Origin of the sequence: Rheinheimera sp. 1928-s (assembly GCF_029269265.1) — a bacterium.
Taxonomy (GTDB): Bacteria; Pseudomonadota; Gammaproteobacteria; order Enterobacterales; family Alteromonadaceae; genus Pararheinheimera.
On record NZ_JARIXP010000003.1, the window covers coordinates 173,015 to 230,685 of the forward strand.

A 57,671-nucleotide genomic window follows, 5' to 3' on the forward strand; every position below is an offset into this window, starting at 1 on the left:
CAACTTTCTGCAAAATAAACTGATGTACTTTAATTACGAAGGGGCCAATTACCCAGCTCAGGTTGCCATGGAGCAGTTCAGAGGCAATTGCATGACGCTGGCACTACTGACTTCTGCGCTGGCACAGTTGGTGAACATAGAGGTGGGTTACAAAGTAATTTATCAGGAACCTCTTATTGACTACAAAGATAATATCTTTATCAGTTCCAATCATATCCGCACCTATTTATACAAAGAAGCTGCCCCGCCCCAAAAAGGAAAAATGGTGCTGCAAAGAGCGGCTCTGGTTATAGACTATTTCCCGGAAAACTCTGATTTCGTTGGAGAAAACATCAGCTCAGCGCGTTTTCACGCCATGCTATACAACAATCTTGCTGCTGATGCTCTGCTACAGGGCGACAGTGACAAAGCTTTTTTTCTGAGTCAAAAAGCACTGCAACAGGATCAGACCTACACCCCGGCAGTGAATATGGTTGCATTGATGTATCACCGGAAAAAAGCCTTTGCTGAAGCACTGCAGTGGTTTGATTATGGCATGCAACTTCAGGACAACCAGATCACCTTACTGACCAATTACCGCGACTTGGCCGCGAAAACAGACAACCAGCAGTTACTGGAAAAAATTAATCAGCAAATTATGAGTCACGATGATGACAATCCTTATGCCTGGCTGGCTTTAGCCATAGATGCAGAGCGTAACCAGCAGTTCAGTCATGCCAAACTCTACTATAAAAAATTACTGGAAAAAGCACCTTATCTGCACAATGCTAACCTGGCGCTTATTCGGCTGTACCTGCAGGAGCAAAACTTCAGAGCGGCACAAAAACTGGTGGAGCAGGCGATACACTATGCTTATGAACCAGAGCGGCTGAAGTTGTATAACACCAAGCTGGCCGCATTAAAGCAGCACAGGAAAACCATGCAGCAACGCCCTTAACAAGAGTGTGTTACTCAGCATGACTGCTGATAATTTGCCGCAATATCCATTGCCGGTCCGGTGCGTCCGCCGGAGGTTCTGCGATAATCACTTCGCTGACTTCCAACTGATACACCTGACCAGGTTGGTAGTCAAAGCCAACAATATCGCCATACAGCAGTTGCCAGTCTTCATTGGGGTTGTAACGAACTTGCAAACATTCGGTAGGCCCTACCGCCATACATTCACGTTTTTCAGCGGCCACCCATAGGATCAGTGTAGCTTCAGTGTTCTCAGTCAGAACCGGGGGATAGACACCGGATTCATTTGGTGTCTTTACAGCAACCTGAGGTTCAGCAGATCGTGTCGATTCAGTACAGCCGGTTACAGTGAAAAACATCAGTGCACCGAGCAAAGTAGGTAACACCAGCCATTTGCTTAACATAAGTATCGTCCCTAATTTAATGTTTCATTCAGTCTATCGAACAAAAATGGACAGAAACTGAACAGCATATCCTTATGCGTGTTTAGAACTAAACTCCAGCTCTGGCAGTCTGGGCAACAACAAGTTTTGCCAATACAACGCAGGGGCCGGGCGGCCAAATAAATAGCCTTGCATCAGCTGGCAGCCCAGGCTTTGCAGAAAACGGCGCTGTATATCGTTTTCTACCCCTTCGGCCACTATATTCAGATTTAAGGCTTTGGCCAGTTGAATAGTGGTATGCAAAATACGCACAGTGCGGCTGTCCTGAGGAATACAGCTGACAAAACGTCGGTCTATTTTGATGGTATCGGCAGGACAATCCACCAACTGGCTTAAGGATGAATGACCAGTACCAAAATCGTCGATGGAAATACTAAAACCATACTGATGAAGCGCTTTTAAACGTTTGTGTAATAAAGGTTGTTGCACCGCTATATTGGTTTCGGTGATCTCTAACTGCAGGTAGCGGGTTAACCAGGGATGATCGGCACTGTGGCTCATCAACTCAGCAAAAAAACTGTCGTCCAGAAGCTCAGGTCCGCCCAGATTAATAGCAATAGGGTATAACAAGCCCTGCTGTTGCCAGCTTTGCAAAATGCTGACACTTTGTTGCAGCACTAAACGGGAAAACATCGTCATCAGACCATGGCGTTCTGCCATCAGCACAAAACTGTCCGGAGCTATGGCCTCTCCATCAATAAACCAGCGGCTTAAGGCTTCAAAACTCTGAATCTTTCCTTGCGGGTCAACCTTAGGTTGTAACCAGAGTTCCAGCTGCTTTTGCCGTATCGCGTCGCGAAACGCATTCAGCAGTTGATAATCCTGTTCCAGTTGCCGGGCTTGTTGCTGATCATAAAAACTAACGGCCTGGCCTGGGCTGGATAACTCTAAAGCCAATTCACATTGTTCAATTAACTGCTGAGCATTCTGGTTGTCACGCCGCTCAGTAAAACTAACGCCAAACTGATAACTCATACGCGCTGTGTAAGGCCCCACTGTCAGCTCAACCGGCAATTGACTGGCAATAGCTTCAGCCAACTGCTTTGGATCCAGCACATTGAGATCGCCTTTTAACCAGAGCGCAAACTTCACGCCCCTTACTCTGGCCAAGACTGCATCAGAGGGCAAAGCGGCTTTCGCTACTTTTGAGAAATGTTGTAATAACTGGCTGCCAAATTCATAACCATACTGCTGATTCAGGGTTTTGACATGACGCAAGCGGATAATAGCCACCAGTGCAAACTCATGAGGCGCTAACTGCTCTTGCTTGTAGTTCACCAGTTCGGTAAAACCAGCCACATTAGGTAAACAGGTTAAACCGTCATAATGCAGCCAGCTGTCCTGCGCTTTCTGGCTTTGTTTTAATTGCTGCTGCAACTGGCGTAGAGCGCTGATTTCCTGCAGGCTCACCACATGATGGCCCGATCGGGTCAACATGACATGCTTCAAAACCAGACTGGACTCAGGCCGACTTTTTAAATTACATTCCACTTTGCCTTTCAGCCAATGGCCTTGCAACTGACTGTCCTGCACAAAGTTCAGCAAAGACAATAAATTAGCTGGTTGTTCAGCCTCCAGCCCCAACAGCTGGGACGCCAGGCTATTGCATTTAATGATGTCGCCTGAAGCTGTTACCAGCACAGTGGCAGAACCATTATGTTCAAACAATTCTTCGTAATAATCATGGCTTTGTGCCAGATGTTGATTCAGCTCTGTCAGTTGCACAGCACTACGTTTTAAGGTGCTGAACACACGGGCGGCAGCCAAAGGCAGGCACACATTAAAAAACAAAAACAATAAGCCATGCAAATAACTGTGACTGGCAGGCAAGGTAATAGACCAACCCAGCAGATGACCCGGAGCCTGGTTTTGTAGCAGATAGATAAAAGGAATAAAATTCAGCGCCATAAAGACTAAAGCAGTTCTGAAGCCAAAAAACATCAGACTGATCATCGGCAAGGTGTAAATAAAAATGATGCCAAGTTTGCCCAGCTCAAAGTTATCCACCAGTACTAAAATACAGAGCCCGGCCAGTACTACTATGGCCAGCAAAGCAGCGGCACTGAATTTGACATAACGGCTGGAAATAAACAGAGTTGAAACTAATGCCAGGTAAAAAGAAACGGTGATAGCTATCACATGATAAGCGCCCATTTGCCAGGCCTGCCAGGAGCTGTGTAGCACGATCGCAAACACCAGACAAAGCCCTGACAGCACAATAATACGCAGCACACTTTGTTGCCAGAACGCACTATCAGCGCTGCCTAAATCCTGAGCCCTCAGCCGTAAAAAACGACCTAACCACTCCACATGCCGATCCCCCATTCCATTGATCAGGCCTGCTCAGGCTCTGATGTCACCGGCCTCTAGCAGGCTTTTCAACCGGACGAATGTAATGGTTAGGCTTGTTAACTACAAGTTATTTTTATTCACTTAAGGGACAAAGTCGATAATTGGTATTATTTGGCCGTTCAATGGCGGCGGACTAGATGCCGTCGCCATCCAGGTGAATACCGCATTCACGGCCAAAGCCGTTAAAACGGGTGTCTTCTTCTGTCATGCCCAGTTCGAGTTTACGGGTGGAATGCACGTCTCCCACAGAGACATAACCTTGCTCCCATAAAGGGTGGTAAGGCAAGTCGTGTTGTTTTAGATAATAAAACACGTCTTTATTGGTCCACTCGATAATAGGCTGCACTTTCACAGTGCCACGGCTGATGTCGATAATATCTTTATCAGCGCGGGTGCTAGACTGACTGCGACGTAAACCACTGAACCAGGTGCCTACATTCAGCTCTTTTAAAGCGCGCTGTAAAGGCTCTACTTTATTCATATGGTTGTATTGTTTAATACCAGCTTCGTTTTCCCATAACTTACCAAAACGGGCTTCCTGCCAGGCCGGGCTTAAGTGAGCCCGGTACACTTTCAGATTCAGTTGCAACCGCTCTTTCAGCTCGTCAATAAACTGATAAGTTTCAGGGAATAAATAGCCGGTGTCAGTTAACACCACCGGAATATCAGGCCGTTCACTGGTCACCAGATGCAACATCACAGCAGATTGAATACCAAAGCTGGAGCTTAAGATCTGCTGATCCGGCAAATGATCCAGTGCCCATTTCACCCGTTCGGCTGGCGTTAAAGGCAACAACAGCTGATTGGCTTCCGCCAGCAGTTGTTGCTGTTGTTCTGTATCCAGCTGTAACAGCTGTTTATACTGACTCATAATCTGCCTCTTAATGGACTGAACTCAGGCATGAAAGTCGGTTTTTGATACTTTCACTTCGGCGACAACACCGACACGTACGACAAAATCACCAAAACATTCGTTGCTATTACGTTCTGCAACCCAGCGTCCAATCAGGCTATCCAGTGCTTGCAGAATGTCGGCTTCAGCTACGTTATCTAAATACAGCTTAGGTATACGGGTGCCCTGAGTATTGCCACCTAAATACAGGTTGTATTTACCAGGACCACGGCCCACTAAACCAGCTTCGGCCAGCATGGCGCGACCACAGCCATTAGGGCAGCCCACCACACGTAAAATAATGTGATCATCTGGTACACCGTGTTTGGTCAGCAACTCTTCGACATGAGTGACCAAAGTTGGCAAATAACGTTCGGCTTCGGCCATAGCTAAAGGGCAAGTAGGCAAGGACACGCAGGCCATAGAGTTTTTACGCTGTTCTGTCACGCTGTCGTTGATCAAGCCATGCAAGCGGGCTAAAGCTTCAATGTCGGCTTTGTCTGCAGCCGCCACACCAGCGATAATCAAATTCTGATTCGCCGTCATGCGGAAGTCGCCTTTGTGAATACGGGCGATTTCAGCCACACCTGTTTTTAAGGTTTTACCCGGATAATCCAGAATACGGCCGTTTTCGATAAAGACAGTAAGGTGATGTTTACCATCTATGCCTTCCACCCAACCAAAACGATCGCCACGGCCAGTGAATTCATAGGCTCGGCTGGGTTGGAACTTCACGCCAACACGTTTTTCCACTTCGGCTTTAAATACGTCCACCCCAATGCGGTCTATGGTGTATTTGGTTTTGGCGTTTTTACGATTCACCCTGTCGCCATAATCACGCTGCACAGTCACTACATGTTCAGCCACTGCCAATACGTGCTCCAGAGCAATAAATCCAAAGTCTTCGGCTTTACGTGGGTAAGTGCCTTTATCGCCATGCGTCATGGCAAGACCACCGCCGACTAAGACGTTAAAGCCCACCAACTGGCCATTTTCGGCAATAGCGACAAAGTTTAAGTCGTTGGCATGTACATCGACGTCATTTTGCGGCGGTATCACCACAGTAGTTTTAAACTTCCGCGGTAAATAAGTTTCGCCCAGAATAGGTTCGGCTTCTGTGGTTTCCACTTTTTGCTCGTCCAGCCAAATCTCTGCGTAGGCTTTGGTTTTTGGCAGCAAATGCTCAGAAATTTTTGCCGCCCACTGATAGGCCTGTTGATGCAATACCGACTCGACCGGATTCGAGGTGCATAAGACGTTACGATTGACATCACCCGCTGTAGCGATGGAGTCAATGCCAATGCTATTGAGCATCTGATGCATGCTTTTAATTTTCGGTTTTAACACACCGTGGAACTGAAAAGTCTGACGGGTGGTTAAACGAATACTGCCGTAAATAGTGTTATCCGCAGCAAACTCATCAATCGCCAGCCATTGTTGTGGCGTAATAATACCGCCCGGCATACGAGCACGTAACATGACGTTATGCAGCGGTTCCAGCTTTTGTTCTGCACGTTCAGCACGGATATCACGGTCATCTTGCTGGTACATGCCGTGGAAACGGATCAACATAAAGTTGTCGCCGTTAAAGCCGCCGGTGATTTCGTCTTTTAAATCTTTGGTGATAGTGCCACGTAATAAATGACTGTCTTTTTTCAGTCGTTCGTTATCAGACAGCTGACCTTGCACCTGTAAATCCGGGTTAATTGGCTGAGTCATTAATAAACATCCTTCTGATAACGTTTGGCCTGACGTAAGTCGTCAAAATACTGTTCTGCTTGTTCTGCACTGAAGCCAGCTTGTTGTTGCGCTATATCGAGCAGCGCCTGATGCACATCTTTGGCCATTTTATTGCCATCGCCACAAATGTAGAGATAAGCGCCTTGTTGCAACCAGGCCCAGATTTCTTCTGCTTTTAACCGCAGTTTGTCCTGCACATAAACTTTTTGCGCCTGATCGCGGCTAAAAGCCACATCCAGTTTGCTCAGCACTCCACGTTTTAAATAATCCTGCAGTTCCACCTGATACAGGAAGTCCTGAGTAAAATGTGGGTTACCAAAAAACAGCCAGTTCTGACCTGTAGCTCCGGCTTGATCCCGCTCTTGCAGAAAGGCACGGAACGGCGCTATGCCTGTACCAGGTCCTATCATAATAACTGGCGTTTCATGGTCAGGCAGACGGAAGTTATCGTTGTGTTCCACAAAAACTTTAAGCTGCGCGCCTTCTTCCAATCGTTCCGCCAAAAAGCCTGAAGCCCCACCTAAATGCGTACTGCCAAAAGCGTCGTAACGCACTACGCCCAAAGTTAAGTGCACTTCATCACCCACTTCAGCCTGTGAAGAGGCAATAGAATACAAACGCGGTTGCTGTTTACGCAAAGCATCCACTAATTGCTGGGCTGTTAAAGGCGCAGGGTGTTGTAAAATCACATCCAGCGTCTGGCGGTTGTCCAGATACTGACGTAAAGCAGTTTTATCTTTCACCAGCTCCAGCAACTCACTATTGGCTGTCGCTTCTGCATATTTTTCGACAAAACTCGGGTAAGACTGAGTTAACTCCAGTTGTTCAGTTAAGGCAGTTTTTAAGCTGTAAGTCTGACCCGCTAACTGCACTTCAGTAGCACCATCAAGCCCTGTTGCCGCCAAAATCGCATCCACTGCTTTGGTGTCATTAAGGAAATAAACCCCAAGCGAGTCACCCGGCTGATAGACGATGCCTGAATCTGCTAAGGAAATTTCAATATGACGCACATCTTTGGTCGAATCGCGGCCAGTGATTTTCTGATTAACAGATAACTCAGCCAGATAAGGCGTTTCTTTGGTAAAAGCACTGTCATGGCTGGCAGTGGCTGTGGCGCCAGGCCAGGCAATAACTTGAGCAGAACCGCTAGTTTGTTTTAGCTCTGGCGCAAAAGCCTGCACTGCAGTTTCAGTCCAGCTAGCCGCCTGTGCCGCATAATCAACATCCAGATCAGCTCGGGCGTGTAATCTTTTGCCACCTAAAGCCGCCAGCTGTTCGTCAAAGTCGATGGCTGTTTTACAGAAGAATTCATAGCTGGTATCACCCAAACCCAGCACAGCAAACTGCAGGCCATTCAGCTTAGGGGCTTTTTTACTGAATAAGAATTTATGGAAAGCCACAGCACTTTCTGGTGGTTCACCTTCGCCATAAGTGGAGGTGACGATCAGCAGGTATTTTTCTTTGGCTAATTGAGTGGTTTTGTAGCTGCCAATATCTGTTAGCTTCACAGCTATGCCTTGTTGCTCAGCAGCCGCTTTAATTTTGTTCGCCACAGCTTTGGCATTGCCGGTTTGTGAGCCATATAAAATAGTCAACACCGCACTTTCATGGCTTTGTTGCGCAGTTGCTGGCAACTGGCCGCCCGCCAACTGAGCAGCTGCAGCAAGATAACCACTGACCCAGGCCTGCTGAATAGGATTAAGCTGGCTGACTAGCGACTGTAAATCCTTGATTTGTTGAGCGGACAAAGGACTGGCCTGAGCAGCTAAAGACGCGAATAGCATAAAAACACCACAAATAAGCTAAGTTATCGCCATTTTAGCCGTCTAAATGGATAAACCTAAATAACCCTTCTCTCTGCTTTATACTTTTTAGTTATTAAAATAAGTTTTTGCTTTATAACTATAAAAACAGATGACGCCTTGCCCTTATCGGAACTGGTTGTTAGCATGGCTTGAATCTGTTCAGGGAGTTGTGCAGTGTCTGTTAAGTGGCTTTTTTTCTGGTTAAACCTGGTAGTGCTGTATTTACCTGCAATGGCGCAAAGTCAACAACAGGTGGAAGTTGCAACTGCATCTGAACGCCAGCAATTAGTACAACAACTCTCACAAAGTACAGACCCAACAGAGCGGCTGGCTGTCCTGGTCCGGCTGACCGAAGTTTTTGTCACACAAGACCCTGCGCTTAGCCTGAATTATGCCACCCAATGGCTACAAAATACTGCCGACAGGGAAAGTGTTGATTACCAACGTATACTGCTGCAACAAACCACAGCTTTTATGCTGCAAGGTAATTATCAACAGGCCTACCAGACCAGTCTGGAAACAGAACGTCTGGCTCGGGCAACAAAAGACAACAAGCTATTATTTAACGCGCTCCGACGACAAGCGGATAATCTGAACCGTTTAGGTCAGGCCGATCATGCCCTGCCCAAAGCTCTTGAAGCCATGCAAATTGCCGTTGATGCTAATAATGCGGTGCCGCTGCAAATCATCCGTTATGACCTGGCGCATATTTATCTGAACTTGTATGCCTATCCACAGGCCATTCAAATTGCCAGCGATGGCTTGAATCTGGCGATGACCGGAGATGACAGCAACCGTCAGGCCAATTTTTTACATCTGCTGGCTGAAGCCAGTCGCTTGTATCAACAGTATCAGGCTGCTGAAGATTTCGCCCGTAACGCGCTGGAGTTACGTTTGAGCCGGCAAGAGCAGGCGTTAGTCGCCTTGTATCATTTAAGTCTGGCCCGCAGTTTATTGCCTCAGCAGAAATATCAGGAAAGTGAGCAACAGTTGCAGCTGGCATTGCTTGCCGCCCAACAAGTGAGTAATAACATTGAACAGGCCGATGCCCTGCAAAGCTTAGCCTGGCTGGATTTACATTTTGGCCGCATTGATCAGGCCAACCACAAATATCAACAACTAGCCCAATTGCTGCAAGCGGAGGACTATAAAGCCAGTTTCAGACGTTTCAGCTTGCGGCATCTGAGCGATTTGTTTGAGTTCTCTTTACAACCACAAGCTGCGGCTTTGTATGCAAAGCTGGATTTACAAGCCTCCCATTTTACCGAGCCCCAGCAATTGCTGGACTATTGGCAGGTGACAGCACAGGTAGCAAACTTTAAGCAACAATACCAGCAGGCTTACAGCGCTTTGGAGCAGGTACGCCAGTTACAACAATCTTTATTTGATGACAAAAGCCATAAACAGGCGCTGGTGATTGCCAGTGAACAACACAAAAGCTTACTGGAGCGTAATCTGCAGCAAGCCTCTCAACAAAACCAACTGGATCAACTGACGCATCAGCATCAGAAAAATATGCTGATGCTGTTGTCCGTAGGCGCTTGCTTAGCCTTGGCTTTGTTGTTGTCGTTGTTTTATCACAAATCACGGCGTAACCGTCTGCTGCTGCAAAAACAGCAGGAAATGGCGCAGCAGAAAATTGCGGTAAAAAATGAGTTTATTGCCACTTTAGGTCATGAAATCCGCACGCCATTGCAAGGTATAGATGCAGTGCTGGCGCAAGTGCTGCCAGAAATTGAACACCCAGGCAGCCAACAGAAAATACAACTGGCGCGCCGCTCTGTCTGGTCTTTGGATAACATTATTAACAATATTCTGACCAGCAGCAGGTTGGATTACGGGGTCTACCAGCCCGTAGATCAGCCAGTGGTGTTGATCGAATTATTGGGCCGCCTGCACGACTTACTCGAACCTCTGGCCAATAACAAAGGGTTGAAATTAAGCTGTTCAGTTACCTCTAATCTGCCAGCGCTTTTGTTGTTGGATGAGAATCTGTTAACCCAGTTGCTGACCAATCTGATTTCTAATGCAGTGAAATACACCAAACAAGGGGAGATTGAGGTCAGAGTAGAGTTGTTGAACCAAACTGACTCCTCGCTACAGCTGCTATTTAAAGTGCGGGATACAGGTGTGGGTTTAACCACATTGCAAATAAGCCAGCTGTTGCGGGGCGAGCGCCTGAATCAGCAACGCACTTTGCAGGCAGGGCCAGGCCTTGGCATGCTGGTGTGCCAAAGGTTGCTGCAACAACTGGGCTCAGAACTGAACATTCAATCCGTGCCAGGTATTGGCACCGAAGTCAGTTTTAGTCTTAAGTGTCAGGCGTCCACTTTATTGCCGGCAACAGCGTCAGTTGCGGCAGAACAACATCATGCCCTGGTCGTTGAAGATGATGAGTTATGTCGTGTCAGCCTGGAACAAGTGCTGACAGAGTTAGGCTTTGTAGTGACCACAGCGTCCAGCCTGCAGCAGGTACAACAATTACCTGCACAGCTTTGGTCCTGGGTGTTTTTAGATGGCCAGTTAGAAGACGCTGATGCTTCGCAAACCATACAGCAGTTACAACTGCAGCGTCAGGTGGATGCACAAAGCCGCTTTGTACTGGTGAGTGGTTCAGCACAAAACCAAACCATACCTGCGGTCAGCGCCGTTTTGTCTAAGCCCTGGCGGCGTGAACAATTACAGGCTCTGATCGCTCAACTGGCGCAATTGCCGCCGCTTAGTCCTTTGTATCAAACCGACTATTTGCAGCAGGCTTTGCAGGCTCTGAACGCGGAACAACGCCAAAAGCTGAGTACCAATGTGCAGCAGCAACTTGCTGTTTTACAGCACGAATTAACCCAGACAACACCAGATCCTAAAGTATTTCATCGTTTGATCGGCAGTATGGGACAGTTGGGACTGATGCGCTTAAGCCAGTTATGCCGACTCATGGAGCAACAGCTGCATCAGGATCAAAAGCCCGAGCCATGGTTAAACAACCAACTGCACCTCTGTATACAACAAAGCCAGCAGGCTCTTATGCTATTGTTGGAACGCTATAACCAAAGCGGCTCAAACAATAAATAGTTTGAAGGGGAATTCAGTGGTGATTCATTACTTTTCCGGCAGCATGGTTGTTTTCACCTTATTGGGGTTGTTATGAAGTATATCTGTGTCAGCACATTGCTGCTGTTAAGTGGCCTGAGTTACGCCAGTGATCAGTGTGCTTTAACCTTGCAGGACGATTTAAAAGTCAGCCCTTCTGTGGTTAGTGTGCAAAGGGGTGAGCAGGAACTGTGGCGCATTGATACCACAGGTCAGCTGTGGCTGGCTCAGCAAAAAAACAACAGCACAGCGGAAACCCGGCAGCACCTCAAAGCCTATCAGCAAGGTATTCGTAGTCAGGTTACAGCCTCTGCCGCCTTAATGGATGATAGTCTGCAACTGGCACGCACTGTGCTCGATCAAAATGTTCAGGCTACTACAGGCCAAAGCCTGAAAGACAACCCTGAATTGCAACAACCTGTGGACCAACTGGAGCAGCAACTGAATCAACTGGTTCAGCGACAAGGCGATACTGTGTATGTCTATGGCAGTCAGCTGCGTTCAGCCGATAAAAATTTAGCCAAAGAAGCAGAGCAACGCATTCAGCAGGCTGTGGCTAAAATCAGTGGCCAGATGATGTTGACCTTAGGCCAGAATGTGCTGCAAAGCCCAGGCTCTGCTACAGAAAAAATGCAAAGCTTTCGTACTAAAATGCAAAACTTTGGCAGTCAGTTAAAAACTGATATGCAAAAAAACAGTACAAACTTACAACAACGAGGCCAGCAGATTTGTCAGCAGTTAAAAACGCTGGATCTGCTGGAACAACAAATTCAGCAACAGATCCCGGCCATGTCGCCTTATGATCTGATCGATGGCCAGAGCGAAGGCTTTAAACCTGTGATCTGACAAAGGGAAACCCAATGATCCAACGTATACAACCAAGCAAAAGATATAGCGAAGCAGTGATAGCCAATGGTTTCGTGTTTTTATCCGGTATGGTGCCGGACAATCTGGATGATGATGCGACAGCTCAAACCGCTCATGTGCTGGCACAAATTGATGCAGTACTAGCGGAAGTGGGCATCAGTAAAAGCCGTATTGTCGATACCACTATTTATCTTGCGGATATGGCGGACTACAACGCGATGAATGCAGCCTGGGATTTATGGGTTGAAGAAGGCCAGGCTCCTGCTCGTGCTACGGTAGAAGCTCGCCTGGCGAATCCGCTTTGGAAAGTAGAAATTAAGGTCACAGCTGCGCTTTAATCTTGAGCTGAGTCTTTTCTCGTGCTTTGTTTCGCTGCAACGGCCTTCGCCAGTTGTTGCAGCTTTTCGCTTTGACCAAACACTTCAGCAAACTGCGCTACTGTCATTTTCTCTTTATCTGTCACTGGCGCTTTTGCATCCACTGAACTGTCTTCATTGCAATCAATGGGGTAGAGAATCTTACCTATACTCCACTCGGCTTTGACTATGGCCCCCATCATGGCGGTATGACCTCTTTTATCACGCAGGCAAGCGTCAGCACCTTGTTTCAGTAGTAATTCAACAGCGGCCTGCTGCCCAGCATAAGTGGCCACCATCAGAGCGGTATAACTTTGGTTATTACGCTGGTCCACAGGATATCCCTGCTGTAAAAACTCATTCAAAACGACAACATCACCAGTGCGGGCAGCAGCAAAAAAGTAAGACGTGAGTTGTTCCAATGGAGCAGCGGCTTGTTCTTCAGAGTGCACCAGAGCGCTTAATAACATCAAACTCAGTAGTAGTAATCGCATCAGATAAATGCCTCAAATATAGAGTTATGGGTTCCCCAAAGTAATTGGAGTTGCAGCGAGGCGACAAGTGAGCGAGACCCCAGGAGCATAGTTGTCCTATGTGACTGGGGCGAGAGCGCGTAGTCAACAAAGCTGCGGCTTCAAGTACGCAGGGGAATTAGTGCCTGCGAAACTCACCCTGGGTGCAGGACAGAGCATACGAGTTTCGCAGGGCTTTAAACAAAGGTCAGCTGACAGCGACTGCCAGCCGAACTGCACCCGAGACAGGTATTACAGAGATTTCGCTATTTGCTGCACTTGTTTTAAATCGCCATTGACGGCTTTGGTTAAACGAGTGCCATAGTCGCTATCCGCTTTGTAGAAGTGCGCCAGCATTTTATGTTTGGTGGCAGAGTCTTTTACTGCCCCTAAATCACCGGACAAGTTGCGGATCAGATTGGCTTGTTGCTGTTTATCAAAGCTGCGGTACAAAGCACCGGCCTGACTAAAGTTGTCCTGCTTACTGATGGCTTTTTGCATCACTGTGCCATCCAGTTTTGTTTCGACAGCACGGGCAGCAGCAACCACAGTTTTTGGTTCAACCCGGCTTGGCTCATAATTCACATTGGATGTGCTATGACCAAAGTTCATAGCGCCATCCTGGTTGTGGTTATCCACCATCACTTTGGCTCTGTTGATTGGCAACTGGCTATGATTTGCGCCTAAGCGATACAGTTGAGTATCGGAGTAAGAGAAAATACGGCCTTGTAATAAACGATCTTCCGACGGCTCTATACCTGGGATCAGGTTGGCTGGCGCAAAAGCCGATTGCTCAGTTTCTTCAAAGAAGTTATCTGGCATCCGGTTTAACGTCATAGTGCCGACTTTACGTTCTTTCACACCAGGCCAGGTTTTAGTGGCATCCAGTGGGTTAAAGTCGAAATCATCCAGCTGATCCGGCGTGATCACCTGCACATACAGATCCCATTTCGGGTTATTACCCGCATTGATGTTCTGGTACAAGTCGCGGGTCAGGTGGTTAAAATCCATGCCCTGAGTTTTAGTCACCTGATCAGCATCAAGCGATTTCACGCCCTGCAGACTCTTCCAGTTGAACTTGACGTAATGCACCAGGCCTTTGTCATTGATGAATTTGTACGCATGCACACCAAAACCATTCATTTCACGGTAGCTGGCTGGCGTGCCTAAATCTGAATACACAAAGGTCAGCATCTGGGTAGAACCGGGTTCATGTGACATAAAGTCAAAGACACGATTTGGGTCTTGCATATTGTCAACCGGTGACGGTTTTAACGAATGCACCATATCCGGGAATTTAATCGCATCACGAATAAAAAATACCGGCAGGTTGTTCCCTACTAAATCCCAGTTGCCTTGATCAGAATAAAACTTCACCGCAAAACCACGAGGGTCGCGCAATGTTTCAGGGCTATGGTTGCCATGAATAACAGTGGAGAAACGCACAAAAACAGGTGTTGTTTTGCCTTGGTTTGCAAAAGGCGCAGCTATGGTTAAATCGGATAAATCGTCAGTCGCAACAAATTCGCCATGAGCACCAGTACCACGGGCATGCACAACACGCTCTGGAATACGTTCACGGGCAAAACGTTGTAACTTTTGGATCAGGTGCACGTCTTGCAGTAAAACACTGCCGTTGGCTCCTGCTGTAGTAGAATTCTGGTTATCACCTACCGGAGCACCGTTGTCTCTGGTTAAAGTGTTCGCTTGTACGGCTAAAGACAGACCTAAAGCTAAAACTAAGGCTGATTTATTAAACATTATTATGACCCTCTTGGAGTGTGCTCTATCCTGCCAACACAGAGTAGACTCCAAAGGTCATTTAAAAAAACGAAATAAAACTATCGCATCAATCTAAAAAACAAATTAGATTTTACAAGCGCCACCAGCACAATCGTCTGATTCATCATCCTGCATAGCGGCTTGTTCTGCTGCTAACTGATCTGCAGCCAATTGTTTTTGCGCTGTTTTTTTCTCGGCACCATCAAAATCCAGATGGTCTAAATCAAAGTCAAATTCGCTCATAAGTGTGCTCCGTATTGCTGAGTATCGCCTTTTACTTGGGTTACTCTACGCAATTTTCAAGCCGGAGCACAGGGATAAGCGGTGAATTAACCGTAGATTTCAGCTAAAGCTGCCAGACGTTGCTGTTCAGGCATAGCCTTTAATTGCTGAATTAAAGAAGCTGGTAATTTACGGGCTGAACCACGTGAATAGGCACGAATTTGCGCGTCCGCATCTTGTGTTAACTGCGCAGTCATCGGATTCAGTAACTGTACACAAGCACTGCGAACAGGTGTGAAACCTAATTTTTTCGCATAAGCTTTTAATAGGTTATCTTGCGCATTTTGTGTCGCAAGCTCACAGTATTCAACATTTGAATAGGTATAGCTAGAAGCGGCCTGAGCCTGGCTTGCCAGTAGAGTAACAGCAGCAAATACAGCAGTAGTAATAAGTTTCATTGAGTCTTCCTCGGCTTTAAGTTGATTAACTGCGGGCAATTATTCAGCAAAGCCATGACAACTCTGTGTAAGAAAGACGAGAAAAAGCAGAACACAAGCATTAGAAAATCTAATGCTTGTGTAGGAAAGGTTATAACACCGGCTGGCCGGATTTCACCACCATAGCAGGTTGCTCCAGTGCTTTTATTTGAGTCAGCGGATCCACTGGCACTGCGACCAAATCGGCATAAGCTCCTACTTCAAGCACGCCGACATTGTGTTGGCCTTGCTCATTTTTCCAGTTTAATAGAGTACCGGCATTGACTGTTGCAGCCTGAATAGCCTGTAAAGGCGTCATGCCCCACTGCACCATATAAGCCAGCTGACGACCATTTAAACCATGAGTGTAAACTCCGGCATCAGTGCCATAGGCCATCTTCACTCCGGCTTTGACCGCTTTTTGGAAGTTTTGTCGCTGCAATAAACCTACGGTTTTTTCTTTGGCTAAGGACTCAGGCAAGATACCGGCTTTTTCACCTTCACTTAAGATGAAGTCACTGACATACACATCCATCACTAAATAAGTGCCGTGTTTTTTTGCCAGTTTGATGGCCTCATCGTCGATAAAGCTGCCGTGTTCAATCGAATCCACACCAGCTGCAATGGCGCGTTTAATGCCCTGCAAACCATGGGCATGAGCCGCCACTATGCGACCTCTGTCGTGTGCTTCATCTATTAAAGCTTTCATTTCATCAAAGTTATACTGACTGGCATTCACATCGGTGTTTTTGGACATTACACCACCAGTTGCAGCAAACTTAATCACATCAGCACCGTATTTGATGTTTTCCCGCACTTTTGACCGAACCTCATCCGGACCATTGGCCACACCAGCGCTTCTGGAATTGTAGATATGAGGCAGCAGATTATTGTCGCAATGTCCGCCTGTGATACAAATGGTATTGGCCGCCACCCGCATCCGCGGCCCCTGAATTTCGCCATCATTTATAGCATCACGTAAAGACACATCGGCATAACCTGCAGCACCTAAGTTTCGCACTGTAGTAAAACCAGCGTTTAAGGTCGCTTTGGCGGCACTGACACCAAATATGGCTTCACGGGTTGGGGTTTCCACTAAACCACGGTAACCATGTTTTTGTGGATCTGAAGTTAAATGCACGTGCATATCAATCAGACCGGGCACAACATAGTGTTGTGATAAATCTACCAGCTGCGCACCTTTTGGTGCCTGATCTGCATCAACGATAGCGCTAATCCGGCCAGCCTCAACCAGAATAGCTTTATTTTTCTGATAGTTGCCCGTGCGTACATCCAGCAGATGCCCCACCTGAATCACCTGTTCTACCTGAGCCACGACCACAGTGCTGAATAGCCCAGCCAGCAGTACCGATACCTGAGTTAACTTCATACCCTTCCTTATCTGCATCACTTGTTAGTTTGCGGAATCGTCTTTACCGGATAATTCAGCGACACGACGTTCCAGTTCATCCAATTTGGCGCGGGTTTTCGCCAGCACCTGAGTTTGCACATCAAACTCTTCACGCGAAACAAACTCCAGCTGACTCAGCTTTTGCTGCAGCACTTGTTTTACTTTGTTTTCGACGTCATCAGCCATCTCACGCATTTTCGGTGGGATAGCTGCGCCTATTTGTTTCGCAATTTCTTCAATCTTTTTTGGATCTATCATGATGGAGCTCCTTTAGAGTTATTTTATTCTACGAGCCTTTCGGCTCTGGCTGGATCCATTCTGCCGCATATTTACCGGACTTGCTCGTTTTGTGCAGAAATCAGCGCGCCTCTGCCCGGTAAATTTGAGTTAAACTAAGCTCCTTCTGTGAAAGGTGTCTGATGAAACTTAACTCTCAACAAAACGATGCGGTGCATTATATCAGCGGGCCTTGCCTGGTGCTGGCCGGTGCTGGCAGTGGCAAAACCCGGGTGATCACCAATAAAATTGCGTATTTAATTCAGCAATGTGGTGTGCCTGCCAAACATATAGCGGCTGTGACTTTTACCAATAAAGCCGCCCGCGAAATGAAAGAGCGGATTAAACATCAGTTGGAGCGCCCTTTGCTTAGGGGTTTAACTGTTTCTACCTTTCACACTTTAGGTTTAGAAATCCTGAAAAAGGAATACCGTGCTATTGGCTATAAGCCGAACTTCACGCTGTTTGACGATCAGGACAGCATGGCGCTACTCAAAGAGCTGACCGATGACGAGCTGCATGGCGATAAAGATTTACTTAAAGCGCTGCAAAGCAAAATATCATCGTGGAAAAACGATTTAACCTTGCCTGGTCAGGCGTTGTCCCGTGCTACTGATGCCCAAAGTATCAGCTTTGCCAATTTCTATCAGCAGTATGCGCAGCAACTCCGGGCCTACAACGCTTTGGATTTTGACGATTTAATTATGGTGCCTACCTTGCTGTTTGCGTCCAATGAGCAAGTACGACACAAGTGGCAACAAAAAATCCAATACCTGTTGGTGGATGAATATCAGGACACCAACACCAGCCAATACGAACTGGTGAAATGGCTGGTCGGTGAGCGCCAGCGTTTTACTGTGGTAGGAGACGACGACCAGTCGATTTATTCCTGGCGTGGCGCCAAACCACAAAATCTGGTGTTGCTCGGTAAAGATTTTCCGAACTTAAAAGTCATAAAGCTGGAACAAAACTACCGCTCCGCCGAACGAATTCTGAAAGCGGCCAATATTCTGATCGCCAATAACCCTCACGAATACGATAAACGCCTGTTCAGTGAACTGGGTTATGGTGTGCCTTTGCGGGTATTACCGACCCGTAATGAAGAAGATGAAGCCGAAAAAGTGGTGGCTGAAATTATTTCGCACCGCTTTATTAACCGCACTCAGTATAAAGAATATGCCCTGCTGTATCGCGGTAACCATCAGGCTCGGGTATTTGAAAAAGCACTGATCACCAACAGAATTCCTTATAAAGTGTCAGGCGGCACCTCGTTTTTTTCCCGGGCTGAAATCAAAGACATCATGGCCTATTTACGCTTATTGGTGAATCAGGACGACGACAATGCGTTCTTGCGTATTATCAACACGCCTAAACGTGAAATTGGCGCAGCTACTTTAGAAAAAGTCGGCAGCCTGGCCAATGAAAAACATATCAGCTTATTTGCCGCCTGCTTCGAACCGGAACTGACTGAACGTTTGCCAGCACGTGGCTTACAAGCTGTACAGAACTTTGCCACCTGGATTAATCATGTCGCAGACAACGCGCTACGAGCTGATCCGAAAGAGGCAGTAAAAGATTTGATCCGGCAAAGCCAGTACGAGGCCTGGTTATTTGAAAGCAGTGCCAGTCCAAAAGCCGCTGAAATGGCACTGAAGAATATCAATGAGCTGTACCGCTGGATCAGCGAGATGCTTGAAGGCAAAGACGATGAAGAACCACTGAGTTTAAACGAAGTGGTCACCAAACTGACATTACGAGACATGATGGAGCGGCAGGAGCAGGAAGATGATGCCGATCAGGTGCAATTGTTAACCTTACACGCTTCCAAAGGTTTGGAGTTCCCTTATGTCTTTATGGTGGGTATGGAAGAAGGTTTATTGCCGCATCAAAGCAGCATAGACGAAGACAATGTGGAAGAAGAACGTCGTCTGGCTTATGTAGGTATTACCAGAGCCCAACGTGAGCTGATTTTTACTTATGCCCGTGAGCGTCGCCAGTATGGTGAAGTGATTAAACCTGAACCGAGTCGGTTTTTATATGAATTACCAGCTGATGATTTGGAATGGAGTAAAGCAGCTCCCGTTAAGACGGAGCAACAACGTCAGGAAACAGGTTTGGCGCATATAGACAGATTACGCCAGTTGTTGAAAAAGCCCTGATTGGGTTTCACTCACTGGGCTGCTATCGGCAAAATAGCAGCAGCCTAACTGAGTCAGGTAAGAACGACTTTCATCATTTTCGGCAACAGCAGCAACCAGACGGTATTTGTGGGTTTGCGCCAGGCTTAACAGCACTTGCAGCAGCTGTTTACGCTGATCACTGCGCTGTAAACTGCGGCTAAAAGCCGTATCTAACACCACAAAATCAAATGGATACTGTACCAGTAAACCTAAAGCAGCCACTTCGGCAGCAAACTGATCCAGCAACAAGCGAATACCAAGTCGCTTCAACTGGTGTAAATTCGCCAGTTGAGTGGTGGTTAAACGCAACAAATCGGCTTCGTTAAAACCAATGCAGAGCTGATGCAAAGGCAATACCGAATGGCGTAATGCATTGCAGAGCTTATCAAACAGCAAGGTATTGTTCAGATGGCCGCTGCTTAGCGTAATGCTGAATACTTCTGCGCTGGCATTTTTTTGACAAAGCTGACGCACCATTTCCAGTTCAATATCAGGCATTAAACCAGCCTGACTGGCCTGACGGCTTAATTCAGCTTTTTGTTCTGCATCACCCTGCAGCCATTCCAGCACGACCTGATAACCCAAGATTTGCGCATCGCCTTGCAACAAAGGCCGGAAAGCTGGTGCAAACTGTTGTTGATCCACAGCCTGTTGCAAGGCTTGTTCCTGCCCCAGTTCTTGCAGCATTTGTTGGCGCATCGAATCATTAAAAATAACGAAACGATTGCGGCCAAACGACTTAGCCTGATACATAGCCGCATCAGCGTCACGCAATAACTCATCAGCATTTTGATATTCAGGCTGATAACAGGCGATGCCCAGACTGGCACCTGAACAAACCTGCTGACCTTCAAGTATCATCGGCTGGCGTAACGACTCAATCAAACGTTCTGCCACTTCTTCGGCATCCAAATCACTTTGAATTTGGCCTAATAAAATCACAAACTCATCACCACCCAAACGGGCGACTAAATCATGTTCACGTACTGTTTGCTGTAACCGCTGACTGACTTCAATTAAAAACAGGTCGCCAATATGGTGGCCTAATGTGTCGTTGATCAGTTTAAAGCGGTCTAAATCGATAAACAGCAAAGCAAAACGTGGAGTGGCTTCGCGGTTCCGATAAGAAAAACGCTGACGTAACTGCATCAAAAACATCTGGCGATTCGCCAAACCTGTTAACGCATCATGGTTGGCTTCGTGAAACAGTTTTTCTTCGGCTTTTTTCCGCTCTTCTACCTGCAAGCGCAAAAACAAATTGGTTTGACGTAATTCGCGGGTACGCTCAAAAATACGTTTTTCCAGCTCTTCGTGCTGTTGTTTTTGTTGTTCTGTGCTCAGTTTACGGGAAATAGCCACCGCAATATGCTGAGACACAAAACGCAATAAATTCAGTTCTTGCTCACTGTAACTGTAGGTATTGTCATAACATTGCAGGGCAATCACACCCAGCACCTGCTCTCCAACCAATAAAGGTGCGCCTAACCAACTGGTCGAAATAGCATTGTGGCCTAAACTGGATTGAACACGGTCCACCACACCAGCTTTGACCAAATCCAGCAACTTTGCCTGACTGATCAATTTAGCTTCGCCAGAACGGATCACATATTCAGTTAAACCGCTTTGCAGGGCACGTTCTCTCGGGGTTGGCGTGTATTGATCTAGATAGAATGGGAAATGCAATCGATCACCAGCTTCGTTCAACAAGGCGATGTAGCAATTGTCTGCCTTCATCAATTCGGCCAGAATCTGATACACCTCATGATAAAAACTCATCATGTCTGTGCTTTTGGCTGTCATCTCAGAAATTTTATACAAAGCTGATTGCAGTTGCTCCGCATTGGAGCGCTCGCGGATCTCTTTTTGCAAGGATTGATTGGTATTTCGTAACTGCTGAGTGCGCTCGCGTACTGTTTGCTCCAGCAATTCACGACTTTTGACTCTGTCTATGGCGGTCACAGTGTGAATAGCAATATTGCTGATCAAGGCCAAATCATGCTGGTTGTAATGACAGTCTGGATCGTAGCTTTGAAGTGCCATCACACCTATAACTTTTTCACCACGGCATAAAGGCACACCTAACCAATACTGGCATGCTGTGCCCTGAGCTGTAATATCGCCTGTTTCCACCAGTTGACGATACCCGTCCTGATCACACAACAGTGCCTGTTTAGTGCGGGCCACATAACCTGTCAGGCCTGAAGCAAAAGCGTCTGAAGGCGCATCTAACAAAACTTGCTGGTCTTTTTCGTCGGCGAAGTATTCCAGAGAAAACTGCTGGTCCTGATCACAAAGCACCACATAAAAATTATCTGCTTTGAGCTGCTGATTTAATAAACGGTGAATCGCAGGATAAAACTCACGCATATCCTTGATGCCAGATGCTAATTCTGACAATTTGAGTAAGGCGCCTTGAATGATATAAGCCTGTTTATAGCCTGCAGCCAGCTTACGCAAACGGCGTAGCTGACTAACCGCAACGTGGTAGGCTTTATCCAGAGTCGTTATATCCTTCAACTTTTTCTCTTATTCTTATCTGAGGCAAGGCAACCAAAGCTGGTTGATGTTTAAGCACCCCTATTATGCACAAAGCTTGAGCAGATGGAAGGTCAAATGAGGTAGCTGGTCAGATCTTCTTATAAGCAATTGAGCTATATAAATAACTATTAGATCTATAAATCTTCAGGGACAAAAAACGCTGCCAAAGCAGCGTTTCAACTAACAAAAAATTTACACACCTTCAGTCATAAAATCGATAGCTGCAGAAATTTCATCATCAGAACAGTCCATGCAAGTACCACGAGGAGGCATGGCACGAATACCTTCTATGGCATGTTTTAACAAGATGTCAGCACCTTGTCCTAAACGAGGCTTCCAGGCTGCATCCCCTTTTTTAGGGGCATCTAAAGCACCTGTACCATGGCAGGCAAAACAGGAACTTTGATACACCTGCTCGCCAGTGCGTGGACCTTTAGGTCCGGTATCTGCTGCAACCTCTGCGCCAGCCAGGTAAACCTGACCTACAGGCTCAAGACGTTTTTTAATTGCTTCGTTGTCTGCGTCCTGTGCAGCAACGTTGGCTATTGCGGCAGTTGTCATCAGCACTAAGGCGAGAGTGAGTTTTTTCATCTGGATAATCCTGTCAATAAGCCATACAAAAGTTAGGGTATTATAACGCTGGGATCCTTCATAGTGGAAGCCCCTGTATTTGTTGGCTTTTAACTTAGCCCATAATCCAGACTAAGTTCAGTCAAATTTGCAGGGAATAATGCCTTATAACTGATCAATCTTAATGGCTTTTTTTTGAGTCAAAAAAAATTGAAATCAGCGCTGTGCAAAGAAAATCTTTGTGGTAGTCTGTTTTCCCACTTTGATTGTCTTACTCTGTCGCCTATTTGACAGGAAACCAAAGTGAGATAATTTTCCACAAAATGGAATAATAAGAAAAACAATAAGGGAACCTCTAGCATTACCCTTCTTTTTCTTTTAAATACAGAAACTTACACTCACACCGCCGGACTCTTCATAGAGATTATCTGGTCGTTTTCTATTGTCTGTCCACAAAGTTATCCACAGCTTTTTCGTATAAAAAAGTATCAATGTCACAGGGCGACAACGTAGCTACAGCTGGCTGAACCAGCCCTGTTGTGGCATGCTTAAGCAAAACATTTAGGGATCCTTATCATGGTTGTTATACCGGACAATCCTCTTATTCTGGTCGACGGTTCTTCTTATTTATTTCGTGCTTATCATTCGCCACCACACCTGACCAATTCCAAAGGGGAAGCAACCGGCGCTATTTATGGTGTGGTCAACATGCTGAAAAGTTTGTTACGCCAGTATAAACCCAGCCAGATGGTCGTGGTATTTGATGCCAAAGGCCCCACATTCCGTAATGAAATGTACAGCGAATACAAAGCGCATCGTCCACCCATGCCTGATGATTTGCGTAGCCAGATTGCGCCTTTACATCAAATTATTGAAGCTATGGGTTTGCCGCTGATTTGTATCAGTGGCGTTGAGGCAGACGATGTTATCGGTACTTTAGCAGTGCAGGCCAGTCAACAAGGCCGACATGTGCTGATTTCAACCGGTGATAAAGATATGGCTCAGCTCGTTGATCAGCATGTCACCTTAATTAACACCATGACAGATACCATTTTGGACCCTGCTGGCGTAGCAGAAAAATTTGGCGTCGGCCCAGAGCTGATTGTCGATTATTTAGCGCTGATGGGTGATAAAGCTGACAATATTCCCGGCCTGCCTGGTGTCGGTGAAAAAACTGCGATGGCCTTACTGCAAGGCATTGGTTCAATAGAAAAGTTGTACCAGCAGTTGGATCAAATTGCAGCGCTGAACTTTCGTGGTAGCAAAACCATAGCCGCCAAAATGGAAGAATTTAAAGATCAGCTGATGCTGTCTTATCAGCTCGCCACCATCAAAACAGATGTGGAATTATCGTTACAGCCAGATAGCTTAGATATCAAAACCCCTGATCAGACCAAATTGGCAGAGCTATTTGCCGCTTGCGAATTCAGACGCTGGTTAAGCGAAGTTTTAGCAGGCAAAGACACTGCGACAGCTGTAGCGACAGAAGCTGCAAAACAGAATGAAGAGCAAGAAGCTGAAGTTCCTGCCAGTGGCATTGATACCAGCAGTTATCCCTGCATTTTAACCAAAGCTGATTTTCTGCACTTACTGGAACGTCTGCTTGAGGTTGAACTGGTGGCTTTTGATACTGAAACCACCAGTCTGGATTATATGCAAGCCGATATTGTCGGTATTTCTCTCGCCTTGGCTGCAGGAGATGCCTGCTACATTCCGCTTGCACACGACTATGTGGGGGCACCTGAACAATTAGACCGTGATTGGGTGTTCGCTCAGTTGAAAGACTGGCTGGAAGATGAAACTAAAGCCAAAGTAGGCCAGAACCTGAAGTATGACCAAAGTGTATTGGCACGCCATGGTATTGAACTGCGGGGTATTCGTTTTGATACCATGCTCGAATCCTACATAGTAAACAGCGTGGCCTCCCGCCACGATATGGATTCTTTATCACTGAAGTACCTTGGGCATAAAGCCATAGCTTTTGAAGATATTGCAGGTAAAGGGGCGAAACAGATCACCTTTAACCAAATAGCGCTGGAGCAAGCTTCACCTTACGCGGCAGAAGACGCTGACGTGACTTTACGTTTGCATCAAACCTTATGGCCGATGCTTGCGCAACATTCCGGCTTACAGAAAGTGTTCCGCGATATCGAAATGCCGCTAGTGCCTATTTTGTCCAAAATGGAACGCACCGGCGTTAAAATTGATGGCAAGTTGTTAGCACAGCAAAGCATGGATTTAGCCAAACGTATAGGTGAGATTGAGCAGGAAGCCTATCAGATGGCGGGTAAAGAATTTAACCTGTCTTCTCCTAAGCAACTGCAGGAAATCTTATTCGAGCAGATGGGGCTGCCTGTGCTTAAAAAAACACCTACAGGTACACCATCCACCGCAGAAGAAGTATTAGCAGAGCTGGCGCTTGATTATGAGTTTCCAAAACTTATTACTGAGCACCGGGGTTTAAGTAAACTCAAGTCCACATACACCGACAAGCTGCCGTTGTCGGTCAATCCGGCAACAGGCCGGGTACATACGTCTTATCATCAGGCTGTGGCAGCCACGGGTCGGTTAAGTTCCACTGAACCTAATCTGCAAAATATTCCAATTCGCAGTGAAGAAGGCCGTCGCATTCGTCAGGCATTTATTGCTGAAACAGGCAAAACCATACTGGCGATCGACTATTCACAAATTGAATTACGCATTATGGCGCATTTGTCGCGCGATCCGGCTCTGCTCAATGCTTTTGCGCAGGGCAAAGATATTCACAGAGCCACAGCAGCTGAAGTCTTTGGTGTAGCACTGGAGCAAGTCAGTTCAGAACAACGCCGCCGCGCAAAAGCGGTGAACTTTGGTCTGATTTATGGCATGTCGGCTTTTGGTTTGGCGCGCCAGTTAGGCATAAGTCGAGGGGAAGCACAGCAGTATGTTGATCTGTACTTCGAACGTTTCCCGGGCGTATTGGATTATATGGAACGCACCCGCACTCAGGCTCATGAGCAGGGCTATGTGGAAACTCTGTTTGGCCGTCGTTTGTACCTGCCAGAAATTAACGCCAAAAACATGGCCCGGAAAAAAGGCGCTGAACGCGCAGCAATCAATGCTCCGATGCAAGGCACGGCAGCCGACATCATCAAAATGGCCATGATTAAAGTAGCAGCCTGGCAGGAAAAACAACCAGCAGGCATTGTCGCCATGATTATGCAGGTGCACGATGAACTGGTGTTTGAAGTGAAAACTGAAGAGCTGGCAAGGGTCAGTGCAGAACTGGTAGACATTATGCAATCTGCTGCTTCGCTCGACGTGCCTTTACTGGCTGAAGCAGGTTCAGGCCCAAACTGGGACCAGGCGCATTAAAAAAATGCAATAAGGCTGAACTTTGTAAAAAACACCCAGTCTTACCAAGTGTGTATATGCCCATTCCTGGTAGTTTGATTTTTCGCCCCAACTTGTTTGGGGCTTTTTTATATATGAGCAGCCATTTTATCGCTGAATTGTAGGATTAACCGACAAAACCAGCGACTTGTATTGGTAATAAAGCTACATTTTTTCAGAATAATGACAATTAAACTAAATATTTGTAGTTTAATTACAGCTCTCTGCTTGCATTTTTAATCAACACTTGTAGAATCAAATTCGTAGGGTACAGAGGTAAGATGTTCTATCTTTCAGCACTAATGCGCTTAACCGCTTATTTAGTGGCCAGAAAGAAAGGCTTATTTAGCCGCCCCACTGCTTGCAGTGGGGCGTTTTTTTTGTCTGTTGATCAGAAAAACTGAAATAAAACTAGATTTTTTAGAGCAAATACTTCAAACATTCATAATTCTATGTATAATGGCGTTGTCTTGTTAATCCAAGACACCCTGTTGATTTGAAATTATTGAATAGCTTCTCCCCGTTTGCTATGACCGGCCTCCTCAAAAAGGGCCGGTTTTCTTTTTTCTGGTCCATGAACAACTGAACTGACCATCTCAGGAGACTTTGCTTTGCTGTCCTGATTAACAGCCAAAAAAAAGCAGAGCCAATGCTCTGCTTTTCAGAATTTAAACACTACACAAACACTTATTCTTGTTCTGCGCTGTACCATTGGTCCAGTTTTTGTTCTAACTCAGACAAACCCAATTTAGTCAGTGAACTGAAAACCTGTACTGTGACATCACCCATAAACGCCATAGAAGCTTCTGTGACTTCCATTAATACTTTTTTGCGCGGGCCTGGGCTTAACTTATCAGCTTTAGTCAACAGCAATAAAACCTGCAGATTACTTTGCACTGCCCAATGAATTAAATCCTGATCCAAATCTTTTAACGGATGGCGGATATCCATTAAGATCACTATGCCTTTTAGGCTTTCGCGTTTCATCAGATATTCGCTCAGGGCTTTTTGCCATTTTTCTTTGACCGCTAAAGGCACTTTGGCAAAGCCATAACCAGGTAAATCGATCAGGCGTTGATTCTCAGCTAAAGAAAACGTATTAATTAACTGAGTACGACCAGGTGTTTTACTGGTACGTGCTAAACCATTTTGCCGTGTCAGCGTATTTAATGCACTGGACTTGCCGGCGTTAGAACGACCAGCAAAGGCAACTTCGATACCTGTATCTGCGGGCAGAGCCTTAATATCAGGGGCACTGGTCAGAAAAGTTGCTTTCTGATAATTGATGATCGCTTTGTACACTGTCAGCTCCGGCTGTAAATTTGGCTATAGTGTAACGGATCCTGAAGATCCACAGAAGCTTTACTGTGATTTATGGGATTCTATCTGTGCAAGATTCGTGTAAAATAGACATAAAATATAGGGTTATTCAACTTGGTTGCCAGATTTCTGGCGGTTCAACGCGGACAGAGACGGAAAAAAAATGAAAAAATTCGCACTTCCACTCACGCTCTTTTTAGGGTTAATCAGTACAGCTTATGCATTCGATGGGGATGCAGAAGCAGGTAAAGCTAAATCCGCTACTTGTGCTGCCTGTCATGGCATGGACGGGAATAGCCCTACCGATTTGTATCCAAAAATTGCTGGTCAACATGCTGGTTATTTATTTAAGCAGTTAAAAGAGTTTCAATTAGGTGGTAAAACCGGTGGTAAAGAGGGTCGCAACAACGCCCTGATGGCACCAATGGTTGCTGCTTTATCCGAACAGGATATGAAAGATTTGGCGGCTTTTTATGCAAGCCAGACCATGAAAGAAGGCAGCACACCTGAAGATGTGATTGCTAAAGGCGAAAAATTATTTCGTGGTGGTGATATAGAACGTGGTATTGCAGCTTGTATCGCTTGTCATGGTCCACGTGGCGTAGGTCACAGCTTAGCAGGTTTCCCAAAGATTTCGTTCCAGCATGCTGCTTATACCAAAGCTCAATTGGAAGCCTTCCGCAGTGGTGCACGTGCCAATGATATGAACGGCATGATGCGCGACATCGCGAAAAAGCTGACTGACGAAGATATTGAAGTGCTGTCTAAATATGTGGGTGGTTTACACTAACAGCTCTTTTTTCTCTGCAGAAAAACCAGGCTTTATGCCTGGTTTTATGTTTTATTCGTTGCCTTCCATGGCGATCCCCTCTTGAGTCAATGCTTGGCATTGTTAAAAAGTGAATCCATGCAATTTGTTGTGAGATATATCTCACATCGCTGTAAGACATCGCTTACAAATCGCTGCAGCAGCATAAAAACCAACCTAACTGATTGATTAATAAAGACATTGCAAAAAAGTTCATTTTTTTTGTACTTTTTTTATACCGTTGTATTGCCATTCTGAAAAATCGGAGTAGATTGAAGTCCGTTACATTTAGTAACGATTAAAAACACGGAAAGCAGGCACGGAAAGCAGCAGTGCATCAGTACGTTTTTTACAGCATCACCATGATGACAGTGTGTATTTTACACAGCGCAAGGACGGACCACTAAGTATCAGGATGATCGCGAATAATTATTCTCATAGGGAATTTGCGTAAAAATATAGGGAATTTGTGCAGACAGGGTGTTGAACTCCCGTCAGGACGACTTCAAGCAGATTATGTGTCGCGCTAGACACCTTATATAGAGGGCGGTAACATCTTACACCGCCCTTTTTATTTATCCTCACCATGAATTCAGCGTGCCCACTTTGTTCAGCATCAGAAATACAGCCTTTTTGCAGCGATAAAAGACGTGCTTACTTTCAATGTCAGCAGTGTTTTCTGGTATTTGCTGACCGTACCACCTTGCTGACTGCCGAACAGGAAAAAGCCCAATACGATTTACATCAAAACCAATTGGATGATCCAGGCTACCGTCAGTTTTTATCCCGTTTATCTTTGCCTCTGCTCAGCACTCTTAAACCTGAGCAACATACCGGATTGGATTTTGGGTGTGGCCCCGGGCCCTTATTGGCACAAATGCTCAGCGAAGCAGGTAAACAAATGCTGGTTTGGGATCCATTTTATGCGCCGGAGCCTCATGCCCTGCAGCAAAAATACCATTTTGTCAGTTGTACTGAAGCCATAGAACATTTTATCAACCCAGCGAAAGAATGGTCTTTATGGCTGGATTTACTCTTGCCCGAAGGCGTGTTGGCTTTGATGACCAAACGCTATACAGAGCAGAGCAGCTTCAACAACTGGCATTATAAAAACGACCCAACCCATATCAGTTTTTTCCACCAGCGCACTTTTGAATTTTTGGCGAAGCGGGATAATTTTGCATTACATTTTCCAGCCGATGATGTGGTGATATTTAAAAAACGAAATACCTAGGTTTTCTAAGATAAACTGGTTAAAATACGCGCCCTTTTTCGTAGGTAACAAATATGACCCGGATTAAAAAAACACGCACCTCAGGCCCACTTGGTACCAGGCACAGACCGGCTGAAGAAGCCCGTCAGGATCGCACACGCGCGCCTGAAACCAAAAAGAAAGGTGCAGGCTTAAAATCCGGTAGTCGCCATTCTCCTTCAGCAGAAGATAAGAAGCAGCAAGGCAGCAAAAGCTCTAAAGATCCACGCCACGGCAGCAAAAAGCCTATTGCTTTAGTCGTAACAGAAGCAGAACAAAAGCTGATGGCTCAGCCGAAGCAGTTCAAGCCTGTGGTTCAGTTGAGCAAAGCCAAAGAACCGGAAATGCCACCAGAGCAGGAATTAGCATTGCTCGAGAATGATGAGAAGCTGCTGGAATTGCTGGATCAAGTGGATAAGGGCGAAATACTGACAGGTAAAGACGCTAAATACTTTAATGCCAAAACGGCACGTCATGCAGAGCTGGTTGCTCTGTTAGGCCTGGATCAGGATGGCGAGGAAGAGGAAGATTTGGATCCGTTAGCCAAGTTAGAGCGTACTGACTGGCGTAAAGAGTTTTTAGGCGAATAGGGGATATGGTTTGACCTTAAGCTGGATACTGGCCACTTTAGCGGCTGTTTTGATTCTTGGTGGTCTTAGTTTTTATCTTGGCCGCCTGTTGTGGTTGATCAAACAACAACAGTTGAAACAGCAGCAAGTGGTTGAGGCAAAAAATGCCAACCTCATTGAAAGTATAGTGTTAATCGCCAAAGCCATGCGGGAAGAACAGTGTGAGCTGTCCGAAGGTGCGTTGCGCCTATGGGTGTTGTTGGACCATTTGCAGCTGCCTGAAAAGCCTGACGCGGTTCACACCTACCCTGGTTTATTTAAAATGTATGACGTCATCAAAGACATGCCGACCCATCAGGCTCGCAAAGAGCGTGATAAAAAAGAAATCCGGCATCTGGATCATATTCGTGAACAGGCTGAAATTGACTTAAAAGCCGATATACTGGCTGACGTGCATAAACTGCTGGCGTTTTTCCAGAACCAAAAATAGAACTAGAAAAGGCAGCCTCTGGCTGCCTTACTGTTTTAAATCAATGGCTATTGCTTGTACACCACACCTGCTTTCATGACAAAACTGACTTTCCCCATCAGCTGAATATCCTGCAGCGGATCACCTGGTACAGCCACTAAATCAGCAATTTTACCTACAGTGACAGAACCCAGCTCCTGGTCCACCTTTAACAGACGAGCCGCTGTAATAGTAGCCGACTGAATAGCTTCCAAAGCAGGCATACCGGCCTCTGTCATAAAGACAAATTCACGCCAGTTATCGCCATGAGCTCCTACTCCTGCATCAGTACCAAAGGCAATTTTAACCCCTTCTTTGTAAGCTGTAGCAAAAGTTTGCTGGATTTTTGGACCTATAGCTGCAGCTTTTGGCCGAACCAGCTCTGGGAAAAAGCCCGGAATCGCAGCCTTTTCTGCAGCCCACTTACCTGCACTGATGGTTGGCACATAATAAGTGCCATGTTTTTTCATCAGTTTCATGGTGGCTTGATCCATTAAAGTACCGTGTTCTATCGAGTCCACACCGGCTTCGATGGCTCTGTCCATGCCTTCTTTACCATGCGCATGCACTGCCACTGTCATGCCATAATCTTTGGCTGTCTCGACAATAGCTTTCAGCTCTTCTTTATTAAACTGTGGATTCGAGCCACTTTTTGCCACACTCAGTACGCCACCTGTAGCGGTGATTTTGATCAGATCTGCACCTTCTTTGTAGCGCTGACGCACCGCTTTACGTGCTTCATCCGGGCCATTCACCACGCCGTCTTTTGGACCTGGATCGCCCATCAGCTCATAAGCTATGCCGTTGCTTGGATCTGCATGCCCCCCTGTAGTGGCAATAGATTTACCTGCGGTATAAATACGAGGGCCAATGACATAGCCCGCTGTAATAGCTTTACGCAGAGCTGTGCTGGTGTGATGACTGGTACCCAGCTCTCTCACTGTGGTAAAGCCTGACAATAAAGTCTTTTCAGCATACGTAGCGCCACGTAAGGCAACATCAGCTTCATTCAACAAAAAAGCTTCAGTATAAGTACCGGGGTTCATCTGAGTGGAAAAATGAGTATGCATATCCATTAAGCCGGGCATCAGTGTATGACTTTTCAAATCTATGACCTGATCATCGGCTGCCGGGGTTTTATAACCAGGCTCCACGGCGATAATTTTGTCGTTTTCGATGATGACAGTCTGTTTTGTCAATACTTTATCAGTGTCTGCTGTGATCAGTTTGCCGGCGTGGATCAGGGTGGCACTCTGGGCTGTTCCAGCGATCAGTAACGCGCTGGCAACGAGGGTAAATTGGAATTTCATTCGCTCTCCTGTTGGATAAACACAGCTTTTTCCAGCTGCTGTGCAACGACTATGAAACAGGAATGCTAAAGCAGCAAGAGCAGAAAAAATGAATGCGATACAGAGCCTTAGATCCGGGATTAACGGCTAATCCAGAGTTCCGAGCACAAAACTCATACCAGCGGAATAAATCTGCAGTGTAGTTTTTCCTTCGACCTGGACAGGCAAAGCCAAATCAACCAACTGATAATAAGCCGCTCTGCTGAATTTCGCCGTTAAACCTCGCCACAACTGCACATAAGGTAAACACTGACCATCAGGCTGAGCCTGCAAAAACAACGGATATTCAGCGGTAATTAATACTTGTTCGCCTAAATTAGTGGTCGCAATAAGGACAGGTGTCTCACCAGTTTGCGGCTCTATAGCCACTATGACAAACGCAGCATCCTCCACCTGAATACGGACTTTTTCAACTGGAGTCAGCAGGAAATACTCTTGTTGTTGTCGGGTGAGCACAGAAGCAAAAAGTTGAATAAGTTCTGGCCGCAGGATTTTAGAGTCCAGATAGAACCAAAAACCGTGTCGATCGATACGAATAGGGATATCACCGCAAAAAGCTGGATCCCAAAGTTCAACAGGGGCTAAATGAGGCTGCTGTAAAGACAACTGCAGTTGTTTCAAATCCATAATGTTGCAACTAACAAGGGAAAGACAAACAAAGCATAACAACAGAATGGCGACAGAGGAAATTGGAGTGACTACTGATAAAGCTCGAACCCAAGGTTCCATAGGAAAGTAGGAAACTGGGGTGACTACTGATAAAGCTCGAACCCAAGGTTCCAGAGGAAAGTGGGAAATTGGGGTGACTACTGATGAAGCTCGAACCCGAACTCAAGATTATAGAGAAAAGTAGGGTGACTACTGACGAGGCTCGAACCCGAACTCATAGAGGAAATTGGGGTGACTGATGGGGCTCGAACCCACGACAACCGGAATCACAATCCGGGACTCTACCAACTGAGCTACAGTCACCACAAGCGGCGCGAATTCTAGCGAAATTCCTGATTGAAGCAAAGCTATTTTTACAAAACAAAGCTCTAAGCCTTGTTTGGCTTGGGTCGGGGCACTGGCTGTGCTAGGGTATGGCCGTCAGACCAGCTGACAGTTATCTAAGCAGTGGCTCGAAAATGGAGAAAGATATGCAACAATTTCTGGATTTTTTGGAAAAAAATCAGCAATTGATTTTAAGTTACAGCGTCAAAGTACTGGTTGCTTTAGTCATTTTATATCTGGGTCGCTGGCTGGCTAAAAGCCTGACCCGTATGCTGGAAAAAGCCTTACTGCACAAGAAAGTAGACCGGGCTGTCGTGTCTTTTTTAAGTGGCATTATTCAGGCCGCTATTATGGTCGCCACTGTCCTGATTGCCCTGTCACAAGTGGGCATTCAAACCGCCTCTTTTATCGCCATTTTAGGTGCTGCAGGTTTAGCTATAGCTTTGGCCTTGCAAGGTTCTTTATCTAACTTTGCATCTGGTGTACTGATCATTTTATTCCGGCCTTTCCGTGCTGGAGATTTTGTCGATGCAGCTGGGGTTTCCGGCGTGGTAGAAAAAATTGAGATTTTCCAGACTGTACTCAAAAGTGCAGACAACAAACGCATTATTGTGCCCAACTCTCAAATTACTGGCTCAGCCATTATCAACTACTCTGCCGAAAAAACCCGCAGAGTGGATTTAACTGTTGGCATCAGTTACGACTCAGATTTGAAAAAGGCCAAAGAACTGCTGGAACAAATCCTGAAATCAGACAGTCGTATTCTCGCAGAGCCAGCCCCAGTCATTGCTGTTGGCGCTTTAGCCGACAGTTCAGTCAATATTTTAATACGTCCATGGGTAAATGCAGCCGATTATTGGCCTGTGTACTGGGGCACTCTGGAAAAAATCAAGCTGACATTTGATGAACATCAGATTGTGATCCCCTTTCCACAAATGGACCTGCACCTCAAAAAGGAAAAGTAAGGTATGAAAAAAACTCTCTGCTCCCTGTCAGCTCTGAGCAGTCTGTTGGTTTTGAGTGGCCTTTTGACAGTACAGGCCGAAGAAAGCTCGTCCAATACGGCAAAGTTGGGCTGGAGTACCTCTGCGGAACTCGGCGCTATTACCACCTCTGGTAATACCAAAGGTACTTCTATCACAGGGAAAGTAGACGCCAAACAAGAATTGGAACAGTGGTCGAACGACTACACCTTCAGCGCTTTTTTTAAACGTGACGAAACTACAGCAGACGACGGTCAGACACTAGTGGAAACCTCAGCTGAAAAATATGCAGCTTCAGCCAAGGGCGGTTATAAGCTGGATAAAGAATCTGCCCGATTATTCGTCTACGGCTCCCATGTGAGCGACCGTTTTGGTGCTTACACCGAATACACTACAGTGGCTATAGGTTATGGCGATGAACTGTTTAAAACTGAAACTATGTCGCTGGAAGGTGAAGTAGGTCCTGGTTATTACAGGGGCGAAACGGATCTGGAAGCAACTGAAAACGGCATGATAGTGCGTGGCGCGGCCACCTATCGCTGGCAAATCAGTGAATCTGCCCGTTTTAAACAAACCGTCAGTCTGGAGTACGGTGAAGACAACAGGCGTTCTGTTGCTGAGTCTTCGCTGACCGCAAAAATTAACGGCCGGATGCAAATGAAAGCCGCTTTTTTAGTACAACACGACTCGAATGTACCGGTAGATAAAAAGAAAACCGATACCCAAACTTCATTAACTTTTGTGTATTCGTTTTAATCCGCATCCTTTATGTTCGACAAGGGCGTGGTTTACCCGCGCCCGCCAGCAACAAAGCTGCAGCTTCAAGTACGACGGGTACTTAGCCTAAGTAATTGATGTTGCAGCTAGGCGACAAGTAAGCGAGACCCCAGGAGCATAGTCGTCCTATGGGACTGGGGCGAGTGACGCAGGCAACAACGCTGCGGCTTCAAGTACGACGGCTAAAGCCAGCCTTTTTGTCGGGCTATTCTGGCTGCGTCAACCCGGTTTGCCGCATTTAGTTTACTGATGGCTTCCGACAAATAATTCCGGGCTGTGCCTTCAGCAATATAAAGTGCAGCGGCAATTTCGGCCGTACTTTTTCCTTCGGACGCTAATCGTAAAGCCCTGCGCTCCTTATCACTTAAAGGGTCGTGCTCTCCCAAAGCCGATAATGCCAGTTCAGCATCTATCACTCTTTTACCGGCCATCACCTGATAAATAGCCTGTACCAGTTGTTCAGAAGGTGCGTCTTTGAGTAAAAAGCCCTGTACCCCGGCGGCAATAGCGCGTTGAATATAACCAGCCCGACCAAAAGTAGTGATCACTATCACTTTGATTTTGCTTTGCTGCTGTTGCAGAGAAAGCGCTAATTCCAGCCCACTGCGGCCTGGCATCTCAATATCGGTCAACAACACATCAAAGCTCTGCTGCTTTAACAGCTGCAGCGCCTGATCGCCGTCGGCAGCCTGAGTAATATGAAAGTCTTTGTTTAACCCCAATAAGGCGGCCAAAGCCCCTCTGACCATAGCCTGATCTTCTGCCAGTAAAATACGCATCAGGACTCCTTTGGCAAAGTAAAACTAAAACTACTGGGCGACAGTTGCCATTCCAGCGTGCTGTTAAGCGCAGCTAAACGCTCTTGTATACCAGCTAAACCATTACCCTGATCCAATTCACTAACCTTGCCATTATCCGACACCATGAGCTGATTTCCGTGCTCAGTTTCGCTAAAACGGATCTGCACTTCATCCCCATTGCTGTGTTTTAATACATTGGTCACCAGTTCCGTCAGGATCAGCACTACTGCGGTTTCCTCCCGGGCAGAAAGAACCGGAACCTCCCCCTGCACCTCCACAGCAAAACCCGCTTCACGCAGTTTACTGCTTAAGGACTGCACTTCACCTGCTAAGCCTTTGTGTTTATAGCCTGAGACCGTCTGACGCACCTGACTTAAACTTTCACGGGCAATAAACGCCAGCTCCTGCAATTGCTGACTGGCCGCCTGATATTGCTGCTGTTGCACCAACTTATCGGCTAAATCTGCTTTAAGCACTATACCCGATAAACTGTGTCCCATAATATCGTGCAAGTCACGCGCTATACGCTCCCGTTCTACCATAGTGGCCAGCTGTTTAATTTCTTCGGCACTACGCTGCTCTTTCAGCATAGTTAAGCGCCGGATCCGGTCGAGCACTCCGAGCACGCCGATAGCACACACCAATGCTGAACCATATAACAAGAAATAAGGCGTACCTTTGACAAATAAGTGGTCCAGCAGCGCCAGCACAGCGAGCAATACAACAACACCAGCTAAAAACTGGCGGAAGCTATAAGCAAACCCAATAAAGAAGCTGACGTATGCAAACATCGAAATGGAGCCATAATTTAGCGGGGTAATGGCGCTCGCAATCAAAGCCATCAGCACTATAGGTAACAACATCTCTGTGGTATGGCTGCGGCCAATCCAGTAGTAACACCCAATAAAAGCCGCTAAAGCCAGTGTCATCCAGAAATACTGGATCAGGTTGTAATTGATATAAAAAAATGGGGCTATGTAGAACACCAAATTGACCAGGTAAACCCAGGACAGACGTTTTTCCAGCTCTAACATCACCTACTCCCTCAGCAGCAACAGGGACTCAAAAGAGCCCCTGGCCATAAAATTATTAACGATTCTGACTGTAACTTTGTTGCTGAGCCAGCAGGAACTTTGCCCAACCGTAGGAAGGGTCTACTTCCATAGCTTTAGTCCAGTCGGCGATAGCACCAGCTTTATCACCCAGTTCCTGCTTGGCTAAACCTCGCCAGGTGTAAGCTTCTGCATGACCCCAGCAAATCTGCTGACAAGGCTGGGCATAAAGTTCAATGGCTTTGCTGCTCAGGTCAACCGCACTTTGTTTACTGCCACCAAAAACTGCAGGCGTATTGTAGGCGGTGATAGCCTTAATCAAAGATACGCGTGGATTCGCAGGTTCCAGCTCTGTCGCTTGCTGGATAGCTTTACCAGCTTTGGGGCCGTACAACGCGCCTTTTACCGGGTTATTGCCAATCTGCATACCATAAACGCTGGATAACAAAGCCAGACTATCGGCCTGTGGTTGCGCTGTTGTTAACTGCTCCAACACAGACTGGGCTGAGTCTAAGGCTTGTTCTGCCTGATCTTTTTGACCTGTTAAGCCCGCCACAATAGACAAACGGTAGCTGGCATAAGCTTTGTTGTAATCTGCCGGATTTTCAGCGGCGTAAACAGCCAGTTGTTTTACATCCATGCTGTTAGACGCGGCATCAATTTGTTCAATAGTGGCGGCCTGAGCCAGGGTAAAAGTTAAAGTGCTTAAAGCAATGAGTAAAGTTTTCATCTTGATAGTCCTTTTGCTGTTTCACCTTATTGGTGTGAAGCCAGTATCGGAAAATCCATAGAAAAACATCAGGCACAAAAGTCATGACTTGAGCATGACTTTTGTCATGAATAAACAGCACTAATAACTCAAGCTGCTGTACCCCAGGCCCTGCTGTTTTTGCAGCTTAATTTGCACTGGGATCCGCTCTTTTAAGGCTTCAACATGGCTGATAATACCGATCATCTTGCCGCTGGCATTCAGTTGATCCAAAGCGGCTAACGCGGTTTCCAGCGTGTCTGGATCCAAAGTGCCAAAACCCTCATCCAAAAATAAGGATTCGATGCGGGTTTTATGGCTGACTAAATCCGACAGCGCTAACGCCAGAGCCAGACTGACCAAAAAGCTTTCGCCACCAGATAAGGTTTTAGTATCTCTGGCGGTATCAGCCTGCCAGCTGTCCAGCACTTGCAGCTCCAGCTCCGCATCAACTTTGCGTGCCAGTTGGTAACGGCTATGCAGTTTATCCAGTTGCTGATTGGCCAGCCCCACCAGCTGCAATAAAGTTAAACCCTGCGCAAAACGACGGAATTTAGCACCGTCGGCTGATCCTATTAAGCTGTTGAATTTATGCCATTGCTGCACCAGCTGTTGCTGTTGTTCAATCTGACTGTACAGCTCTTGCTGCTGCTGCTGATGCTGCTGATCACTGTGCAGCTGTTGCCGGCATTGACCCGCCTGTTCCAGTACAGCAAATAACTGCTGTTCCAGCTCTGTGCTTTGCTGCTGCAATTGCTCCAGACTTTGTTCTGTCAGTTGCTGCTTTGCCAAGGCCTCGATGTGCTGCTGCACTTGCTCTAACTGGCTTTGACAACGAATGCGCTCTGCTGCCAGCTTTTCTTTCAGCTCTGTCAGTTGCTGCACTTGTTGCTCTGTCAGTAACATGGCTAAGAAGCTGGTTTCGCTGCCAAACTGCTGTTGTTCCAGTTGCTTTTGCCAGTCTTGCTGCACTGCTGTTAACTTCACTTGCAATTGCTGTAGCTGAGCTTCACTTTGTTGCTGCTGCCCGGTTTTTTGCTGCAGTTCATTGCTTAATACACTGAGCCGTTGCAACACAACTTCAAGTTCTTGCTGTGGTGTTGCACTCTGACTGGCAGATAGGTGCGCTAAATCCGCTTGTTGCAATTTATCTAACCAGCTTTGGTACTGCTGCTCGGCCTGTTGCTGCTGCATCAGCGCTTTATCCAGTTGCTGACTCTGTCGTTGCAACTCTTGTTGCCACTGCTGCCATTGCTGCGCTTGCTCTGCCCACTGCTGCCAGATCTGCTGTTGTTGCTCTGAAGCTGGCAGAGCAAAACCAAAAGGTTGCAACTCTTGCTGCCACTGCTGTTCCAGTTGTTGTAACTGCTGCTGATTTTGCCGCAGCGCTGCAGTGAACTGCTGCTGTTGCTGTTGTTGCTGCCTCAGTTGTTGTTGCAGCAGTTGCTGCTGGTGCGCCAGTTCATGCTGCTGCTGTTGCCAGAGTTGACGTTGCAGCAGCTGTTGCTCTGTCTGCAGCTGTTGTTCCAGTCCCTGTTGAGCCTGCTGCTGGAACTGCTGTAATAAGGCTTTTTTTAAGCTGGCCTGTTGCAATTGCTGCTGCTCTGTCTCCGGCAGGTTGTGCAACAAGTCAGTCCATTGTTCACTTTGCTGCTTAATATCTGCGGCCAGCTGTTCTAACTGATAGTGCCGGGCTTTTTGTTGCTCTTCCAGTTGTAGTTGCGTCTCACGTACGGCTTTGCCCTGCTCTTCGACTTGTTTCAATTCAGCTGTTAAGGCCGCCAGCTCTGTTTCGGTCTGGCTTAAATCCAGCGCCTGATAACTGCTAATAGCAGGGTGTGTGGTGCTGCCACACAGTGGGCATTCATCGCCTGGTTGCAGCTTGGCTCTGTGACTGCTGAGCTCGGCAATCAGCCGCTCTTGCTGCACCAGTTTTTGTTTATCAGTCACTCTGTCGCTATACAACCTGAACTGCTCACGTAAAGCCGCGACTTGTTGCTGCAACTGCTGACTATCGCTTTGTTTTTGTTGCAGTTCCTGCTGTTCTTTTTGCTGTTGTTGCTGTTTTTGTTGTAACCCGGCGGCAACCCTCAGCAATAACGGGTAAGTGTGCAGCTGATTTTTGCAATCTTGCACTTGCTGTTGCAATTGTGGCAGTTCAACGGAGAAAGCCGGAGTGTTCTGTTGTAATTGAAGATCCAGTTGCTGTAATTCGATGCTTATCTGCTGCAACTGCTGCTCTATTTGCTGAGTGTCAGCCTGAGCAAGCTGGTTTCGCAGGACTTTTTGTTGATCTAACCCCTGCTGACGTTGCTGCAATAAAGGTTTCCAGCCTGCGACTGCTGCTGCCAGGTTTACGCCCTGAGGTTGCTGTGCCAGTCGCGCTGTTAAGGTCTGACCCTGTTGTTGCAGTTGCTGAACCTGTTGCTGCACCTGCTGTTGTATTTGCAAGGCTAAGCTTTGACCTTGCTGCAACTGCAGCTGTTGCTGATAGTTTAAATCATGCAACTGACGGGACTGAAGTTGCTGCTGTTCTTGTGTTTCAGTCACTGCCGAACGTTGCTGCTGCAGCTCTTTGTACAATGGCAACAACACTGCGGCTTTTTGATAACTTTGCAATTTGACCAACGCACTTTGTTGCATGGCCTGCTCTTGCTCAAATTGTTGCTGCTTCAGCTCTGCGTGGTGCAGCTGCACCGCTGCCTGCTGTTGCTGCTGACGCCAGGCTAATAATGGCGCTTGTTGCTGCTGTTTTGTTTTCAGTTGCTGCTGTTGCTGTTCCAAATCAGTTAACTGCTGCTGTAACAGCTGGCGTTGTTCTAAATCCAGCAACACTACACCTGATGCTTTGGCCTGCAGTAATTCCAACGCTGTTTTATGCTGGCGGTTTTGCTCATACACCTGCATCGAAATCTGACCGTAAATTTCAGTCCCTGTCAGCTCTTCCAATAACTCAGCACGCTCATTGGCAGGCGCATTTAAAAAGGCAGCAAAACCACCTTGAGCCAACAGCATCGACTTGGTGAAACGACCAAAATCTAAACCTGTGATCTGCTCCGTCAGCTTTAGCTTTTCGTTACTTTTGTCTGTCAGTATTTCGCCATCTGCTTTGGCCAGTTCTACTTTGGCGGCCTGTAAATTGCCATCCACTGCACCACGGGAACGACGCTGGCTCCAAAAGGCGCGATACCGCTGGTCGCGCACCTGAAACTCGACTTCGGCCAGGCACTCACTTGTATGGCGGGTCATCAGCTCGTTGCTGCTTTGCGACAAGAGTTTCAAACGCGGTGTCTGATGGTACAAAGCTAAACAAATGGCATCCAAAATAGTGCTTTTGCCTGCGCCAGTCGGGCCTGTAATAGCAAAAAGGTTACTTTGATCAAAAGGGGGCTGCGTAAAATCTATTTTCCACTCGCCTTTTAGTGAATTTAAATTTTGCAGCCGCACCGATAGAATTTTCATGGCAACACCGCAGGTTCTGTTTGTTCGAGTTGGCTCAATACCTGCTGCAACATCTGCTGAAATTCTGCTTGTTCGCTGTCGGTTAACTCTTCAGTAGCAAGCCGTCTCTGTAATACCAGATCAGGAGTCATTTCATGTAAAGACTCTTGCTGATCCACCTGCAAAACACCAACAGCGGCCTGGCGTGCCCGACGTAGTTTTAACAGTTCTACAGGTAAAGTCTCGAGATGTTGTTGCACCTGGCTTTGCAAATCACTCAGGTAACCGTCGCTGCCCGTCAATACCAGCTCCAGCCAGAGTTTTTGTCCGGGTTGCAGCCTTGCCAGTGGCTGATGCAATAAAGTATGAAGTTCAGCTAAGCTGCATTTCAGGCTCAAAAGCGGCTGGAAACAAGGAATGGGCAGCAGCTCAATCTTGGCTTCAGGGCTGCTGAAATCCAGCAAGACCATGGATTTTTGCTGTTTTGCTTCATCAAAACTCAAAGGAATAGGCGAGCCGCTGTAACGGATATGCTCTTTGCCTGCAACCAACTGAGGCTGATGGATATGGCCCAGGGCAATGTAGTCAAAATCAGGAAAAGCGCTGGCCGGAAAGGCCTCCAAAGAGCCTATATAAATTTCCCGTACTGACTCACTGCTGCTGGCACCCACTGTAGTCAGGTGCCCTGTCGCGAGCAAAGGCAATTCCAAAGCGAGTTCAGAGCGCAGCGCTGCAGCCTGACTGAAACACTGCTGATAACAGTCGGCTATGGCTTGCTGCAATTGCTGCTGTTTATCACTGGCCTGCTGACCACTTTGGCTTTGCAGTAAATCGCGGGCACGCAAAAAAGGTAAAGCCGCCAGAATAGCGCCTGGTTCGCCCGCTTTGTTATTCAGTACCAGAAGATGAGATTCTGCAGCACCCAGCCAGCCGGGTACCACTTGGGTATGCAAACAAGCCAGCAATTCTTTGCTTTCCTGCAGTACAGCGACTGAATCGTGATTTCCCCCCAACATCACCAACTGACAGCCCGTGGGTTGTAAGTCAACAATCAGTTGATGATACAACTCTCGGGCATAACTGGCAGGAGTAGTGGTATCAAAAATATCTCCAGCCACTATTAAGGCATCGACCTGATGCAATTCAATTTGTTGCTTTAGCCAGCCAAACAAAGCCTTGTGCTCGTCGGCTCTGCTTTTGCCAATAAAATGCTGGCCTAAATGCCAGTCGGAGCTATGAAGAATACGCATAAAAACCTGGATACGCTGCGCTATACCGGAATAAGGCCAGCATAGCACAGGGTGATCACTTTCATAAGTTGCTCAGAAGCTGGTATCAACTGGCGTCAAATAACAGCACTGCATCCAGCACCGTTTCACTGACTTCACGATAAAACTCCTGATCAACATTGTCTATGGTATCTGTTGGCTGGTGATAGTGCGCATGATCCGGCACGCCAAAATACACAAAAGGCACCTGTCGTTTATGGAACTCACGGTGATCTGAACTTAAGGTCCAGTCCTGATGAGTGCCTACCCGCCATGCGGGTCTGTCATATCCCAATAACAAGCGTACTGAACTTTGTTGCTGCAGTTGCTGTAATGGTTTTTCCAACTCCGGATAATGGTAAGAGCCAACCGCTATGAGTTGCTTGTTCGTATCATGACTGAGCATATCCATATTGATATTCAGCCGTATTTTTTCAGGATTCAGCAGCTCTTGCTCAAATAGCATACGAGCGCCCCACATACCGCTTTCTTCGTTATCCAAAGCAGCAAACAGCATAGGGTGACGAGGTGGATGCTGTTTAAAATAACGCGCTATGGCCAGCAAAGCTGCCACACCTGATGCATTATCGTCAGCGCCATAATAAATCTTGCCTTGATGCAAACCTAAATGATCATAATGAGCTGTCAGCACCAGCAAAGGTAAGGTGGGATCCGAGCCTTCAATCCGGCCCAACACATTAGCAGACCCTTTCATTAACTGGGCTTTACCTGAGGTAGGCTGATAAGGCTGTAAATAACCTTCTGTACCAGCTGCGACCAAGCCAATAGCGGTGAACTGAGTCACCAGCCATTGCTGCGCTTTTAAGCCGCCTGGTTGGCCTGTTCCACGCCCCGCCAGCTCATCAGAAGCCAGGTAGGTTAAATCAGCCATTTGCTGCTGAAATTCCAGCCGTTGTGGCATCACACTGACCAGAGGCAAGGGCTGAGACAGCAAACGTTTTTGTTCCAGTTGATTCAGCTTTTCCAGCAAATGAGGATGAAAAGCGTAACCAAGGCCTGCAACAATCAAGACCAACCAAAGCCAAAGTGGAATACGGAATAACTTCATAAAAATCCTGACAAGCGGTTTGAGGTAATGCAGCAGACTATCGCAAACTACACAAGCTCACCAGATAAAGGCCACGAAAGATCTGATATTTCCTGTCGCCCGGTACCGAACTTGAGTGGTAAAATGCGTTTCCTTTAGTCCTGTTGTGAGAATCTTATGCCACAAAGCCGTAATGCCTCGTTTTGGTGGGCCATTGCCTCTGTGTTGGTTGCTATGGTGGTGATCCAGTCTGGCGCTTCGTTAGCAAAAACCTTGTTTCCCATCATTGGGCCTGAAGGCACGACAGCATTGCGGGTTGGTTTTGCGGCTTTGATTTTGTCTTTAGTCTTTCAGCCATGGAAAAAATGGCCCGCCAGGCAGGATCAAAAAGCCTTATGGTTTTATGGCATCTGCCTGGGTGGCATGAACCTGATGTTTTATCTGGCGATTGAACGTATTCCTTTGGGTATAGCTGTCGCACTGGAATTCACTGGTCCTTTGGCTGTCGCGTTGTTATCGTCTAAACGTAAGCTGGATTTACTTTGGGTCGCTTTGGCGATGGCTGGCATCGCTTTGTTATTACCATGGCAAACCGAAGCAACAGCTTTAGACCCGGCAGGCGTAGCTTTGGCTCTTGGTGCAGGAGCCTGCTGGGCTGGTTACATTATCTTTGGCCAAAAAACTGGCAGTGCTGTGCATGGTGGTACAGCCGTGGCCTTAGGTATGGCTGTGGCCGCGCTGTTTTTATTTCCTATAGGTTTAGCCTCAGCAGGAAGCACTTTATTCAGCTGGACTGTATTGCCTTTTGCTTTTGCGGTGGCCCTGTTATCCAGCGCCATTCCTTATAGCCTTGAGATGGTCGCGTTAAAGCGTTTACCCGCGCAGAGCTTCAGCATTCTGATGAGCCTGGAACCTGCCATAGCGGCTTTGGCTGGTCTAATTATTCTGACCGAACAATTGAGTTTGTTGCAATGGCTGGCTATTTTTTCGGTGATCGCAGCCTCTTTGGGGAGCAGCCTGACAGCACGGAAAACACCGGCACCGGAGATGGTTTCATAAAATAGCTTTTGATTCCGGATACGACTGCTCTATGCTGAGATCCTGAAGATACGCAGCAGGACCCCGATGCGCATGCTTAAATCCTTGATTGTTACATTGGCTGGTGCACTACTGGCTTTACCTTGCGCTGCAGTGCAAACCTTTGTCTGGCTGACAGATAACAGCAGCCAGACAAAACCACAGCAGTACCGCCAAGCCCTCGATGTCAATGGTTTAACCTTAGAGTTATTGATGCAGGATGTCACAGACTTCCGGGCTGAACCCATACAAACGACCACAGAACGCGCTATGGCGATGCTCAAAGCCGGAACCTCTACTTGTGCTGGCAACAGAGTAAAAAATACTGAACGTTTAACCTTTAGCTATGCCACAGCCATTCCCCACACCGTATTCCCAGGGTTAAGGCTTTACAGTAAAACCAACTCCCAAACCACAGCATGGCTCAAACAACAACTGAACGATCAGCAACAAATTAGCCTGATGCAATTGCTTCAAGGCGACAACAAATTGCATTTTGCGGTAGGAGGAGGTCGTTCTTATGGTGTGCAACTGGATACACTGCTGCAACGGCCAGAGTGGCAGCATAAGTTATGGCAACGCCGATCTCTGGATATGTCCGCAGGTCTGATTGATATGCTGGTGCAAGACCGGGTCGATCTGCTGATTGAATACCCTAATGTTATGCAACATTATCTGGCGCAATACAGTGCCACCACAGAGTTAACCAGTTTTAGCATTGAAGAAGCTGAACCTTATATGCTGGGCTACATTCTCTGTAGTAAAACAGCCGAAGGGCAACAACTCACTGAATTCTTTGAACAACGCCTGCAGCATATCAGTCAACAAAGACGCTATCTGGATGCCCATTTAGGCTGGGTCGACGCTGCAGACAGAGAACAGCTGACCCGGCTTTACAATCAGGTGTTTGGTACTTCGTTTTAATTGTTACTGCCGATATTTTAACAGCAGTAGTCTGGCCAACAGAACCAATATGCACTGGTACTGTTTGGACTTTTTTCACGTTTTCGCTTTTCAGCCATTGTGAAAAGCTGTGCTCCTCAGTTAATTTAGAGACTTCGGATGTACAACGCATTTTATGCAGGTTTTATCGATATGCAGCCAATTGAGGCACACAAGCCAGACTTAACTCCTGCAATAGATCTGACGGATGAGCAAAAGTTACAGGCGCGTCAACAGTGCTTTTATGGCTGCGTATTTTGCGGCTCTCCGGTATTTCGCTACTATTTTCAGCCCGATAGCGCTGCCGCTGTGTTGATCTGTCATTTGCATGCCAAACAACTGCGTACCACCTTGCTAAGCCCCAGCACATTGCTCGAACGCATCCGTCAGCCTTTTAACCAACAGCGCATTAATAAACCAGGTTTTAGTTTTGACCCAAACCGCAGGGTACAAGTCTCTGTCGGGATGAATACGGTTTATGCTGACTTTGTAGCAGATAGCGAAGAGCAGTATTGCATTTGGGTCAATGGGCAGGAATTTTTTACTTTGCATGCGGAATCAGGTTGGCTTTGTTTTTCTTTTAGTCTGTCCGATAACACAGGCCAGCCCTTGATCCGGGTGGAACGGGGAGAGTTGATACAAAGTCCTGAGCAGTGGGACTATACCTATGAAATTAACACTCTAAAAATCAGAGACCTTCAGCGTAGGCTACAATTTACTGCTCAGTTGTGTAATGACAGAGTGTTGCTGACAAAAGGAAACTTCATCGATAGTTTTGGTGATGGTTTTGTAGTCGAAGGAAACAGAGTGATTGCGATGCTGGATGGCCAAAAAGGTGGCCAGTACATGCATCGTATTGAGCCTGGACGTTACAAAGGCGGCTGGGCCTTGTTTAATAAAATCCGACATCCTGAATTAGTGATGCCAGGCAATTTTGCTTTTGTTTGTGCAGCAAAACGTAAATACTCTGGCTCTGAGCGTTAAGTTTGCTCCTTCGCTGTGCGCTCTGGGGGCGGACCTGAGCTCATAGCTACAGCGCCGAAAGGTTGCATAGATGTAAAAAAAGTCAAATTTTATGAAGTTTTCCAATAATTACTCGGGTACACTGCCCGCCAATTTTTAAGCTATCTGGCCCGTCAGACAAGACCGGCAACGCAGTAAAATGGAGAGACTCGATGCAATTGAACTTAAAATCAAGCTTCACCCTATTCGCCAGCCTCACGTTGCTCACCGCATGCGGTGGAGGCGGAGGCAGCTCTGACACTGGTAGCTCAGGTGGTGGTGGAAATAGTGGCGGCTCAGCAGCTCCGACCTGGACTGCAGGCCAGTTCCGTGACGAATCTCAATTTAAAAATTTTTGCGTTTCTCCCCGTTCAGGAGCCGATCCATTTAATGGCGGCTTCTATCCGGATAAAGCCGGCACCGCCATGCACGAGAAAATGTGGTTACGTTCCTGGAATAACAGAACCTATTTGTGGTACCGGGAAGTTGCAGATATAGACCCAACCAGCTACAGCATTTCGGCGTACTTTAATTTATTAAAAACTACAGCTGTCACTGATTCAGGTGTGGCCAAAGATCAGTTTCATTTCACCCAGAATACCGCCGATTACCAGCAACAATCTCAATCCGGTGTCAGTTCTGGTTATGGCATAGAATGGTCTGTAGGTTCTACCAGGGCTCCCCGCTCTTTTATTGTGGCCTACACTGAACCAAACTCGCCGGCAGCTTTGGCTGGTGTGAAAAGGGGCGACTTTTTGCTGGAGGTGGATGGCATTGATTTTGTCAATGACAGCAGCAGCTCAGGGGTCAACACTATCAATGCGGGCCTGTTCCCTGCCAATACCGGAGAACAGCATAGTTTTAGATTCCGCACTGTGGAAAATACGGAAGTCAGCTATCAGCTGCGCTCTGCAGATGTCGCCTCAAGTCCGGTGCAAAATGCCAAAGTCATCAACACAAGCTCTGGCCCTGTAGGTTATTTCCAGTTTAATAGTTATATAGTGCCGGCACAGCGTCAGTTGATTGATGCAGTGAAACTATTCCGCGATGCAGCCATTTCTGAGCTGGTGGTGGATTTACGCTATAACGGTGGAGGCTTGTTGGCATTAGCTGGCCAGTTGGGTTATATGGTGACTGGCCCTGATATTATTCAGAACAGATTTTTTGAACGCTTGCAGTTCAACGATAAATACCCCAATACCAACCCTGTTACAGGCGACAGTTTAAGCCCAACACCTTTTTATAACCGCGAAATTAACTATGAATCCGGCACCTTAACCAGCACAGTATTGCCTAATTTAAATTTAAGCCGTATCTATGTTCTGACGACAGAAAACACCTGCTCTGCCAGCGAAGCTTTTATGAACGGCCTGCGTGGTATAGATGTCGAAGTGATCCAGATAGGCGGAAAAACCTGTGGTAAACCTTATGGTTTTTACCCTACAGATAACTGTGGTACCACCTACTTCACGATCCAGTTCAGCGGTATAAACTCCAAAGGCTTTGGTGACTATGCCGATGGTTTTAAACCAACCACTGCGCCAGTATTTGCTGCAGATATCAAAGGTTGTACGGCAGCGGACGACTTTTCCAAACGGCTTGGCGATCCTGAAGAAGGAATGCTGGAGACAGCCTTGCATTACATCGAAACAGACAGCTGTCTGAGCTCAACAGGTTCAGGAGTCAGTACTGCTGTCGGATCTCTGTCTGGTAGAGGTGCGGCCTTGTCTGACGCTACGGCAGGTTCTGGCCCAGCGGTCAGAAATCCAGCAGAAAAACCTTTAACCAACAGCATTCGTTTACCGGTGAAGGATCAACAAGAGTGACCAAATTGATGTTTTTAAAGTACATACTATTAAGTGGTCTGTTGCTGGGGATCAGCGCCTGTCAGCAGGTTCAGGCGGTGCCCGAACCTGCTGTACTGACGCAGACGTCACCCGAGGTAAAGCTGGAGCTGCAACAACAGATCCAAAAAGCCATAGGTGGGCCTTTAGTCCGGCTGGCAGACAATGCTTACTTGTTTGAAAGCCAGATCTGGATTGAATCCGTGGTATTAAAAGACGACAAAGGCCGCCCTTTGGACGGCCGCCATATGGATTTAGCCAACCTCTTTGTACTGCAAATTGACCAGGGACAATGCCAGTTAAGGCACAATAAATCAGATCAGGTTTTTGTGCTGACCAAAGCAACATGCATAGCTGAGAAACAGCGTTTTCCTGAAAAATAGTTACAGATCAGTGCGTGATACACCGGAGTTTACCGACTCCGGCACCACCAAAGAAGCAGCTGGCACTGCATAAAAGGCAGACAACTCCCGCACAGTACGATAACTTACTTTTTTACCTGTCTCCGCTCTTTTGATCGTTGCCAGCGACACCCGCAGCGATCGCTGCTGACAAGCGTTAAACAAATCCTCCTGACTTAAAAATCTTTGTTGTCTCAATGATTTAAGTAACTCAACTTTTAATACCAGAGCTTCTTGCATAAGGCGTTCACTCCATCGATCAGAAAGATAAATAGCAGAACCAAGGCCAGACCACATTGTAAAAGGCTTTGTTTTCAAAAAAGAGACAAAATTATGAACGCGGCTGTCTTTTTAGTCCAGCATGAAATTTACAAAGGATTAACCTGATACCAAACTGACACTAAATAGAGACCAAAAAAACAGGCCTGAATTTCAGGCCTGTTTCGGGTGAAGAATTATCTTAGTTAGAGATACTGATAAACGGATCCCAGCTAAAGTAACCAATCACAGCACCAGTACTGTTGTTCACCAGTTTGAAGCTTAAGGTGTACTGAATTTTCTGACCTGCTTCAATCACAGTACCCTGAGTGGCATAGGCATTGTTATGGAACAAAGCTGGAGTGCCATTGACCGGGTCTGAACCTGCTGGCAGATACACACTGGTGTGCATATTAAAATAACTTAAAGCCGTAATGCCGGAAGAAGGGTTAAAGCTGCCATTGTATAAAAAGGCTGTGTAGTCTGTGTCACCGTCAAAAGTGCTGACAGCCCAGCGCACTGTGTCGCCTGAGTTCGCTTTGACTTCCAGTTCAGAGCCACCCTGATTGCTGGCGATATAGCTGTTTTGTGTAATCATCGACACAAACACATCAGAACCGCCCCAGGCGCCTAAATTAGTTGGGCTGCCTACAGAACCTGGTTTCAGTGAACCATCGTTTAAACGCTCTGCCAGCTCAGTGGCATTAACTGCAACAAGAATATTGATAAGAGACATGATCATTCCTTTTTCATCGTGAAGTGAGTTGCTATCAATCCCCAAATTTCAGCCTGATGGCTAAATGTTTTTGGGTACAAACAGCATATCCGATGCAACAAAAAGGTCAGTCTCAGACTGGCGTCAGTTTGGTGTCAGTGTCTGATGCCAATGTTTTGATAAAACTCTGGGGGATAACCCCCCAGAGTTGTCAGTTAAAGAGGGGTTATTGTTCTAACAGAACTTTTAGCTTGTCCAAACCTTGTTGCAGGTCATCACCTATCATTTGCTCCATATCCATCACCAGCAACAACAGGTTCATCGGATAGGGCATATCACCTTTAAACCCCCAGGTGACTTTCGTTTGGTCAGCAGCGCTTTGTTGTGTCAGCAGATAAGCAGGAGAAACCGAGGCAAAAGGCGCGATAAAACGCAGTTCGTAATCAATACGCTCACCGGGTTTGATTGCCGTGATCTCTTGTTCACCTTGACCTACTTCATCTTTTTCACTCTGCCATGCTGAAACAAAACCTACAGTGCCATCTTCGCCTTTATAGGTTTTTTTCACATTCGGATCCAAAGCCATCCAGACACTGAAGTTATCCTGATTTTTCAACAGTACCAGATAACTGAAAACCTGCTCTTTGGGTTTATTAATGCTGACGCTGCGTTCTACCTGATACGACGAAGGCAACACCAAAGCGGCCAGCAACAGCACAGCCACTGCCAGTAAAAAACCAATCAGTATTATTTTTATAAGTTTCATAGGGGCTCTCTTCTGGTTGAAGACTCTCTTCTGGTTGTAGACGCAAAAATCTGCGTTACCGTCAGTGTAGCCCGAAGATTTTGATTTAGAAAAGAGCGGCTTAACTTAAGCTTTGTATCAGGCTGGTTTCTTCAACTTCAGTTGAAACAGCTGCATTGCAATTTCATCGGCCTGCTGCTGCTCAGCTTTTTGCTGCTTTTGCAGTGCACTGTATTCACGGTTATGGATCACCGCTTCTATGCCTTTGCTATACGCCACCTGCTTTTGACAGACCTGTTGCTGTTGCTGTAATTCAGCGTAGGCGGCCTGAGTTTTGTCCTGCTGTTGCTGCTGCATATCGAGCAATACAGTTTTCATCGACGCCAGATTCTGTAAACCTAAAGCCGATTTCATCTGATAACTGCGCTCCATACCAGAGATATGTTCGGTCAGTAGTTGCAAACGCCGCTCTTCGTTAGCAGCCTGTTGATTCAGTTGCTGCTGGCGTTGCCCCATCTGTTTTAAATTGGCTTGCTGTTGTTCCAGGTATTTTTTCAACATAGGCTTAACTCAACAATTTAGTTAAATCGGCTTGGGAGTGCTGAAAATCAGAGCTTTGCTGTAAGCCCTGACATAAAAAATGTTCGATGGCAGGATAGAGTTGCACTGCTCTGTCGAGCTCCTGATCTTTGCCTGTCTGGTAAGCACCTAAAGGGATCAGTTCCTGCACCTGCAAATACCGTGAGTACAGTCGTTTCAAAGCGTAAGCATGTTTCAGCTGTTGCTCCGGTACTATTTGCGGCATCACCCTGCTGATGGACGCACCAATATCGATAGCAGGATAATGACCGCGTTCGGCCAGGGTGCGGCTTAATACCACATGCCCATCTAAAATAGCCCGGGCAGCGTCCGCTATCGGATCCTGCTGGTCATCGCCTTCAGCCAATACGGTATAAATAGCCGTCATACTGCCTTTGCTGTCAGCACTGTTGCCTGCTTTTTCAACCAGTTGTGTCAGCTTGCTAAATACCGAAGGAGGATAGCCTTTAGTCGCAGGCGGTTCACCGACAGACAAGGCAATTTCGCGCTGTGCCTGGGCATAGCGGGTCAGTGAATCGACCAATAACAACACGTTAAAACCTAAATCGCGATAATAAGCCGCCAGTCGATGACTCAGTTCTGCCGCTTTTAACCGCAGCAAAGGCGACTGGTCGGCAGGGGCTGCAATCACAATGGCCTTTTTTAAGCCTTCAGGCCCCAGACTATGTTCAATAAAATCTTTGACTTCCCAGCCCCGTTCTCCAATCAAACCAACGATCACCACATCGGCCTGGGTATAACGGGTCATCATGCCCAGCAATTTACTTTTACCTACGCCTGAGCCTGCAAATAGCCCCATACGCTGGCCCTGCCCTACAGTAAAAAGAGCATTAATAGCGCGGATACCAACATCTAAAGGCGCACTGACGCCCTTTTTTTGCAAAGGGTTAACTGCAGCTAAATTGGCGCTGATGCGATCGCCGGTTTTAATGGCTGCTTTGCCATCGAGCGGACACATTAAACCGTCCAGCACCCGACCTAATAATTCAGTAGAAACTAATAGTTGATTGGCGGTCACCACAGTGCGGACCCGGGCGCCGGCTCTTAAACCATCCACAGCTGTTAATGGCATTAAAAATGCCTGATCGGTATCAAAACCTACCACTTCAGCGTCAAACCACTGACCATCTTCACTTTCAATCTGGCAACGCTGGCCTAAAGTAAAACTGTGACCAGCGGCAGATAAAATCATGCCGTTGACCCGCAGCAAGCGACCATAACTATGCACCCAGTCCGGTGGCTGAATTTGGGTTCTGGCCAAACTCAGGCTTTCGCTAAAGGACTTACGCATCGTCGCCCAACAACTGACGGCGCACAGGCAGCATGGCCTGCTCTAAACGCTGCTGGAAATCCAGCTGATGCAATTGCTGGCGACCATTAAACTGCACCCGGCCTGAAGGTAAAGCGGCATCAAACTGCAACGGGATCTGTTGAATGTGGCGAATACCATCAAACAAAGACGCATCGGCCTGGGACAACTGAATAGACTGCAAAGGGTCTGTTGCTCCCAATTGCGGCAGTAATTGATCAATAGCCAGTTGTAACAAGGACGGCTGCAACACCAGCTCAGTTTGCACTACAGTGCTGGCCAGTTGCTGCACCAGCAATAACAACTCCTGCCCCAACTGCTGTTCTTTATGCTGCAACTGCTGATTAAATTGTTCGGTTAAAAAATCCAGAGCGCGCTGCTGCTTTTGCGCCAGCTCGTTTTGCTGTTTCTCCAGCTCCTTTTGCCAGAACTGCTGCAATTGCTGCTGACCTTCAGCCAAACCTCGCTGATAAGCCTCTTGTTCAGTCGCTTCAACACCAGCCTGAAACCCCTGCTGATAAAACTGCTCATTCAATTGCTGCACTGTCGCGCTGCCATCTTTGCGCTGCAAAGCAGGAAAGCGGAATTGTTGGTCCTGCTGCACCACGGCACTCATATCAACCTACCGTTTCTTCTGGATAGAGACGATATTCCAACCGGCCAGCTGCCATCATCTGTTTCACTATGGCCATAATTTCAGCGCGGGCAGCTTCGACTTTACGTACAGGCTGAGGTTTCATTGTCTCTATTTGCTGGCGGTAGACCTGAGCTAAGCGTTTAGGCAACACAGCCAGAATGCTCTCGGTGAGTGCTACGTCTGCACCTTTCAGCGCTGTGACCCAGAGTTCATCCGGGATATCGGTCAGCAGTTGATTCAGCACATCTTCGCTTTGGCGGCTTAAGCTGTAGAAGTCATACATTTTGTCTTCAATAGCACCAGCCATAGTAATGTCGTGCATTTTGAGCAGGTCCATCACTTCGGCTTTATTGCCGCTGTATCTGTTCATAATATCAGCCACTTGCTGCACGCCGTTAATACGGGCACCGACCTGCTCGCCAACATACTCAATGCAACGCTCCAGCGTATAACGTAAATCTTCAATCACGTGTTCGCTGACTTCGCGCATATTGGCAATACGGAATAAAATATCGTCATGCTTTTGCGCCGGAAATAAACTTAAGATAGTGCTGGCTTGCTCTGCAGGTAAAAAAGCCAGAATAAGTGCCTGCATCTGAATATGTTCCTGCTCCATAAAACGCACCAGCAATTCAGCAGGAACCCACTCCAGACGACGCACATCATCAGCCAAAGCACCACCGTAAATATCATCCAGCATGCCACGGGCGAGTTTACGGCCTACGGCTTTATCCAAAGCGCGTTCCAGATAAACACGGGAAGCACCGCTGACGCCACTTTCAGTACGGTACTGATCAAAAAAATCAGTCAGAATAGTAGCGACATCGTCCTGAGTCACATTGGCGATTTTTGCCATACGTTCTGACAAAGCACGCACTTCATTGCGGCCTAACTTTTTGATAATACAAGCTGCGTTTTCTTCGCCCATACTCAGCAGCAGGATAGCGGCTCTGTCCAGATCGGAGATCTGTTTACTCTGCTCAGCTCTTAACGGATTCAATGCTGACTCCTCGTTCTATCCAGTATTTGATCACAGCGGTAACCCGGTCCGACTCACGGTTGGCCAGCAATTGCAGGTGACTGATTTGCTGAGCAAACTCTGAGCCCACTTCAGGTAAATGCATATTATGTTGTGGACCAGTCGCCTGAGTATTCGGCAACGCAGGATCAGCGGTAGCGTCCAGTACAGCAGGTCCTGTTGTGACGTCAGCGTTTTGCATTTGTGCTGCAGTATGAGTTCCAGTCGTGCCCTGAAACCCGGCAGCGTGTTGCTCTTTACTTTTGCGGCTCACCAGATGATTGACCAAAGGCCTTACGCCAAAAATCACTAGGGCAAGACCAATAATGGCGCCAATTAAATAGCGTAAGTACTCTTTCATTTCGGGCATTTGCCACCAGGCCATACCTTCCATCTGAGCCGCCGCATCACTCTGAACAAAACCAAAACTGGTGATATTAAACTGATCACCACGTTCAGCCTGATGGCCTGTCGCAGTTTTAATCATTTCACCTAATTGGGCTAAACGTTCAGGAGTCCAGGGCGTTGCACCAGCTGCAGCTTCATTCACCAGCACAGAGACACTTTGACTGCGTACCCGGCCAATTTCATAACGGGTATGAGTGATGGCTTTACCGGTATCAAATTCGCGGCGTATTTCATTGCGTTGGGAGGTACGTTCATTATTTTCCGGCGCTGCTTCGGCGCCCTGTTGCACCGGTACTGGCGGCTGATTCGCTAAAGAGCCAGGAATACCCATCGCCAGTTGATCCAACATGGAATCCGTTTTGCTGTTTTCGCTTTTTAACACGCCTTCTTTATCCAGCGCTTCGCGGGTTTCTTCCACCACGTTAAAATCAACATCGGCCGACACCTGGATCCGGTAATTGCCATCCCCCAAAATAGGCAGCAACATAATGGACGCACGTTCTTCGACCGAGCGTTCTACTTTTTCAATAAAAGCGAGTTTCTTGTCGGTTTCTTTGCCCACAGGAGTTTCGTCAAACAAGTCGCCACTGACTAACTTGCCACGCTGATCCACCACTGAAATTTTGCGGCTATCAAGGCCCGGAATACTACCCGACACCAGACTGACAATAGCTTCGACTTGTTCAGGTTTGAGGTTGTAGCCTGGCGCTAAATCCACCATCACTGAAGCCGCAGATTGTTCTTCCTGCCGGCCAACAAACAAATTGCGTTTTGGAATAGCCAAATGCACCCGCGCATTACGCACACCATCCATAGTGATAATGGTACGGGCCAGTTCACCTTCTAAGGCATGCTGATATTGCATCGATTCCATAAACTGACTGGTACCCATGGTCACTTTGTCCTGCATCGCAGACAACCCCTCAGGCATCGCAGCCTTAATACCGCGGGCCGCCAGTGTGATACGGGCATCAGCCAAACGTTCTTGCGGCACCATAATGTTGCCGCTGTCGGTATCAATACGGAAAGGGAACTGCTCTTTGTCCAAAATTTCGACTATACCGGCTTTGTCGTAATGCTCCTGATTGCCGTACAAAGGCACAAAGTTTTTTGCCGAAGTCCAGAGGATCACCACTATGGTGGCGGCGACTAAAGTAGCCAGTAATGCAATAGAGGCCAGGCTTTTATCGCCCGCAGGTAACCAGTTTATTTTGCTGGATAAGTTAATGACTCTTTCCCGCAGTCTGTTGTCTGACGCTGCGACAGGCAGGGCTTTTGCCAATTCAGTTTTCATCTGGATCCCGCCTTACAGAGACATACGCATGATGTCATCAACACCATTCATCACTTTGTTGCGAATTTGCAGCAACATCGAAAAACTCAAATCCGCTTTTTGACTAGCAACCATAGCCCCCACCACATCGTCGCTGCGGCCTGCATCTACGGCAGCCATCATGTCAGACGACAAATTTTGCTGCGCATTGATGGAGCGTAAAGCAGAAGCAAAATCACCAGACATTGAGCTGTCGTTGCTGGTTGGCATCACCTGCTCGTTGCTGGCAATTTGCTGTAACTGGTTAAACTGGCTGAGTAAAACATCTTGGGTATTTAACGGAGAAATCATAGCTGGTTCTTCCTGCGGTTAAGCTATTGCATCAATATCAACGCCATGCTCACGCATAGCGGCCAGTTTGTAGCGTAAGGCTCTGGTGCTGACACCCAAAGCCTCGGCAGCCCGGGTTCTGTGACCATTAAATTGGTTCAGTACACCCAGAATGTAATCAAATTCGGCATTCTTTTTGTTGAGTTTCAGATGGTTAATGCTGGCGGCTTCAGGTGCTGTCACAGCAGGCAGAGGCAAGTTCAGGTCTATTGCCTGCACTTCAATACCCCGCGCCATCACCAAAGCACGCTGCACCACGTTTTCCAGTTCACGCACATTGCCAGGCCAGCTGTACTGACATAAGGCCGCTTTGGCTTCTTTGCTCAATACATATTTGCCATCGGCATACTTCTGCACAAAAAACTCGGCCAGCGGAATAATGTCGTCTTTGCGTTCGCGTAACGCGGGCCAACTCAATGGCAATACATCCAGACGGTAAAACAAATCCTGACGGAACAAGCCCTGATCCACCAACTGGCGTAAGTCTTTGTTACTGGCGGCTATCACCCGCACATCCAGTTTAATTTTGCTGTTGCTACCCAGGCGCTCTAACTCACGCTCCTGCAATACCCGCAATAATTTGGCCTGCAATGGCAGTGGCAATTCAGAGATTTCATCCAGCAGCAAAGTGCCACCATTGGCCGATTCAAACTTACCAATCTGCTGACTGACAGCGCCGGTAAAGGCACCTTTGTTGTAACCAAACAACATGGCTTCGAGCATATTGTCCGGAATAGCAGCACAGTTTACCGCCACATAAGTCTGATCACGGCGGGCCGACACGTTGTGAATATAACGGGCTAAACGCTCTTTACCCGTGCCTGACTCACCATGCAGCAATACGGTTGCATCAGTTTGAGCTGCCCTGTTGGCCAACTGCAGTACCTGTCGGCTGCCCAACGATACAGCCACTAAATCTTTTAAACCGCGACTGATAGAGGAGGCGTTACGAATGGTGTTTTGTAATTGCTGCTGGTTAAAAGGTTTCAGCAGATAATCAATAGCACCGTAATTCAGGCTTTCAGCTGCAACCGCATGCTGATCTTTTTCCACCAATACGATGACCTGACAGGATGGATGTTGTTTTTTCAGCAACACCAATAAATCCAAAGTGCGCATTTCGGCCAGTTCGGCGGCCATCACCACTATATCCGGTTGTTGCAAAGAGCAAGAGTTCAGCACTGCACTCAGATTGGCGGCATGGTGTAACTGAAAACCTTCAGCTTTGACACAAAGCATCAGGTCCTGTCCCGGCCGGCATTGTTCAATCCAAAGTAAATGTTTCATAGTCATAGCTTCACTCTTGTCTTTCAGCTTTGAGTACGGATCAAACGGATCAGTACTCTCCTGTTGTGAGATTGTGTTTTGTTGCCAGCACCAGCCGGGTATCTGTTGCCATGGGCACGGATTTCCAGCTTGTTTTTACTGACCCCAAATTCAATTAAATGTGACGCCACTTCATCAGCGCGTTCTTCGGACATCACTCTGTTGGCGATGCTGCTTCCCATATCGTCGGTATAGCCGTCTATCAGTACTTTTTTAACTGCTTTGTCTTGCTGAATATAAAGCGCCAGCGTTTTCAGATACGCGACATCATCGGCTGAAGGCTGGCGTTTATTCACAGGGTAAAACAGTTGGAATTCGCGGGCCTGGGCCCAGGACAGAGGTAATAAGCCATTGATACAGTGTTGAAATTCGGCGAGGGCAGAAGAGGATTTAATATTAGGTACTGTCAGAGTGATTTCCTGACCAGGCATATCCAGCACCAACTGCAGCCAGTAACCTTGTTGCAGCTGCTGCATCACAACCGGCACCTGCTCAATAAAACGCGCCACTTTGGCATTGATAAAAGTAGGGGAAAACTTCACAGCCGGTGCTATCTGCTCAGACTGCCAGCCCGCGGTCACTACATGACCTTGTACATCCTGCAATTCCAGATGAGCTGCGTGCAAAGTCAGTTGCATTTCAATAGCCCGGGCAGGCTCTTTACTAAAAGCCAAAGTCCCCATGGCCCCTAAATCCTGCTCCATCCGGCAATGAAACTGATCGCCACTGATACGCCATTGTGATTGATCCATAGCTGGCGTGTACTGCGGGGAAGCAGTTGCTAGTGCCAATGTTAGCCAAAGACCTGACAAAGAAGTCATCAAACTGAATGTCCTTTTAACCCGTAAAACCGCAATCGACAAAACGCCAACTACAAACCAGACAGTATTAAAAGGCAAAAAAAGCAGACAGGCATACAGCCAAATCCTGGACGGATCTGTGTTGTATCCACCTGAACAGGTGAAACCAAGG

At 47.0% G+C, this 57,671-nt stretch carries 50 protein-coding genes and 1 tRNA gene (1 of these 51 cut by a window edge); 17 read left to right on the forward strand and 34 right to left on the reverse strand.

Features of this window, described 5'->3' with window-relative positions; all coding sequences use genetic code 11:
- Nucleotides 1–937: the 3' portion of a hypothetical protein gene (locus tag P3C17_RS08495; RefSeq protein WP_300929021.1), read on the forward strand. Its footprint begins 248 nt before the window's first position; only the last 937 of its 1,185 coding nucleotides appear in the window; its start codon lies off the left edge, out of view; the stop codon is at nucleotides 935–937.
- Between the two features lie 10 nt (nucleotides 938–947).
- Here the strand turns inward: P3C17_RS08495 and P3C17_RS08500 are convergent, their stop codons facing one another.
- The 5 genes from P3C17_RS08500 to P3C17_RS08520 form a co-directional block, all read right to left on the reverse strand.
- Nucleotides 948–1,361, reverse strand: coding sequence for a DUF4377 domain-containing protein (locus P3C17_RS08500; protein WP_300929022.1), 414 nt, complete (start codon nucleotides 1,359–1,361; stop codon nucleotides 948–950).
- Nucleotides 1,362–1,433: 72 nt separating this feature from the next.
- The gene (locus P3C17_RS08505; protein ID WP_300929023.1) at nucleotides 1,434–3,710 is read right to left on the reverse strand and encodes an EAL domain-containing protein; all 2,277 of its coding nucleotides are present in this window, start codon (nucleotides 3,708–3,710) and stop codon (nucleotides 1,434–1,436) included.
- Nucleotides 3,711–3,885: 175 nt separating this feature from the next.
- Complete coding sequence (locus P3C17_RS08510) at nucleotides 3,886–4,623, reverse strand: phosphoadenylyl-sulfate reductase (RefSeq protein WP_300929024.1); 738 nt, start codon at nucleotides 4,621–4,623, stop codon at nucleotides 3,886–3,888.
- Between the two features lie 24 nt (nucleotides 4,624–4,647).
- Complete coding sequence (gene cysI / locus P3C17_RS08515; RefSeq protein WP_300929025.1) at nucleotides 4,648–6,363, reverse strand: assimilatory sulfite reductase (NADPH) hemoprotein subunit; 1,716 nt, start codon at nucleotides 6,361–6,363, stop codon at nucleotides 4,648–4,650.
- Nucleotides 6,363–8,168 carry an assimilatory sulfite reductase (NADPH) flavoprotein subunit gene (locus tag P3C17_RS08520; protein ID WP_300929026.1) on the reverse strand — a complete coding sequence of 602 codons (1,806 nt, stop codon included), beginning with the start codon at nucleotides 8,166–8,168 and terminating at the stop codon, nucleotides 6,363–6,365. The genes cysI and P3C17_RS08520 overlap by 1 nt, the downstream gene beginning before the upstream one ends.
- Nucleotides 8,169–8,363: 195 nt before the next feature.
- Here P3C17_RS08520 and P3C17_RS08525 point away from each other — a divergent pair, with 195 nt between their 5' ends.
- The 3 genes from P3C17_RS08525 to P3C17_RS08535 all read left to right on the forward strand — a co-directional run bounded on the left by P3C17_RS08525 (nucleotide 8,364) and on the right by P3C17_RS08535 (nucleotide 12,481).
- A complete protein-coding gene (locus tag P3C17_RS08525) occupies nucleotides 8,364–11,258 on the forward strand; it encodes an ATP-binding protein (RefSeq protein WP_300929027.1) in 2,895 nt (964 codons plus the stop codon).
- 72 nt (nucleotides 11,259–11,330) lie between these two features.
- The gene (locus tag P3C17_RS08530) at nucleotides 11,331–12,122 is read left to right on the forward strand and encodes a DUF2884 family protein (RefSeq protein WP_300929028.1); all 792 of its coding nucleotides are present in this window, start codon (nucleotides 11,331–11,333) and stop codon (nucleotides 12,120–12,122) included.
- Between the two features lie 14 nt (nucleotides 12,123–12,136).
- Nucleotides 12,137–12,481 carry a RidA family protein gene (locus tag P3C17_RS08535; protein ID WP_300929029.1) on the forward strand — a complete coding sequence of 115 codons (345 nt, stop codon included), beginning with the start codon at nucleotides 12,137–12,139 and terminating at the stop codon, nucleotides 12,479–12,481.
- Here the strand turns inward: P3C17_RS08535 and P3C17_RS08540 are convergent.
- From P3C17_RS08540 to P3C17_RS08565, 6 genes are all read right to left on the reverse strand, one after another.
- On the reverse strand, nucleotides 12,478–12,993 hold the full coding sequence (locus P3C17_RS08540; RefSeq protein ID WP_300929030.1) for an ankyrin repeat domain-containing protein: 516 nt from the start codon (nucleotides 12,991–12,993) through the stop codon (nucleotides 12,478–12,480). The genes P3C17_RS08535 and P3C17_RS08540 overlap by 4 nt on opposite strands.
- A gap of 270 nt (nucleotides 12,994–13,263) precedes the next feature.
- A complete protein-coding gene (locus P3C17_RS08545) occupies nucleotides 13,264–14,772 on the reverse strand; it encodes a catalase (protein WP_300929031.1) in 1,509 nt (502 codons plus the stop codon).
- A gap of 105 nt (nucleotides 14,773–14,877) precedes the next feature.
- Entirely contained in the window at nucleotides 14,878–15,036 is a 159-nt protein-coding gene (locus P3C17_RS08550; RefSeq protein ID WP_233078957.1) for a hypothetical protein, read from the reverse strand.
- 86 nt (nucleotides 15,037–15,122) lie between these two features.
- Nucleotides 15,123–15,473 carry a hypothetical protein gene (locus P3C17_RS08555; RefSeq protein WP_300929032.1) on the reverse strand — a complete coding sequence of 117 codons (351 nt, stop codon included), beginning with the start codon at nucleotides 15,471–15,473 and terminating at the stop codon, nucleotides 15,123–15,125.
- Nucleotides 15,474–15,603: 130 nt separating this feature from the next.
- Nucleotides 15,604–16,881, reverse strand: coding sequence for an amidohydrolase family protein (locus P3C17_RS08560; RefSeq protein ID WP_300929033.1), 1,278 nt, complete (start codon nucleotides 16,879–16,881; stop codon nucleotides 15,604–15,606).
- A 24-nt stretch (nucleotides 16,882–16,905) separates the two neighbouring features.
- Nucleotides 16,906–17,160 (reverse strand): accessory factor UbiK family protein, encoded by a 255-nt coding sequence (locus P3C17_RS08565; RefSeq protein ID WP_300929034.1) that lies wholly within the window; start codon nucleotides 17,158–17,160, stop codon nucleotides 16,906–16,908.
- Nucleotides 17,161–17,321: 161 nt separating this feature from the next.
- Between P3C17_RS08565 and rep the strand changes: the two genes are divergently transcribed.
- A complete protein-coding gene (gene rep, locus P3C17_RS08570) occupies nucleotides 17,322–19,337 on the forward strand; it encodes a DNA helicase Rep (RefSeq protein ID WP_300929035.1) in 2,016 nt (671 codons plus the stop codon).
- Here rep and P3C17_RS08575 read toward each other — a convergent pair.
- Both P3C17_RS08575 and P3C17_RS08580 read right to left on the reverse strand, forming a co-directional pair.
- On the reverse strand, nucleotides 19,311–21,875 hold the full coding sequence (locus tag P3C17_RS08575) for a diguanylate cyclase (protein WP_300929036.1): 2,565 nt from the start codon (nucleotides 21,873–21,875) through the stop codon (nucleotides 19,311–19,313). The genes rep and P3C17_RS08575 overlap by 27 nt on opposite strands.
- Before the next feature lie 213 nt (nucleotides 21,876–22,088).
- Nucleotides 22,089–22,487 (reverse strand): c-type cytochrome, encoded by a 399-nt coding sequence (locus P3C17_RS08580; protein ID WP_300929037.1) that lies wholly within the window; start codon nucleotides 22,485–22,487, stop codon nucleotides 22,089–22,091.
- Between the two features lie 555 nt (nucleotides 22,488–23,042).
- On the opposite strand from P3C17_RS08580, the gene polA reads away from it, so the two are divergent.
- Nucleotides 23,043–25,820, forward strand: a complete 2,778-nt coding sequence (gene polA / locus P3C17_RS08585) for a DNA polymerase I (RefSeq protein ID WP_300929038.1) — start codon at nucleotides 23,043–23,045, stop codon at nucleotides 25,818–25,820.
- Between the two features lie 705 nt (nucleotides 25,821–26,525).
- On the opposite strand, the gene yihA is transcribed toward polA, so the two are convergent.
- Nucleotides 26,526–27,140 carry a ribosome biogenesis GTP-binding protein YihA/YsxC gene (yihA, locus tag P3C17_RS08590; protein ID WP_206099247.1) on the reverse strand — a complete coding sequence of 205 codons (615 nt, stop codon included), beginning with the start codon at nucleotides 27,138–27,140 and terminating at the stop codon, nucleotides 26,526–26,528.
- Nucleotides 27,141–27,321: 181 nt separating this feature from the next.
- Between yihA and P3C17_RS08595 the strand changes: the two genes are divergently transcribed.
- The 4 genes from P3C17_RS08595 (at nucleotide 27,322) to P3C17_RS08610 (ending at nucleotide 30,277) form a co-directional block, all read left to right on the forward strand.
- Nucleotides 27,322–27,948 (forward strand): c-type cytochrome, encoded by a 627-nt coding sequence (locus P3C17_RS08595; protein WP_300929039.1) that lies wholly within the window; start codon nucleotides 27,322–27,324, stop codon nucleotides 27,946–27,948.
- A gap of 604 nt (nucleotides 27,949–28,552) precedes the next feature.
- Nucleotides 28,553–29,200 carry a class I SAM-dependent methyltransferase gene (locus P3C17_RS08600; RefSeq protein ID WP_300929040.1) on the forward strand — a complete coding sequence of 216 codons (648 nt, stop codon included), beginning with the start codon at nucleotides 28,553–28,555 and terminating at the stop codon, nucleotides 29,198–29,200.
- Nucleotides 29,201–29,253: 53 nt separating this feature from the next.
- The gene (gene yihI / locus P3C17_RS08605) at nucleotides 29,254–29,808 is read left to right on the forward strand and encodes a Der GTPase-activating protein YihI (protein ID WP_300929041.1); all 555 of its coding nucleotides are present in this window, start codon (nucleotides 29,254–29,256) and stop codon (nucleotides 29,806–29,808) included.
- Between the two features lie 10 nt (nucleotides 29,809–29,818).
- Nucleotides 29,819–30,277, forward strand: a complete 459-nt coding sequence (locus P3C17_RS08610; protein WP_300929042.1) for a DUF2489 domain-containing protein — start codon at nucleotides 29,819–29,821, stop codon at nucleotides 30,275–30,277.
- A gap of 47 nt (nucleotides 30,278–30,324) precedes the next feature.
- Here P3C17_RS08610 and P3C17_RS08615 read toward each other — a convergent pair whose 3' ends face one another.
- From P3C17_RS08615 to P3C17_RS08625, 3 genes are all read right to left on the reverse strand, one after another.
- A complete protein-coding gene (locus tag P3C17_RS08615; RefSeq protein WP_300929043.1) occupies nucleotides 30,325–31,605 on the reverse strand; it encodes an amidohydrolase family protein in 1,281 nt (426 codons plus the stop codon).
- Between the two features lie 126 nt (nucleotides 31,606–31,731).
- Nucleotides 31,732–32,271: a DUF1285 domain-containing protein gene (locus P3C17_RS08620; protein WP_300929044.1), complete on the reverse strand. Its 540-nt coding sequence runs from the start codon at nucleotides 32,269–32,271 to the stop codon at nucleotides 31,732–31,734.
- A gap of 269 nt (nucleotides 32,272–32,540) precedes the next feature.
- Nucleotides 32,541–32,616: transfer RNA gene (locus P3C17_RS08625), tRNA-His, on the reverse strand.
- A 167-nt stretch (nucleotides 32,617–32,783) separates the two neighbouring features.
- Between P3C17_RS08625 and P3C17_RS08630 the strand changes: the two genes are divergently transcribed.
- Together P3C17_RS08630 and P3C17_RS08635 are read left to right on the forward strand one after the other, a co-directional pair.
- Nucleotides 32,784–33,602 carry a mechanosensitive ion channel domain-containing protein gene (locus P3C17_RS08630; protein WP_300929045.1) on the forward strand — a complete coding sequence of 273 codons (819 nt, stop codon included), beginning with the start codon at nucleotides 32,784–32,786 and terminating at the stop codon, nucleotides 33,600–33,602.
- Between the two features lie 3 nt (nucleotides 33,603–33,605).
- A complete protein-coding gene (locus tag P3C17_RS08635; RefSeq protein ID WP_300929046.1) occupies nucleotides 33,606–34,376 on the forward strand; it encodes a DUF481 domain-containing protein in 771 nt (256 codons plus the stop codon).
- A gap of 203 nt (nucleotides 34,377–34,579) precedes the next feature.
- Here the strand turns inward: P3C17_RS08635 and P3C17_RS08640 are convergent, their stop codons facing one another.
- The 6 genes from P3C17_RS08640 to P3C17_RS08665 all read right to left on the reverse strand — a co-directional run bounded on the left by P3C17_RS08640 (nucleotide 34,580) and on the right by P3C17_RS08665 (nucleotide 42,775).
- Nucleotides 34,580–35,176 carry a response regulator transcription factor gene (locus P3C17_RS08640; protein ID WP_233078940.1) on the reverse strand — a complete coding sequence of 199 codons (597 nt, stop codon included), beginning with the start codon at nucleotides 35,174–35,176 and terminating at the stop codon, nucleotides 34,580–34,582.
- A complete protein-coding gene (locus P3C17_RS08645) occupies nucleotides 35,176–36,231 on the reverse strand; it encodes a histidine kinase (protein WP_300929047.1) in 1,056 nt (351 codons plus the stop codon). Before P3C17_RS08645 ends, P3C17_RS08640 begins: the two co-directional genes overlap by 1 nt.
- A 55-nt stretch (nucleotides 36,232–36,286) precedes the next feature.
- On the reverse strand, nucleotides 36,287–36,979 hold the full coding sequence (locus P3C17_RS08650) for a hypothetical protein (RefSeq protein ID WP_300929048.1): 693 nt from the start codon (nucleotides 36,977–36,979) through the stop codon (nucleotides 36,287–36,289).
- A 120-nt stretch (nucleotides 36,980–37,099) separates the two neighbouring features.
- Entirely contained in the window at nucleotides 37,100–40,459 is a 3,360-nt protein-coding gene (gene sbcC, locus P3C17_RS08655) for an exonuclease subunit SbcC (protein ID WP_300929049.1), read from the reverse strand.
- Nucleotides 40,456–41,688, reverse strand: a complete 1,233-nt coding sequence (gene sbcD / locus P3C17_RS08660) for an exonuclease subunit SbcD (RefSeq protein WP_300929050.1) — start codon at nucleotides 41,686–41,688, stop codon at nucleotides 40,456–40,458. The genes sbcC and sbcD overlap by 4 nt, the downstream gene beginning before the upstream one ends.
- 85 nt (nucleotides 41,689–41,773) lie before the next feature.
- Nucleotides 41,774–42,775 carry a M20/M25/M40 family metallo-hydrolase gene (locus P3C17_RS08665; protein WP_300929051.1) on the reverse strand — a complete coding sequence of 334 codons (1,002 nt, stop codon included), beginning with the start codon at nucleotides 42,773–42,775 and terminating at the stop codon, nucleotides 41,774–41,776.
- A gap of 156 nt (nucleotides 42,776–42,931) precedes the next feature.
- On the opposite strand from P3C17_RS08665, the gene rhtA reads away from it, so the two are divergent.
- From rhtA to P3C17_RS08690, 5 genes are all read left to right on the forward strand, one after another.
- Nucleotides 42,932–43,813, forward strand: coding sequence for a threonine/homoserine exporter RhtA (gene rhtA / locus P3C17_RS08670; protein ID WP_300929052.1), 882 nt, complete (start codon nucleotides 42,932–42,934; stop codon nucleotides 43,811–43,813).
- 72 nt (nucleotides 43,814–43,885) lie between these two features.
- Nucleotides 43,886–44,755 carry a hypothetical protein gene (locus P3C17_RS08675; RefSeq protein ID WP_300929053.1) on the forward strand — a complete coding sequence of 290 codons (870 nt, stop codon included), beginning with the start codon at nucleotides 43,886–43,888 and terminating at the stop codon, nucleotides 44,753–44,755.
- Nucleotides 44,756–44,893: 138 nt separating this feature from the next.
- Nucleotides 44,894–45,757: a hypothetical protein gene (locus P3C17_RS08680; RefSeq protein ID WP_300929054.1), complete on the forward strand. Its 864-nt coding sequence runs from the start codon at nucleotides 44,894–44,896 to the stop codon at nucleotides 45,755–45,757.
- 191 nt (nucleotides 45,758–45,948) lie between these two features.
- Nucleotides 45,949–47,601 (forward strand): S41 family peptidase, encoded by a 1,653-nt coding sequence (locus P3C17_RS08685; protein ID WP_300929055.1) that lies wholly within the window; start codon nucleotides 45,949–45,951, stop codon nucleotides 47,599–47,601.
- Nucleotides 47,598–48,002 carry a hypothetical protein gene (locus tag P3C17_RS08690; protein WP_300929056.1) on the forward strand — a complete coding sequence of 135 codons (405 nt, stop codon included), beginning with the start codon at nucleotides 47,598–47,600 and terminating at the stop codon, nucleotides 48,000–48,002. The genes P3C17_RS08685 and P3C17_RS08690 overlap by 4 nt, the downstream gene beginning before the upstream one ends.
- On the opposite strand, the gene P3C17_RS08695 is transcribed toward P3C17_RS08690, so the two are convergent.
- The 11 genes from P3C17_RS08695 to P3C17_RS08745 form a co-directional block, all read right to left on the reverse strand.
- The gene (locus P3C17_RS08695) at nucleotides 48,003–48,260 is read right to left on the reverse strand and encodes a helix-turn-helix domain-containing protein (RefSeq protein WP_300929057.1); all 258 of its coding nucleotides are present in this window, start codon (nucleotides 48,258–48,260) and stop codon (nucleotides 48,003–48,005) included. It lies immediately after the preceding gene.
- Nucleotides 48,261–48,480: 220 nt separating this feature from the next.
- Entirely contained in the window at nucleotides 48,481–49,014 is a 534-nt protein-coding gene (locus P3C17_RS08700) for an AidA/PixA family protein (protein WP_300929058.1), read from the reverse strand.
- Nucleotides 49,015–49,219: 205 nt separating this feature from the next.
- Nucleotides 49,220–49,759, reverse strand: a complete 540-nt coding sequence (locus P3C17_RS08705; RefSeq protein ID WP_300929059.1) for an SRPBCC family protein — start codon at nucleotides 49,757–49,759, stop codon at nucleotides 49,220–49,222.
- 117 nt (nucleotides 49,760–49,876) lie between these two features.
- Nucleotides 49,877–50,299 (reverse strand): hypothetical protein, encoded by a 423-nt coding sequence (locus P3C17_RS08710; protein WP_300929060.1) that lies wholly within the window; start codon nucleotides 50,297–50,299, stop codon nucleotides 49,877–49,879.
- A 4-nt stretch (nucleotides 50,300–50,303) separates the two neighbouring features.
- Nucleotides 50,304–51,629 (reverse strand): FliI/YscN family ATPase, encoded by a 1,326-nt coding sequence (locus P3C17_RS08715; protein ID WP_300929061.1) that lies wholly within the window; start codon nucleotides 51,627–51,629, stop codon nucleotides 50,304–50,306.
- A complete protein-coding gene (locus P3C17_RS08720; protein WP_300929062.1) occupies nucleotides 51,622–52,263 on the reverse strand; it encodes a FliH/SctL family protein in 642 nt (213 codons plus the stop codon). The genes P3C17_RS08715 and P3C17_RS08720 overlap by 8 nt, the downstream gene beginning before the upstream one ends.
- 1 nt (nucleotide 52,264) lies before the next feature.
- On the reverse strand, nucleotides 52,265–53,284 hold the full coding sequence (locus P3C17_RS08725) for a FliG C-terminal domain-containing protein (protein ID WP_300929063.1): 1,020 nt from the start codon (nucleotides 53,282–53,284) through the stop codon (nucleotides 52,265–52,267).
- The gene (fliF, locus tag P3C17_RS08730) at nucleotides 53,265–55,004 is read right to left on the reverse strand and encodes a flagellar basal-body MS-ring/collar protein FliF (protein ID WP_300929064.1); all 1,740 of its coding nucleotides are present in this window, start codon (nucleotides 55,002–55,004) and stop codon (nucleotides 53,265–53,267) included. Before fliF ends, P3C17_RS08725 begins: the two co-directional genes overlap by 20 nt.
- A 12-nt stretch (nucleotides 55,005–55,016) precedes the next feature.
- Nucleotides 55,017–55,334 (reverse strand): flagellar hook-basal body complex protein FliE, encoded by a 318-nt coding sequence (locus P3C17_RS08735; protein WP_300929065.1) that lies wholly within the window; start codon nucleotides 55,332–55,334, stop codon nucleotides 55,017–55,019.
- A gap of 18 nt (nucleotides 55,335–55,352) precedes the next feature.
- Nucleotides 55,353–56,666: a sigma-54 dependent transcriptional regulator gene (locus tag P3C17_RS08740; RefSeq protein ID WP_300929066.1), complete on the reverse strand. Its 1,314-nt coding sequence runs from the start codon at nucleotides 56,664–56,666 to the stop codon at nucleotides 55,353–55,355.
- A gap of 17 nt (nucleotides 56,667–56,683) precedes the next feature.
- Nucleotides 56,684–57,451 (reverse strand): OmpA family protein, encoded by a 768-nt coding sequence (locus P3C17_RS08745; RefSeq protein WP_300929067.1) that lies wholly within the window; start codon nucleotides 57,449–57,451, stop codon nucleotides 56,684–56,686.
- Nucleotides 57,452–57,671 lie beyond the last annotated feature (220 nt).

Bases quoted from the DNA above. Each gene is read 5' to 3' on its own strand.
- P3C17_RS08740 (WP_300929066.1), bottom strand. From the start codon at position 56,666: ATGACTATGAAACATTTACTTTGGATTGAACAATGCCGGCCGGGACAG.
- P3C17_RS08555 (WP_300929032.1), bottom strand. From the start codon at position 15,473: ATGAAACTTATTACTACTGCTGTATTTGCTGCTGTTACTCTACTGGCA.
- P3C17_RS08615 (WP_300929043.1), bottom strand. From the start codon at position 31,605: ATGAAATTCCAATTTACCCTCGTTGCCAGCGCGTTACTGATCGCTGGA.
- rhtA (WP_300929052.1), top strand. From the start codon at position 42,932: ATGCCACAAAGCCGTAATGCCTCGTTTTGGTGGGCCATTGCCTCTGTG.
- P3C17_RS08710 (WP_300929060.1), bottom strand. From the start codon at position 50,299: ATGTTGAAAAAATACCTGGAACAACAGCAAGCCAATTTAAAACAGATG.
- P3C17_RS08600 (WP_300929040.1), top strand. From the start codon at position 28,553: ATGAATTCAGCGTGCCCACTTTGTTCAGCATCAGAAATACAGCCTTTT.
- yihI (WP_300929041.1), top strand. From the start codon at position 29,254: ATGACCCGGATTAAAAAAACACGCACCTCAGGCCCACTTGGTACCAGG.
- P3C17_RS08705 (WP_300929059.1), bottom strand. From the start codon at position 49,759: ATGAAACTTATAAAAATAATACTGATTGGTTTTTTACTGGCAGTGGCT.
- P3C17_RS08535 (WP_300929029.1), top strand. From the start codon at position 12,137: ATGATCCAACGTATACAACCAAGCAAAAGATATAGCGAAGCAGTGATA.
- P3C17_RS08735 (WP_300929065.1), bottom strand. From the start codon at position 55,334: ATGATTTCTCCGTTAAATACCCAAGATGTTTTACTCAGCCAGTTTAAC.
- sbcD (WP_300929050.1), bottom strand. From the start codon at position 41,688: ATGCGTATTCTTCATAGCTCCGACTGGCATTTAGGCCAGCATTTTATT.
- P3C17_RS08565 (WP_300929034.1), bottom strand. From the start codon at position 17,160: ATGATAGATCCAAAAAAGATTGAAGAAATTGCGAAACAAATAGGCGCA.
- P3C17_RS08640 (WP_233078940.1), bottom strand. From the start codon at position 35,176: ATGCGTATTTTACTGGCAGAAGATCAGGCTATGGTCAGAGGGGCTTTG.
- P3C17_RS08630 (WP_300929045.1), top strand. From the start codon at position 32,784: ATGCAACAATTTCTGGATTTTTTGGAAAAAAATCAGCAATTGATTTTA.
- P3C17_RS08500 (WP_300929022.1), bottom strand. From the start codon at position 1,361: ATGTTAAGCAAATGGCTGGTGTTACCTACTTTGCTCGGTGCACTGATG.
- P3C17_RS08645 (WP_300929047.1), bottom strand. From the start codon at position 36,231: ATGTTAGAGCTGGAAAAACGTCTGTCCTGGGTTTACCTGGTCAATTTG.
- P3C17_RS08595 (WP_300929039.1), top strand. From the start codon at position 27,322: ATGAAAAAATTCGCACTTCCACTCACGCTCTTTTTAGGGTTAATCAGT.
- P3C17_RS08635 (WP_300929046.1), top strand. From the start codon at position 33,606: ATGAAAAAAACTCTCTGCTCCCTGTCAGCTCTGAGCAGTCTGTTGGTT.
- fliF (WP_300929064.1), bottom strand. From the start codon at position 55,004: ATGAAAACTGAATTGGCAAAAGCCCTGCCTGTCGCAGCGTCAGACAAC.
- sbcC (WP_300929049.1), bottom strand. From the start codon at position 40,459: ATGAAAATTCTATCGGTGCGGCTGCAAAATTTAAATTCACTAAAAGGC.
- P3C17_RS08620 (WP_300929044.1), bottom strand. From the start codon at position 32,271: ATGGATTTGAAACAACTGCAGTTGTCTTTACAGCAGCCTCATTTAGCC.
- P3C17_RS08550 (WP_233078957.1), bottom strand. From the start codon at position 15,036: ATGAGCGAATTTGACTTTGATTTAGACCATCTGGATTTTGATGGTGCC.
- polA (WP_300929038.1), top strand. From the start codon at position 23,043: ATGGTTGTTATACCGGACAATCCTCTTATTCTGGTCGACGGTTCTTCT.
- P3C17_RS08530 (WP_300929028.1), top strand. From the start codon at position 11,331: ATGAAGTATATCTGTGTCAGCACATTGCTGCTGTTAAGTGGCCTGAGT.
- P3C17_RS08685 (WP_300929055.1), top strand. From the start codon at position 45,949: ATGCAATTGAACTTAAAATCAAGCTTCACCCTATTCGCCAGCCTCACG.
- P3C17_RS08540 (WP_300929030.1), bottom strand. From the start codon at position 12,993: ATGCGATTACTACTACTGAGTTTGATGTTATTAAGCGCTCTGGTGCAC.
- P3C17_RS08510 (WP_300929024.1), bottom strand. From the start codon at position 4,623: ATGAGTCAGTATAAACAGCTGTTACAGCTGGATACAGAACAACAGCAA.
- P3C17_RS08695 (WP_300929057.1), bottom strand. From the start codon at position 48,260: ATGCAAGAAGCTCTGGTATTAAAAGTTGAGTTACTTAAATCATTGAGA.
- P3C17_RS08745 (WP_300929067.1), bottom strand. From the start codon at position 57,451: ATGGATCAATCACAATGGCGTATCAGTGGCGATCAGTTTCATTGCCGG.
- cysI (WP_300929025.1), bottom strand. From the start codon at position 6,363: ATGACTCAGCCAATTAACCCGGATTTACAGGTGCAAGGTCAGCTGTCT.
- P3C17_RS08650 (WP_300929048.1), bottom strand. From the start codon at position 36,979: ATGAAAACTTTACTCATTGCTTTAAGCACTTTAACTTTTACCCTGGCT.
- P3C17_RS08675 (WP_300929053.1), top strand. From the start codon at position 43,886: ATGCTTAAATCCTTGATTGTTACATTGGCTGGTGCACTACTGGCTTTA.
- P3C17_RS08680 (WP_300929054.1), top strand. From the start codon at position 44,894: ATGTACAACGCATTTTATGCAGGTTTTATCGATATGCAGCCAATTGAG.
- rep (WP_300929035.1), top strand. From the start codon at position 17,322: ATGAAACTTAACTCTCAACAAAACGATGCGGTGCATTATATCAGCGGG.
- P3C17_RS08560 (WP_300929033.1), bottom strand. From the start codon at position 16,881: ATGAAGTTAACTCAGGTATCGGTACTGCTGGCTGGGCTATTCAGCACT.
- P3C17_RS08665 (WP_300929051.1), bottom strand. From the start codon at position 42,775: ATGAAGTTATTCCGTATTCCACTTTGGCTTTGGTTGGTCTTGATTGTT.
- P3C17_RS08715 (WP_300929061.1), bottom strand. From the start codon at position 51,629: ATGCGTAAGTCCTTTAGCGAAAGCCTGAGTTTGGCCAGAACCCAAATT.
- P3C17_RS08700 (WP_300929058.1), bottom strand. From the start codon at position 49,014: ATGTCTCTTATCAATATTCTTGTTGCAGTTAATGCCACTGAGCTGGCA.
- P3C17_RS08580 (WP_300929037.1), bottom strand. From the start codon at position 22,487: ATGAAAAAACTCACTCTCGCCTTAGTGCTGATGACAACTGCCGCAATA.
- P3C17_RS08720 (WP_300929062.1), bottom strand. From the start codon at position 52,263: ATGAGTGCCGTGGTGCAGCAGGACCAACAATTCCGCTTTCCTGCTTTG.
- P3C17_RS08520 (WP_300929026.1), bottom strand. From the start codon at position 8,168: ATGCTATTCGCGTCTTTAGCTGCTCAGGCCAGTCCTTTGTCCGCTCAA.
- P3C17_RS08545 (WP_300929031.1), bottom strand. From the start codon at position 14,772: ATGTTTAATAAATCAGCCTTAGTTTTAGCTTTAGGTCTGTCTTTAGCC.